54 protein-coding genes and 1 pseudogene (2 of these 55 running past the window's edge) are annotated in these 57,671 nt (G+C 43.1%); 30 read left to right on the top strand and 25 right to left on the bottom strand.

The features are described 5' to 3' along the window. The 7 genes from QJS82_RS04615 to cysE form a co-directional block, all read left to right on the top strand. Positions 1-120 carry the final stretch of an NAD(P)/FAD-dependent oxidoreductase gene (locus QJS82_RS04615; protein ID WP_281491379.1) on the top strand. Its footprint begins 1,128 nt before the window's first position, so only the last 120 of its 1,248 coding nucleotides appear in the window; its start codon lies beyond the left edge, outside the window; it ends in the stop codon at positions 118-120. Between the two features lie 102 nt (positions 121-222). Then, entirely contained in the window at positions 223-351 is a 129-nt protein-coding gene (locus tag QJS82_RS04610) for a hypothetical protein (protein WP_281491378.1), read from the top strand. A gap of 90 nt (positions 352-441) precedes the next feature. After that, positions 442-4,161 carry a DNA polymerase III subunit alpha gene (gene dnaE, locus QJS82_RS04605; RefSeq protein WP_281491377.1) on the top strand — a complete coding sequence of 1,240 codons (3,720 nt, stop codon included), beginning with the start codon at positions 442-444 and terminating at the stop codon, positions 4,159-4,161. A gap of 55 nt (positions 4,162-4,216) precedes the next feature. Further along, positions 4,217-4,594: an Hpt domain-containing protein gene (locus tag QJS82_RS04600; RefSeq protein ID WP_281491376.1), complete on the top strand. Its 378-nt coding sequence runs from the start codon at positions 4,217-4,219 to the stop codon at positions 4,592-4,594. Continuing rightward, complete coding sequence (locus QJS82_RS04595) at positions 4,594-5,499, top strand: RNA methyltransferase (protein ID WP_281491375.1); 906 nt, start codon at positions 4,594-4,596, stop codon at positions 5,497-5,499. The genes QJS82_RS04600 and QJS82_RS04595 overlap by 1 nt, the downstream gene beginning before the upstream one ends. A 132-nt stretch (positions 5,500-5,631) precedes the next feature. Continuing rightward, positions 5,632-6,075, top strand: a complete 444-nt coding sequence (locus QJS82_RS04590; RefSeq protein ID WP_201618578.1) for a YtoQ family protein — start codon at positions 5,632-5,634, stop codon at positions 6,073-6,075. A gap of 161 nt (positions 6,076-6,236) precedes the next feature. Beyond that, positions 6,237-7,142, top strand: a complete 906-nt coding sequence (gene cysE, locus QJS82_RS04585; RefSeq protein ID WP_281491374.1) for a serine O-acetyltransferase — start codon at positions 6,237-6,239, stop codon at positions 7,140-7,142. 154 nt (positions 7,143-7,296) lie between these two features. On the opposite strand, the gene QJS82_RS04580 is transcribed toward cysE, so the two are convergent. Further along, a complete protein-coding gene (locus tag QJS82_RS04580; protein WP_201618580.1) occupies positions 7,297-7,839 on the bottom strand; it encodes a DUF924 family protein in 543 nt (180 codons plus the stop codon). 162 nt (positions 7,840-8,001) lie between these two features. Here QJS82_RS04580 and QJS82_RS04575 point away from each other — a divergent pair, with 162 nt between their 5' ends. After that, positions 8,002-8,736 (top strand): glucose 1-dehydrogenase, encoded by a 735-nt coding sequence (locus QJS82_RS04575; protein ID WP_281491373.1) that lies wholly within the window; start codon positions 8,002-8,004, stop codon positions 8,734-8,736. A gap of 104 nt (positions 8,737-8,840) precedes the next feature. Here QJS82_RS04575 and QJS82_RS04570 read toward each other — a convergent pair whose 3' ends face one another. From QJS82_RS04570 to pheA, 6 genes are all read right to left on the bottom strand, one after another. Then, the gene (locus QJS82_RS04570) at positions 8,841-9,371 is read right to left on the bottom strand and encodes a 2-amino-4-hydroxy-6-hydroxymethyldihydropteridine diphosphokinase (RefSeq protein WP_281491372.1); all 531 of its coding nucleotides are present in this window, start codon (positions 9,369-9,371) and stop codon (positions 8,841-8,843) included. Continuing rightward, on the bottom strand, positions 9,364-9,774 hold the full coding sequence (gene folB, locus QJS82_RS04565; protein WP_201618582.1) for a dihydroneopterin aldolase: 411 nt from the start codon (positions 9,772-9,774) through the stop codon (positions 9,364-9,366). Before folB ends, QJS82_RS04570 begins: the two co-directional genes overlap by 8 nt. Before the next feature lie 81 nt (positions 9,775-9,855). Then, positions 9,856-10,818: an EamA family transporter RarD gene (rarD, locus tag QJS82_RS04560; protein WP_201618583.1), complete on the bottom strand. Its 963-nt coding sequence runs from the start codon at positions 10,816-10,818 to the stop codon at positions 9,856-9,858. A gap of 329 nt (positions 10,819-11,147) precedes the next feature. Beyond that, complete coding sequence (locus tag QJS82_RS04555; protein ID WP_281491371.1) at positions 11,148-13,475, bottom strand: bifunctional prephenate dehydrogenase/3-phosphoshikimate 1-carboxyvinyltransferase; 2,328 nt, start codon at positions 13,473-13,475, stop codon at positions 11,148-11,150. Positions 13,476-13,598: 123 nt separating this feature from the next. Beyond that, positions 13,599-14,744 carry a histidinol-phosphate transaminase gene (hisC, locus tag QJS82_RS04550; RefSeq protein WP_281491370.1) on the bottom strand — a complete coding sequence of 382 codons (1,146 nt, stop codon included), beginning with the start codon at positions 14,742-14,744 and terminating at the stop codon, positions 13,599-13,601. A gap of 124 nt (positions 14,745-14,868) precedes the next feature. Further along, positions 14,869-16,050, bottom strand: a complete 1,182-nt coding sequence (gene pheA / locus QJS82_RS04545; protein WP_201563403.1) for a prephenate dehydratase — start codon at positions 16,048-16,050, stop codon at positions 14,869-14,871. Positions 16,051-16,606: 556 nt separating this feature from the next. On the opposite strand from pheA, the gene QJS82_RS04540 reads away from it, so the two are divergent. Continuing rightward, the gene (locus tag QJS82_RS04540; protein WP_201563405.1) at positions 16,607-17,548 is read left to right on the top strand and encodes a transaldolase; all 942 of its coding nucleotides are present in this window, start codon (positions 16,607-16,609) and stop codon (positions 17,546-17,548) included. Positions 17,549-17,702: 154 nt separating this feature from the next. Beyond that, complete coding sequence (locus QJS82_RS04535) at positions 17,703-18,197, top strand: hypothetical protein (protein WP_281491369.1); 495 nt, start codon at positions 17,703-17,705, stop codon at positions 18,195-18,197. A 90-nt stretch (positions 18,198-18,287) separates the two neighbouring features. On the opposite strand, the gene QJS82_RS04530 is transcribed toward QJS82_RS04535, so the two are convergent. Next, positions 18,288-18,857: an adenine phosphoribosyltransferase gene (locus QJS82_RS04530; protein WP_201624771.1), complete on the bottom strand. Its 570-nt coding sequence runs from the start codon at positions 18,855-18,857 to the stop codon at positions 18,288-18,290. Positions 18,858-19,199: 342 nt separating this feature from the next. Between QJS82_RS04530 and QJS82_RS04525 the strand changes: the two genes are divergently transcribed. Both QJS82_RS04525 and QJS82_RS04520 read left to right on the top strand, forming a co-directional pair. Then, complete coding sequence (locus QJS82_RS04525) at positions 19,200-19,364, top strand: rubredoxin (RefSeq protein WP_281491368.1); 165 nt, start codon at positions 19,200-19,202, stop codon at positions 19,362-19,364. 28 nt (positions 19,365-19,392) lie between these two features. Beyond that, positions 19,393-20,439, top strand: coding sequence for an alpha/beta fold hydrolase (locus tag QJS82_RS04520; protein ID WP_281491367.1), 1,047 nt, complete (start codon positions 19,393-19,395; stop codon positions 20,437-20,439). Positions 20,440-20,567: 128 nt separating this feature from the next. Here the strand turns inward: QJS82_RS04520 and QJS82_RS04515 are convergent, their stop codons facing one another. Continuing rightward, complete coding sequence (locus QJS82_RS04515) at positions 20,568-21,476, bottom strand: WG repeat-containing protein (protein ID WP_281491366.1); 909 nt, start codon at positions 21,474-21,476, stop codon at positions 20,568-20,570. 445 nt (positions 21,477-21,921) lie between these two features. Between QJS82_RS04515 and QJS82_RS04510 the strand changes: the two genes are divergently transcribed. Continuing rightward, entirely contained in the window at positions 21,922-22,854 is a 933-nt protein-coding gene (locus QJS82_RS04510; RefSeq protein ID WP_281491365.1) for a DMT family transporter, read from the top strand. Between the two features lie 148 nt (positions 22,855-23,002). On the opposite strand, the gene QJS82_RS04505 is transcribed toward QJS82_RS04510, so the two are convergent. Beyond that, positions 23,003-24,322, bottom strand: a complete 1,320-nt coding sequence (locus QJS82_RS04505) for a solute carrier family 23 protein (RefSeq protein WP_406947517.1) — start codon at positions 24,320-24,322, stop codon at positions 23,003-23,005. A 650-nt stretch (positions 24,323-24,972) separates the two neighbouring features. On the opposite strand from QJS82_RS04505, the gene QJS82_RS04500 reads away from it, so the two are divergent. After that, the gene (locus tag QJS82_RS04500; RefSeq protein ID WP_281491364.1) at positions 24,973-26,406 is read left to right on the top strand and encodes an L-serine ammonia-lyase; all 1,434 of its coding nucleotides are present in this window, start codon (positions 24,973-24,975) and stop codon (positions 26,404-26,406) included. Positions 26,407-26,583: 177 nt separating this feature from the next. Here the strand turns inward: QJS82_RS04500 and QJS82_RS04495 are convergent, their stop codons facing one another. From QJS82_RS04495 to xthA, 3 genes are all read right to left on the bottom strand, one after another. Then, a complete protein-coding gene (locus QJS82_RS04495; protein WP_281491363.1) occupies positions 26,584-26,982 on the bottom strand; it encodes a DUF4377 domain-containing protein in 399 nt (132 codons plus the stop codon). Positions 26,983-27,465: 483 nt separating this feature from the next. Beyond that, entirely contained in the window at positions 27,466-28,689 is a 1,224-nt protein-coding gene (gene argJ, locus QJS82_RS04490; RefSeq protein ID WP_281491671.1) for a bifunctional glutamate N-acetyltransferase/amino-acid acetyltransferase ArgJ, read from the bottom strand. 141 nt (positions 28,690-28,830) lie between these two features. After that, entirely contained in the window at positions 28,831-29,655 is an 825-nt protein-coding gene (gene xthA, locus QJS82_RS04485) for an exodeoxyribonuclease III (RefSeq protein ID WP_281491362.1), read from the bottom strand. A 454-nt stretch (positions 29,656-30,109) separates the two neighbouring features. On the opposite strand from xthA, the gene QJS82_RS04480 reads away from it, so the two are divergent. From QJS82_RS04480 to QJS82_RS04450, 8 genes and pseudogenes are all read left to right on the top strand, one after another. Continuing rightward, the gene (locus QJS82_RS04480; RefSeq protein ID WP_281491361.1) at positions 30,110-30,703 is read left to right on the top strand and encodes a hotdog domain-containing protein; all 594 of its coding nucleotides are present in this window, start codon (positions 30,110-30,112) and stop codon (positions 30,701-30,703) included. A 20-nt stretch (positions 30,704-30,723) separates the two neighbouring features. Next, a complete protein-coding gene (locus tag QJS82_RS04475) occupies positions 30,724-31,521 on the top strand; it encodes an ABC transporter ATP-binding protein (protein WP_281491360.1) in 798 nt (265 codons plus the stop codon). Positions 31,522-31,547: 26 nt separating this feature from the next. Beyond that, a complete protein-coding gene (locus QJS82_RS04470) occupies positions 31,548-32,336 on the top strand; it encodes an ABC transporter permease (RefSeq protein ID WP_281491359.1) in 789 nt (262 codons plus the stop codon). Positions 32,337-32,666: 330 nt separating this feature from the next. Continuing rightward, positions 32,667-32,726: pseudogene (locus QJS82_RS13725) on the top strand (hypothetical protein); the annotation flags it as partial. A gap of 21 nt (positions 32,727-32,747) precedes the next feature. After that, positions 32,748-33,209 (top strand): AMP-binding enzyme, encoded by a 462-nt coding sequence (locus QJS82_RS04465; RefSeq protein WP_348651555.1) that lies wholly within the window; start codon positions 32,748-32,750, stop codon positions 33,207-33,209. A gap of 275 nt (positions 33,210-33,484) precedes the next feature. After that, positions 33,485-33,835 carry an IS630 transposase-related protein gene (locus QJS82_RS04460; RefSeq protein ID WP_281491358.1) on the top strand — a complete coding sequence of 117 codons (351 nt, stop codon included), beginning with the start codon at positions 33,485-33,487 and terminating at the stop codon, positions 33,833-33,835. Continuing rightward, a complete protein-coding gene (locus tag QJS82_RS04455; RefSeq protein ID WP_156915621.1) occupies positions 33,810-34,334 on the top strand; it encodes an IS630 family transposase in 525 nt (174 codons plus the stop codon). The genes QJS82_RS04460 and QJS82_RS04455 overlap by 26 nt, the downstream gene beginning before the upstream one ends. 535 nt (positions 34,335-34,869) lie before the next feature. Next, complete coding sequence (locus tag QJS82_RS04450) at positions 34,870-36,570, top strand: AMP-binding protein (protein WP_281491357.1); 1,701 nt, start codon at positions 34,870-34,872, stop codon at positions 36,568-36,570. A gap of 118 nt (positions 36,571-36,688) precedes the next feature. On the opposite strand, the gene QJS82_RS04445 is transcribed toward QJS82_RS04450, so the two are convergent. The 5 genes from QJS82_RS04445 to sohB all read right to left on the bottom strand — a co-directional run bounded on the left by QJS82_RS04445 (position 36,689) and on the right by sohB (position 42,574). Continuing rightward, positions 36,689-37,390, bottom strand: coding sequence for an SDR family oxidoreductase (locus tag QJS82_RS04445; RefSeq protein WP_281491669.1), 702 nt, complete (start codon positions 37,388-37,390; stop codon positions 36,689-36,691). A gap of 426 nt (positions 37,391-37,816) precedes the next feature. Then, on the bottom strand, positions 37,817-38,572 hold the full coding sequence (locus tag QJS82_RS04440; protein WP_281491356.1) for a histidine phosphatase family protein: 756 nt from the start codon (positions 38,570-38,572) through the stop codon (positions 37,817-37,819). A gap of 91 nt (positions 38,573-38,663) precedes the next feature. Further along, a complete protein-coding gene (locus QJS82_RS04435; protein ID WP_281491355.1) occupies positions 38,664-39,947 on the bottom strand; it encodes a phosphotransferase family protein in 1,284 nt (427 codons plus the stop codon). A 111-nt stretch (positions 39,948-40,058) separates the two neighbouring features. Then, entirely contained in the window at positions 40,059-41,309 is a 1,251-nt protein-coding gene (locus QJS82_RS04430; protein WP_438656659.1) for an acyl-CoA dehydrogenase family protein, read from the bottom strand. 278 nt (positions 41,310-41,587) lie between these two features. Continuing rightward, positions 41,588-42,574, bottom strand: coding sequence for a protease SohB (gene sohB / locus QJS82_RS04425; RefSeq protein ID WP_281491353.1), 987 nt, complete (start codon positions 42,572-42,574; stop codon positions 41,588-41,590). 465 nt (positions 42,575-43,039) lie between these two features. On the opposite strand from sohB, the gene aspS reads away from it, so the two are divergent. The 3 genes from aspS (at position 43,040) to QJS82_RS04410 (ending at position 46,848) form a co-directional block, all read left to right on the top strand. Beyond that, a complete protein-coding gene (gene aspS, locus QJS82_RS04420; protein WP_201563576.1) occupies positions 43,040-44,866 on the top strand; it encodes an aspartate--tRNA ligase in 1,827 nt (608 codons plus the stop codon). 67 nt (positions 44,867-44,933) lie between these two features. Further along, complete coding sequence (locus tag QJS82_RS04415) at positions 44,934-45,860, top strand: lysophospholipid acyltransferase family protein (RefSeq protein WP_281491352.1); 927 nt, start codon at positions 44,934-44,936, stop codon at positions 45,858-45,860. Between the two features lie 271 nt (positions 45,861-46,131). Continuing rightward, on the top strand, positions 46,132-46,848 hold the full coding sequence (locus QJS82_RS04410; protein WP_281491668.1) for a glycosyltransferase: 717 nt from the start codon (positions 46,132-46,134) through the stop codon (positions 46,846-46,848). Between the two features lie 26 nt (positions 46,849-46,874). Here the strand turns inward: QJS82_RS04410 and QJS82_RS04405 are convergent, their stop codons facing one another. The 5 genes from QJS82_RS04405 to glnE form a co-directional block, all read right to left on the bottom strand. Next, the gene (locus QJS82_RS04405) at positions 46,875-47,843 is read right to left on the bottom strand and encodes a capsular polysaccharide synthesis protein (RefSeq protein WP_281491351.1); all 969 of its coding nucleotides are present in this window, start codon (positions 47,841-47,843) and stop codon (positions 46,875-46,877) included. After that, positions 47,840-48,817: a glycosyltransferase family 2 protein gene (locus tag QJS82_RS04400; protein WP_281491350.1), complete on the bottom strand. Its 978-nt coding sequence runs from the start codon at positions 48,815-48,817 to the stop codon at positions 47,840-47,842. Before QJS82_RS04400 ends, QJS82_RS04405 begins: the two co-directional genes overlap by 4 nt. Positions 48,818-48,847: 30 nt before the next feature. Then, a complete protein-coding gene (locus QJS82_RS04395; protein WP_281491349.1) occupies positions 48,848-49,936 on the bottom strand; it encodes a glycosyltransferase family 4 protein in 1,089 nt (362 codons plus the stop codon). 341 nt (positions 49,937-50,277) lie between these two features. Then, positions 50,278-51,207: a branched-chain amino acid transaminase gene (locus tag QJS82_RS04390; RefSeq protein ID WP_201563450.1), complete on the bottom strand. Its 930-nt coding sequence runs from the start codon at positions 51,205-51,207 to the stop codon at positions 50,278-50,280. Between the two features lie 302 nt (positions 51,208-51,509). After that, positions 51,510-54,359 (bottom strand): bifunctional [glutamate--ammonia ligase]-adenylyl-L-tyrosine phosphorylase/[glutamate--ammonia-ligase] adenylyltransferase, encoded by a 2,850-nt coding sequence (glnE, locus tag QJS82_RS04385; protein WP_281491348.1) that lies wholly within the window; start codon positions 54,357-54,359, stop codon positions 51,510-51,512. A gap of 491 nt (positions 54,360-54,850) precedes the next feature. On the opposite strand from glnE, the gene tusD reads away from it, so the two are divergent. From tusD to QJS82_RS04365, 4 genes are all read left to right on the top strand, one after another. Then, positions 54,851-55,294 carry a sulfurtransferase complex subunit TusD gene (tusD, locus tag QJS82_RS04380; RefSeq protein WP_281491347.1) on the top strand — a complete coding sequence of 148 codons (444 nt, stop codon included), beginning with the start codon at positions 54,851-54,853 and terminating at the stop codon, positions 55,292-55,294. A 111-nt stretch (positions 55,295-55,405) separates the two neighbouring features. Further along, positions 55,406-55,729 (top strand): hypothetical protein, encoded by a 324-nt coding sequence (locus QJS82_RS04375; protein WP_201618608.1) that lies wholly within the window; start codon positions 55,406-55,408, stop codon positions 55,727-55,729. Between the two features lie 86 nt (positions 55,730-55,815). Beyond that, positions 55,816-56,169: a hypothetical protein gene (locus tag QJS82_RS04370; RefSeq protein ID WP_281491346.1), complete on the top strand. Its 354-nt coding sequence runs from the start codon at positions 55,816-55,818 to the stop codon at positions 56,167-56,169. Further along, a complete protein-coding gene (locus QJS82_RS04365; RefSeq protein WP_281491345.1) occupies positions 56,166-56,519 on the top strand; it encodes a TusE/DsrC/DsvC family sulfur relay protein in 354 nt (117 codons plus the stop codon). The genes QJS82_RS04370 and QJS82_RS04365 overlap by 4 nt, the downstream gene beginning before the upstream one ends. 93 nt (positions 56,520-56,612) lie before the next feature. Here QJS82_RS04365 and QJS82_RS04360 read toward each other — a convergent pair whose 3' ends face one another. Then, positions 56,613-57,185: a tRNA (cytidine(34)-2'-O)-methyltransferase gene (locus QJS82_RS04360; RefSeq protein WP_281491344.1), complete on the bottom strand. Its 573-nt coding sequence runs from the start codon at positions 57,183-57,185 to the stop codon at positions 56,613-56,615. Positions 57,186-57,457: 272 nt separating this feature from the next. On the opposite strand from QJS82_RS04360, the gene QJS82_RS04355 reads away from it, so the two are divergent. Continuing rightward, entirely contained in the window at positions 57,458-57,598 is a 141-nt protein-coding gene (locus QJS82_RS04355; RefSeq protein WP_144296920.1) for an entericidin A/B family lipoprotein, read from the top strand. A 70-nt stretch (positions 57,599-57,668) separates the two neighbouring features. On the opposite strand, the gene hemW is transcribed toward QJS82_RS04355, so the two are convergent. Further along, positions 57,669-57,671: the end of a radical SAM family heme chaperone HemW gene (gene hemW / locus QJS82_RS04350; protein ID WP_438656492.1), read on the bottom strand. The gene runs 1,380 nt beyond the window's last position; only the last 3 of its 1,383 coding nucleotides appear in the window; the start codon falls outside the window, past its right edge; it ends in the stop codon at positions 57,669-57,671.

Genomic DNA, 57,671 nt, shown 5'->3' with positions numbered 1-57,671 from the left:
GGTCATCAGCACTTAGGCTTGACGCAAGCGGTCGTTAGCGCACAAATAATCGCAGCATACTATTTTGATGAAGCGCACGCTATCGATCCAAAACCCTATCAACTTGCCCGCTTTATATAGACAGCTTATGAAAGGCTTATCGATTAAGAAAAACCTACCGACATATCTTTAAGCATAATAGTTTTGAGCACAATAGTTTATTGCTAAGCAGACCTATTCTCAATGTCGGTCACCTCGCTGTTAGGCGCTGAATCATTGGCTGTTATGGGTAAAGAATGCTATTATTATCCGTTAAGATTAGAAGACCCAAACCAAGCGATTAATCGCTTGTCGCCGCATCAATACTGCTAAAGCTTTGTAAATGAGCTTGCAATGTGCCATGTCTTCTAACCTTTTCTCTTAGCACCACACCCTTTTTGATCGCATCCGTAAGAGTCCTCTATGGCATTTGTACACCTTGGCATCCACAGCGAATATTCAATCACCGATTCTATCGTGCGCATAAAGCCGCTTATCAAAGCAGCGGCGGCAGACGACCAACGTGCGCTGGCATTGACCGATTTATCCAACCTTTATGCCACGGTGAAGTTTTATCGTGCCTGTTTAGGTGCGGGTATTAAGCCAATCATCGGCAGTGAAATCATTATGGATAATGAAGACACGCGCTTGGTTTTGCTGGCGATGGACAATGAAGGTTATCAAAACATCACCCGCATTGTATCGCTTGGCTTTACTGAAGGGCGCGCCGATGTTGCCAATCATGGTGTGCCCGTCGTTGAGCGTCGCCATGTTTTAGAGCACGCAGCTGGTGTTATTGTTTTATTTACTGAAAAATCTGATGTCGGGCAAGCACTGGTCAGCTCCATGCCAGAAAAAGCTGACGAGCTACTAACCGAATGGCAAGCACAGTTCGATGATCGCTTGTATTTTGCTATCAAGCGCACCAACCGCTCAGGTGAAGACGCTTTTATTAAAGCGGCTATTCACTCAGGTGCCAAGCATCGCATTCCTATTATTGCCCATAATGATGTGCGCTTTTTAGAGCAAGACGATTTTGATGCTCATGAGGCGCGCGTCTGTATCGCAGGCTCGTATGTACTTGCTGACCCCAATCGTCCACGACTGTATTCAGATGAGCAATATCTTAAGACCCAAGCACAGATGGCACAACTATTTGCCGATATTCCACAGGTAATTGAAAATACTTTGTGCTTAGCGACCCGCTGTAACGTGACTTTGACGCTCGGCATTAACGTCCTACCTGAATTCCCCGTACCTGAAGGCGAAACGATTGAATCGTTTTTCCGCGCTGAATCAATACGCGGTCTTAATCATCGACTGGACAAGCTATTTCCGATTGAAGCACGTACTGACAACTGGAGCGACTTTCGCCAAAAGTATGATGAGCGCTTAGAGTACGAGCTCGAAGTTATCTTATCTATGGGATTTCCCGGTTACTTCTTAATCGTGATGGACTTTATCCGCTGGGCAAAAGCCAATGGCGTGCCGGTAGGCCCAGGTCGTGGTTCTGGTGCTGGCTCATTGGTCGCTTATGCGTTAAATATTACTGACCTAGACCCCATTCATTACGACTTACTCTTTGAGCGCTTCTTAAACCCCGAGCGTGTCTCAATGCCCGATTTCGATATTGACTTTTGTATTGAAGGTCGTGACCGCGTCATTGATTATGTGGCGCAAACTTATGGCCGTGAAGCGGTGTCGCAGATTATTACCTTTGGTACCATGGCAGCAAAAGCAGTGGTACGAGATGTGGCGCGGGTACAAAGTAAATCGTACTTCCTTGCCAGTAAATTGTCTAAATTGATTCCAAAAACACCTGGTATCACGCTCAGTCAGGCGCTTGAGCAAGAGCCGCAGCTTAAAGACTTAATCTCCAATCCGGATAATATGGATTATGAAGATGCCATTGAGATTTGGGAGATGGCGATTAAGCTTGAAGGTGTGTGTCGAAACGTCGGTAAACATGCCGGTGGCGTACTAATCGCCCCGCATAAAATCACCGATTTTAGCGCCATCTATTGTGATGACGATGGCCACCGTGTCAGCCAGTTTGATAAAGATGACGTTGAAGCCGTTGGGCTGGTGAAGTTTGACTTTTTGGGTCTGCGTAACTTAACGGTCATTAACGCTGCTGTTGAAAACATCAACCTACGCCGCGACAAAGAAGGCAAAGACCCGCTTGTATTAGAAGATTTGCCGTTAGATGATAAAAAAGCCTATAAGCTCCTGCAAGATGCTAAGACCACTGCCGTCTTTCAGCTAGAAAGTATGGGTATGAAAAAGTATCTGGCCAAATTACAACCGACCAATATCGAAGACGTCATCGCCATGTGCGCGCTATATCGTCCGGGTCCGCTCGATGCAGGCATGGTAGAGATGTATATCGACCGTAAACATGGTCGCGAGGAAGTCATTTATGACCATCCAAACCTTGAGCCAATATTAGAAAACACCAACGGCGTTATTGTTTATCAAGAACAGGTGATGCAAATCTCGCAGGTTATGGCAGGCTATAGCTTGGGCGGCGCCGATATGCTACGCCGCGCCATGGGTAAAAAGAAACCTGAAGAAATGGCTAAGCAGCGCGATATTTTTGTCACAGGTGCTACGGCGCAAGGTATTGATGAAGCGACGTCAGGCGGCGTCTTTGACTTGATGGAAAAGTTTGCCGGTTATGGTTTTAACCGCTCGCATTCTGCCGCTTATGGCGTGCTTGCTTATCAGACCGCTTATCTAAAACAGTACTACCCTGCCGAATTTATGGCAGCCGTCCTAACGTCCGATATGAACAACACCGATAACGTCGTGTTCTTTATCAATGACTGCCGTGAAAACTTTGAGTTGACCGTCGTTAATCCATCGGTAAATCGTAGTGAATGGCATTTCGTCGCCGATACGCCGACCAATATTATTTATGGCTTGGGTGCAATTAAAGGCGTTGGTGAAGGTGCCGTCGAATCTATCGTTGATGCACGCCGCACGGATGGCCCGTTTAAAGACTTATACGACTTTTGCCGCCGCGTTGATATTAAAAAGGTTAACAAACGCACGCTTGAAGCCTTGGTCAGTGCCGGCTGCTTTGATGACTTTGCGGCAACTTTACGCCCTGACTTGCCAGCCGATGAAGCATACGAGATTCGCGGTGCGCTGATGAGTCAGTTGCCAAGTGCCGTACAAGCGGCGGAACAAGATCGTCAAAACCGTGAAATCGGTATGATGGACTTGTTCGGTGAAATGGACGGTGTCGTTGCTGCGCCGCCACTCGTTATGACGCCGGAGCTGATTTGGGGTGATAAGCACCGCCTAAAAGCGGAAAAAAATACCTTAGGTCTCTATTTAACCGGACATCCTATCGATGAATATCGTGAGGAGCTGAAACGTTATACCTCAGGCGCCCGTCTTGATAAGTTGACAGATACCGGCTATAACGGCAGCTGCTACTTTGCCGGTTTGATTATTGATATTGCCAATTTTGGTACGCGTAACGTCATTACCTTAGACGATGGCACGTCACGCTTAGAGGTCAGCTGTTATGCCGAGCGCTTTAACCGTGTCAAAGAGCAGTTAAAAATTGATGAAGTGGTCATCATTAAAGGCAGTATTCGTGAGCGTGACGGACGCCTGTTTGCCCGTCTTGATAATGCCATGAGCATGGTTGATGCGCGCTTGCGTTGGCTGAAAAAAATCAGCATCAAAGTCCATGGCAGTGATATTAACCTGCTGACACGTATGCAGCCGCTGCTAAAATCTGCCCAAGCAGACATCATACCAGCGCCGCGCTTGTCTTATAACGATGAGCAGGACGAGCAAGGTAATAATGGTAGCGGTAACGGCGCATATGACCCATCGATGGGTGGCAGCCTATACGATGAAGATGGCAATGATTTATTGGCGCTAGAAAATGATATGCATCAAGATGCGCTACATCAAAATAGCAATGGCTATGCCAATAATGCCCTTAGCAATACCGATGCCTCTATTAATGATAACTGCCTACCCCTTGGGTTGAGCATTTATGAAGAATACGGCATTGCCAATGTAGGACTATCTGAGCATTGGCGCGTCTATCCTAACGATGATAACTTACAGCAATTAAAGAGTATGGTTAGCGAAGACAATTTGCATTTTCATTATAGTTAACCTGATTGTTAGTTAACTTAATTGCTGTAACTTTTACTTTATTGGACACATGATCATGACTGAAAACCCAAATAATAATATGAATGCTCAACTTAATGAGATTATCAATGACGAGCAGTTTGATGACCTGCGTGACTTGTTGGAAGAAGAATTTGTTGACTTGATACAAGTGTATTTTACCGACAGTCAGCAGCGCATTGCCGACTTAAGAAGCGCGCAGCAAAAAGATGACAACGCCAATGGCTATGAAATTGCTCATGCGCTAAAAGGCGCCAGTGCCAATTTGGGCGCAACCCAATTGATGCATCTTAGTGGGCAGTTACAAGAGGCTTGCCGCGAGCGACTTATCAGCGACAAAGCGGAACTTATTGAAGCGGTTGCAGTAGCGTTGCAACGTGTTGAGCAAGAAATAAACCAAAGACTGGGGTTGTAATGAATCACGATTCTTCCTCAATCTTAGCAGCCGCAACCGTCAATCATACGGTAAGCGACTATTTGTCTTGTGTGCAAATCGTCATGGTCAATACCACGTTGCCTGCCAATATAGGCTCAGCAGCACGCGCCATGCACACTATGGGTTTATCGCGTTTGACTGTCATTGACCCTAAGCTGCCCATTGATGAGACCAGTGTCTCTCATGCGGCGGGTGGTAGCGATTTGTTATCATCAGCGACTATAGCGCCGACGTTAGAATCAGCAATAGCGGATTGCCAGCTCGTATTTGCGGCCAGCAGTCGTAGCCGTCATTTACCGCGCCCTGTGGTGACGCCAACGCAAGCTGCCAAAATCATGTTTGACTTTATCGATAAGCAAACCGCTCTCGATGTAGCCGATAATAATAAAAATACTAAATTGAGTGAAAATGCTCAATCTACAAATAAGCCAAATATTGCTATCTTATTTGGGCGTGAAGACCGCGGATTGACCAATGAAGAATTGGCTTACGCTGATTATCATATTCAAATTGATGCCAATCCTGCATATCCAGTGCTTAACGTAGCTTCAGCCGTGCAAGTGATTGCCAGCTTTATCTTTGCTTATGCGCAGACCCATAATCAAGCGACTACCAACCGTCTAGATAATGATAAAAATGCAGCGGTTCAGCCAACATTAGATGTTCATCTACGGCAACAATGGGATGAACCCGCCATTAGCCAGCAGCAATTACAGCAGCTGACTCAGCGCACGACTGAATTGATGGTTCAACGCGGACTGGCCGATAGTGAAAACCTAAAGTCTTTACCGTCGCGCCTATCACGACTGGGCTCACGCTTACAGCTTGATCAAAAAGAATATCAGCTATTAAGCGCTTTAATTGCTAAGCTTGCAAAAGATTAAAGCGTCTTATCCACAGTTTTTAGGGCGTTGATCTTTTGGCATTGCCAACAGTAGATTTACTGTTTTGTAAGTACTGCTGTTTTGTAAGTGCTATGATTTAATAGTGAATTTACTAATAAAAAGGAGTGAACAGTGAATTGGACGGTTTATTTATCTGGAGAAATACACAGCGACTGGCGACAAAAAATCATGCAAGGCGCGAAAGAGCATGGTCTTGCTATTACCTTTACCTCAGCTGTTACTGACCATGAAGCCAGCGATGCAGCTGGTGATGTGTTGGGTGAAAATGACAATGGATTCTGGCGCGACCATCAGTCATCAAAGGTGAATGCAATTCGTACCAAAAATATGATGCAAAAATGTGATATCGCTATCATTCGCTTTGGCGATAAATACAAACAATGGAACGCCGCATTTGACGCAGGCTACTGCGCCGCTTTGGGCAAGCCTTATATTACCTTGCATGCTGAAGATATTATTCATCCGCTAAAAGAAGTTGATGCGGCAGCCATGGCATGGGCGCAAACGCCTGAACAGGTTGTCGAGCTATTAAAATATGTGACGAGTGATAATTAATTAGCATATATAGTCACATAGGATTGTTTGTAGACAAATCGTCACAGCTTGGCGTTTTATCTATGCATATTCTGTTTTAATTTATCACTCATCCCTATATTTTGTACTGTTAAACTGCTATAACTAAAAAGATTGTTATCAAAAATACGATAGGACGCCTTATGTCATTGCCAGCCAAATTGTTCAAATCGCTTGCCAGCATCAAAAAAGACCTAAAAGAAGACATCGATGCGGTATTCAACCGTGACCCAGCGGCACGGAATAGTCTGGAAGTCATCCTGACCTATCCTGGCATCCATGCGCTTGTCTTACATCGTGGCGCCCATTATCTTTGGAATCATGAACACAAACTGGCGGCGCGCGTGATCTCCTATGGCTCACGCATCGTTACTGGTATCGAGATTCATCCTGCTGCCAAAATTGGTAAGCGCTTCTTTATTGACCACGGTGTCGGGGTTGTGATTGGCGAAACGGCAGAGATTGGTAATGATGTCACTCTATATCATGGCGTTACCCTTGGCGGCGTTTCGTGGAATAATGGCAAACGCCATCCAACGCTAGAAGATGGCGTGACAGTTGGTGCGGGTGCCAAAGTATTAGGACCCTTTACCGTCGGTAAAAACGCTAAAATCGGCTCAAATGCGGTTGTTGTCAAACCTGTGCCAGCGGGCGCTACCATGGTCGGTAGCGCGGCACGTATGATCTCAGACAATCACGATGAAAAAGGCAACCCCATTGCGACCAAAGTCCAAGATGCCAAACAGCAAGAAAAAGTCGCGCAAGCTGGCAGTACTGACAAAGTAAAAGACACAGTATCGAATACCAAACGAACCACAACCTTTCAAGCCTACGGTATTGACCCTTTCTCTCAAGACCCTGTCGCAGAAGCCTTTGCAAAAATGCTTGAGCACATCCAGCAATCAGAAAACCGCCTAGATCAGTTGCAAAGCGCGATGTGCCAAATCGATCCTAATTTTTGCAAAAAGGAATACGACAAGCTGTGCTTAGAGGATTTAGATGTGATTGGCCGGTCTGATATGGATGCAGCAGGCGCTGAGCAGAAGTAAGCTGCTAGCTATCTTAGATACTAAATAATTAGATACTAAATAATTAGATACTAAATAATTAGATACTAAATAAAAAGAGGCCAAACAGCCTCTTTTTTTATGTTAACCAATTGATAAATAGCGTTTTATCTATTAGCTATTAAACAGATAATATTTATAAGAATGACGAGTCAGGCTGCGTCAAAAACTCTATTTCTTCGCCAGTCGAAACCCGTCCTAAAATGTCATTACGATGAGGATAACGACCAAATCGATCGATAATGACTTTATGTTTCATCTCAGCCTCTACGGTATCGGCATTAGTATATTGCTCAAACAGAGTGACTGCTCGTTGATGAATCAGTTTTGACTCACTGTGCATATACGGCATAAGTACAAACTTACGCGCCTCTACAGTTTCAAGTATTTCTAATGCGCCAGCAGTAACCGCTTCTTGAGCGAGCGCCAATGCCATACTATCTTGAGCAAAGGCCGCTGGCGTATCACGATAAATGTTGCGCGAAAACTGGTCTAAAATGATTATCTCAGCCAACCTACCCTCAATACTACATCGCCATTCATATAACTCTGACGCCGCTGCTTGCTCGAGCAATTCACTGTATCGCTCGATTAATAACTTATCAAAATCTACGTCTTTCTCAAAAAACTGTTGGCTACCGACCTCTTTAAAACAAAAATCTAATATCACTTTATACATCGTTTTCTCAAACTCACTATTTAAAGGTATGATTTACAGGCTAAATTTAAAATTATTGTCTAAAAATATTGAATATTCGCTTATGGTTTTATAACCACTAATGAATATTCAGCCATGATGACTTATACTTTTCATTATCCATAAATAAAAATAGGAAATCTCATGGCTCGTTTACAAGACAAAGTTATCATTATCACAGGCGCGGCTCAAGGGATGGGCGAAACTCATGCGCGTTTATGTCTGGAAGAAGGTGCTAAAGTGGTATTGACCGACATAAATAGTGAAAAAGGCGATGCATTGGCAAAAGAGCTTGGTGATAACGCCCTCTTTATCAAGCATGATGTCACCAATGAAGATGATTGGGCACAAGTCGTTAAAGCAACCCAAGAAAAATTTGGTCAAATCAATGTCTTAGTCAATAATGCAGGTATCACGACGCACAAATCTATCTTAGATACCTCAGTAGCAGACTACCGCAAGATTCTAGAGATTAACCAAGTATCGGTCTTTTTAGGCATGAAAGCGGTTATTCCAACGATGAAAGCAGCCAAGCAAGGCTCTATCATCAATATCTCATCGATTAACGGTTTGGTCGGTGGCGCTATCGGCTATACCGATTCTAAATTTGCGGTACGCGGTATGACCAAAGCCGCAGCATTGGAGTGCGCCCCTCACGGCATTCGCGTAAACTCCATTCATCCAGGCGTCATCGCTACTCCAATGATTATGCAAGGCGATACCAAAGATGCGGTTGAAGCTTTTGCCAAAACCATTCCAATGAGACGTGTGGCGCAGCCCGAAGAAGTCAGCGGCATGGTGCTATTCTTAGCTTCAGATGATTCAAGCTACTCAACCGGCTCAGAGTTTATTGTTGATGGTGGTTTGACCGCGCAATAATAATTTTTGCGCTGAACCATGTAAATTTGATAAAAGCTGGGCATTTTGCCTAGCTTTTATTTTGAGGCACTTAAAGAAAAACATTATCCTTTAATAAACCCTTCTTAACCTTTTGAATAACTATTTAAAACTAACTCCTCAATCCCTGCTCTTTCATGGGCCTTAAATGGATATCTATCCGCCATTATTATCCATTTTTTGCTTAGGCTATTTTGTTTATCATCTAATTTTATTAGTAAAATATCGATATCCATGGTGACTATTTTTATAGGATTTTTTATTGACTCAGAGGAACGCTGTCTACCGCAATCACTTTCAAATTGCTTAAAGGTCTGCTGCAACTGTTGCAAGGTCATGGCAGATGTAAGGGTTAGATAAACACACTGATTGGTATAATCAGGTTTTGGCAACTCAGGTGTTGCCGTAAAATCAGGGTTTTGAAATGCCATGGACAGCTGTATCTCGCCTAAAACGGCTAATTTTTCTCGAACGCGTGGTAAGTATTTTTCTGCTTGATAGTTACTACCCAAAGCCAATAGCACCGCCGTCACAGAATGCGTTTGCAGCGGTTCAGGCACGCACTTTTTTAAGTCATCAAGATTCAAATTAGCCAGATTTTTATGCATGTTACGCATTATCGCCTTTGCTTGCAGTTGGCTTGTCAGCACCGGCTTTGGCATAACGGGTGATTTGCACCCCAACCGCATCCGCTTGCTTGATAGCAGTCGGCTTGGCAACGCTTAATGTGATTTTATGGCAGGTGTATTTTTCGAGCAGCTTATCAGCAATTTGCCCAGCCAAATGCTCAAGTAACTGTGCTTTAATTGCTTGGCACCATTCGCTGACATCATCACAGACTGCTTTGTAATTGAGCGCATCATGGACATCGTCTGAAACAGCAGCTTTACTGATATCTGTTTCAAGCGCTATATCAATTAGGAGCGGCTGCGTAATGGCGCGCTCCCATGCGTAAACACCGATGACTGCTTCTACTGTTAAGCCTTTGACAAATACCACATCAGATTCGGTATGAAACATGCGCTCATCCTTATTTATTAATTTTTTAACTGAGGTTTTTAATTTAAGTCTTTAGCCCAAAATTTTATTTACTTTGTTTTTTTACTTACTTTGCTGCAACGCTTCTTCGCGCAAGCGCTCGGCTTTTAACGCTTTACTAGGGCGATGACGCCACAAGTCTATGCTGAATAATAACAGCCCGAGCCAAATCAAACCAAAGACGGCTAAACGGTTTAAGTCAAAAGGCTCTTTATAATAAAACACCGCCAAGAAGAAAATAAAGGTCGGCGTCAGATAATTCATAAAGCTTAAAATACTATAAGCAACCAGTTTAGTCGATCTATTAAATAACAGTAACGGTATCAGCGTAATCGGACCTGCCAGCATCAATAACCAGATGTTTGGCGTAAACCAAAAGCTCAGCTGGCTACTAACCACATCCGCTTGCCAAAACCACCAAATAAAGATAGGTACCAGCATCGTTGTTTCAACAAACATCGCATCGACCGCAGTCAATGGCGTTTGGCGCTGAATCGTGCCATAAGTACTAAAACTAAAAGCAAGAATAAGCGATAGCCATGGCAGGCTACCGAGCATGACTACCTGAATAACGACAGATAACAGCGCAAACCCAATCGCGACCCATTGCAAAGGTCGCAGACGCTCTTTGAATAAAATCATCGATAGCGCCACCCCAACTAATGGCCCGATAAAATATCCTAAGCTCGCCTCAAGGATTTGATCGTGATTGACCGCCCATACGTAAGTGAGCCAGTTGGTGGCGATAATAATACCTGACAAAAAAGTCAATCCTATCCACTTTGGATTTTGCTTTAAAGTATCTATCCACTGCCAGCGCTTGGTCACGACCACGACGATGAGCAAACAGGCAAACGTCCAAACAATACGATGACCGATGATTTCTGTCGCGTTATAAGCGGCTAATTGTTTAAAATATAAAGGAAATGCGCCCCATATACAAAAAGCAATCAGCGCAGTGACGATACCACTTCGTGTGGTTTTAATGGGAACGACTGGTTTTTTGACAACATTTTGAGTAGTCATAAGGCAAGACAACTTAAATTAGAGCAAAGCGCGACCTTACTTATTATTTATCAATAATGAAAACTTAGCGGTAAGAGCGCAGGGTTACTACATATAGGGTAGAAAGTAAAAAGCAATGCGTTAATACTATTTAAGTATCAACACATTGCTCACGACAACAACGTTAAAAAATATCTTTAAAACGACTTTTACATTAAGGTTTACAAGTAACCTTTTAGATTTTATTGAATCCTGAAAGACAGCACTTTAAGATTCTATAATTTAAAGACCAAAATTCAAAAATCTATACTTTAAAAGCAAATAATAAGGCTTATCATATTAACATGGCATTAAGCCGCCCCATTATCGACCTTGATAGACATACCAATTTGATTGGCAAGCTCAGCAAATCCTGGGAAACTGGTATTGACGGTTTCAACGCCTTCGATGGTAATTTGCTTAGAAGCACGTAAGCTTGCAACCGCAAAGCTCATGGCAATACGATGATCATGATGCGAGATGATATGCCCGCCGCCAAAGACTGGCTGGCTGTTATTCACTTCATTAACATCAGCATTACTGCCCTTACCTTCAATAATCAGCCCGTCTTCAGTCACCGTACAATCAATGCCTAGGGTTTGTAGACCATCTGCCATGACAGCAATACGATCCGACTCTTTCACGCGCAGCTCTTTCGCACCGGTTAACACTGTGCGACCTTGGGCACAGCTAGCAGCAATAAATAACACTGGGAATTCATCAATTGCTAATGGTACTAAATATTCTGGAATTTCGATACCGACTAAGTTTGAACTACGAATAGTGATATCAGCGACTGGTTCGCCGCCGACATGGGTCTCATTACTTAAGCTGATATCAGCATTCATCAGTTTTAAGATATCGATGATACCGGTACGGGTGGGATTGATACCGACTTGCGTGAGGGTCAGCTCGCTACCCTGACTGATAGCCGCAGCGACCATAAAGAATGCCGCCGATGAGATATCAGCAGGCACAGCAATGTCACCGCCTGTCAGCGTGCCACCACCTTCGACGCTGACGCGATTGCCATCAACCATCACAGGATAACCAAAGGCTGATAGCATACGCTCGGTATGATCACGGCTAACTTCAGGTTGAATGACCGTCGTAGTACCTTTTGCCCAAAGTCCAGCCAGCAATAAGCAAGACTTAACCTGTGCAGAAGCGACCGGCATATCATATTCCATACCTTGGAGAGGCTCACCAACATTCGCACGACCCGTAATACTCAGTGGCGCCGTACCATTATGACCGGTACTTTGAATGACCGCACCCATCTCACGTAACGGTGCGGCCACACGTTCCATTGGACGCTTGTTTAGACTGGTATCGCCGGTTAATACACTATCAAATGACTGCGCCGCTAAGATACCCGCTAGCAGACGCATACTGGTGCCTGAGTTGCCCATGTATAATGGTGTTTTGCTTGGCTTTAAACCATTCATACCAACGCCATGGATGGTCAACTTGCCTTTATCAGGGCCTTCAATGCTCACACCCATATCACGAAACGCCTGTAAGGTAGCAAGCGCATCTTCCCCTTCCAAAAATCCAGTAACGTTGGTGACACCTGTCGCAAGGCTACCAAGCATGATACTGCGATGCGAGATAGACTTATCACCAGGAATGGTAATGGTGCCAGAAACGGTATTGCTAGGGGTAATATTATAAGAAGCTGACATGGCAGAAGTATCCGTATAAGGGGTGCTGGCTAACATATGGCCAAAATGTCGCCGTGCGGCTTGCGCGCGGCCCAAAAGTCCCATCAGGGCGGTTGAATCTTTATCAATAATAAGCTGGCGCATGGTGTGTAGATAAACGCCATACTCATCAAGAGCGCTCACAATGGCGCTTTGATTGGCAAAAAATATATCATGCCACATTTTAGGGTCGCTGGCAGCAATGCGGCTGAAATCTCGAAAACCACCCGCTGCATAACGAAACATATCTAAATTATCGTCGTGACTTGCCAGCTGCTCAACCAAATTAAACGCCAGCAAATGCGGTAAATGACTGGTATGCGCCAATATCGCATCATGATGTGCGGCCTCCATCGGCATGACAGTCGCACCTACCGCTTCCCATAACTGCCGTAGCTTAGCAATGGCGCTATCATTGGTCGTTGGTAGCTCGCAGATAATAACGCTATGATTGACAAATAAAGTGGCGCGCCTGGCATGATACCCTGAATTTTCAGCACCAGCAATCGGATGCGCGGGTACAAAGCCCGTTGGTAATGAGGTAAAGACCGCTTTTGCCGCCTCGATGATATTAACCTTGGTACTACAGACGTCGGTTATCATGCAATCAGCAGCAAGCTGTCCGTTATCCATGGCGGTTTTGATATCGACGAACACAGCCTCTACCGCTTGCACTGGCACTGCAATCACTATCAAGTCACTGCCTGATACCACTTCACTTAAGACGGCACTACCCGCCTCTAGCAAACCTTGCTGAATGGCTTCGTCGATGCTCGGTGCATGTCTATCAACCGCCACCAAGCGCTCACTCAAACCATTGTCTTTGATGGCTTGGGCAAGACTTGCACCAATAAGCCCGAGACCAATGACACAAACTTGCTTAAATAACGGCGGCTGAGTATGGATATTGCTAATATTATTTTTCTGGCGACTCACGGCGTTTCTCTTTCAACAAACCAACATCAGTAAGCGTAAAGCAAGCTGATATTAGCGTCATAAAATTGAATAATTAATCGAATCAGTTACTTATTAAACAACAGATAGCTAGCTTTTTAATAGTTATAAGTCATCAGTCAAGATTGAACGTAGGGTATCAATCAGGCGCATATTATCTTCTGCAACCCCTACCGTGATACGCAGCCAATTAGGCAAGCCATAACTCTCTAGTGGACGGACTATCACGCCCTGCTCTAGCAATGCTTGATGAATAGAAGCAGCGGTTATGTCCTCCATCTCAACTTCTATTTCAACCATAATAAAGTTGGCATGCGACTTGATAAACCCTAACCCTAATGCGTCAAACTGCTTTTCTAACCAGCGCATTTGCTCTTGGTTATTGAGCCTTGATTTTTCAATAAAGTCTTGGTCAGCAAGCGCGGCGGCGGCAGCGGCGAGTGCCACCCTACTGACATTAAATGGCTGACGAATGCGATTGAGTAAATCTGCGACCGGCACTGAGCTAAGCGCATAACCAACACGTAAACCCGCCAATCCGTAGGCTTTGGAAAAAGTACGTACAATAATTACGTTATCAAATTCATCGAGCAGCGACCTATTGTTACTCTCAGGGCTATATTCGATATAAGCTTCATCTAACACGACCAATACCGAGCTTGGCACACTAGCGACAAACGCACGTAGCTCTTCATGCGCAAGCTGGGTGCCAGTTGGGTTATTAGGATTGGCGATAAACACCATCTTGGTATTAGGATTGTCCGCTACCGCCTGACTCATCGCCTTTAAATCATGACCAAAGCGACTGGCAGGTACTTCTATGCCTGTCGCTCCTTGCATTTTGGCCAGCATTGGATAAATGATAAAGGCGTATTGGCTATAAATGATGGCATCGTCACTACCGGCAAAACTACTTGCTAGAATATATAGTAAATCGCTAGAACCATTACCCAAGGTAATTTGCTCGACACTGACATCATTGACATCAGCAAGCGCTTGCTTGAGATAATAACCATTGCCATCAGGGTAACGTGCCAACTCACCCAATTGCTCGGTAATCGCGAGCGTAACGTGCGGTGAGCAGCCCAGTGGATTCTCATTGCTGGCAAGCTTTACCACGTCTGAGACGCCATATTCACGCGTCAACTCCTCAACCGGCTTTCCCGTTTGATAAGGCGCCAGCTCTAAAATACTGTCATAAGCAGGCATTAACGGTGATAAATTTGACTCTGTCGAATGAGATGACTGCATGATTTATCCTTAAAGGTGATAACGCATTTGCTGCTGGTTAATACCTGTTTAGTAATATCTACTTGTTAATATCTGCTTATTAAGCATTGCTAGCGGTTTGATAAATACTTTAGCTAAGCCAGCTTTATAGCACGGCTTTTGGATAAGAACCTAGAATACGCAAATCTTTGACCAATGGTCGGATATCAGCAATCGCTGCACTCACATTTGCGTCTTCAATATGTCCATCCATATCGATAAAGAACACGTAAGCCCATTTATTCGGACGTTCAGGGCGGGTCTCGATACTGGTCATCGACACGCCATGATAAGACAAAGGCTTTAAGATTTCGATCAGGGCGCCCGCTTTATCATGCGCTGAAACCATAATTGAGGTTTTATCGTGTCCTGATGGCGCAATTGCTTCATGACCGATAATTAGGAAACGCGTGGTATTGCTTGGATTGTCTTCGATGTTTGAGTAAAGCTTATGTAAATCGTACTCTGCAGCAGCTACATCACCGGCAATCGCCGCTGAATGCCACTCGTTTTTGAGGCGACGGGCCGCTTCGCCATTACTTGATACGGCCACGCGCTCGACATTTGGATAATTAACATCAAGCCAATGACGGCACTGCGCCAATGATTGCTGATGCGAGTAGATACGGCTTAAGCCATCTATCTTGGTATGCTCAGCGACCAAAAAGTTTTGATGAATGGGCAACTCAACTTCACCGATTATCTTTAACGTAGAAGATAAGAAACCATCTAAGGTATGGTTAACCACGCCCTCTGATGAGTTTTCAACTGGTACCACACCATACATCGCAGTGCCCGCTTCGACTTCGCGAAAGACGTCAGTAATGGTATTTAGTGGCACAGTATCAGCAGCTTTACCAAAGTGCTTTAAGGCTGCAGCATGGGTAAAAGTACCAACAGGGCCCAAAAATGCAATACGTTGCGGCGCTTCTAAGTCGAGGCAGACCGACATGATTTCACGGAATAAGCGTGCCATTTTTTCATCGGCAATAGGTCCGGTATTACGCTCCATTACCGCTTTTAAGACTTGCGCTTCACGCTCAGGACGATAAAAAATAGGATTGGTCTTTTCAGCATCAGGACTATTGGCAACGTGGTTTTTCTTCACGGTCGCCACTTGCTGAGCCAGTTTGGCACGATTGTTAATCAGCGTCTGAATTTCGCAGTCTACCGCATCAATACTTTGGCGCAATGTGTTTAAAAACGCTTTATCAGTTGCAGCCTCGCTGACGCTTGCAGGGGTTTGGTTTATCTTGTCTACATTTTGCTCTGGTGACTGCTCACTCATTACCGCCCATCCTTTTTCTAATGTTGTTACTAAAGTTTATAACTGTTATCTGTTAGCTATGACTGTCTGTGCAATATGCTTGTTTTAATAATAAATGCTTACTTACTTTTGATGTTTCGCGCGCGCCAAACAGCTGATCGGCTCTACTATAGCAAAAACTATCGACAGTGCCCATTCGTAAATGCGCGTAAACGGTCAATTTGCTATAAATCTTAGCACAGTTATACCCTATAACGACTAAGCTCTGTGAAACTATCAGGCTACAGACGCTTAAATCTATGATACAGTTTAAAGGCTCTTATTAAAGGCGCATAGTTTTAACAGCGTATAAGTTTTAATAATGCTTAATTTTTAATAGCGTATAAGTTTTAACGACGCATGAGCTTAATAGGTTTAAGTTTAAAAAACCGCTAAGACGCTATTGCTAAGCAAAATCCCAAGCAACACCACCATGATAAACCGCTGTATGAATAAAAAAACATCATGGACAACAAACTTAAATAACCAATCTAAATAAGAACATAACAACGTTAATTGACCATACCAAGGATATCTGATGAGCGCATTACAACAGCTTCGCACCATGACCACTATTGTCGCTGATACGGGCGACCTTGCCGCCATTGCGCGCCTAAAACCCATCGATGCCACTACCAATCCCAGTCTCATCACCAAAGCGCTCATTCATCCGGATAATGAAGCCATGCTGTCAGAGACCATGAGTCGCCATCGCGGTGATATCGATGCGGTGATTGATGAGCTGACCATTCAAATTGGCTGTAATATTCTGGCATTGATTGAAGGTCGCGTTTCAACCGAAGTCGATGCACGCTTGTCTTATGATACCCAAGCGACCATTGATAAAGCCTTAAGCTTTATGGAAGCCTATCAAAAAGCAGGTATCGACTCAGAGCGCGTCTTGATTAAGATGGCAGCAACGTGGCAAGGGATTGAGGCCGCACGTTATCTTGAAACTCAGGGTATTCACTGTAATCTGACGTTATTATTCGGTCAGCATCAAGCGATTGCCTGTGCCGATGCTGGCGTGACGCTGATCTCCCCTTTTGTTGGGCGTATTTTAGACTGGCAAAAACGCCAGCAAAACCGCCAAAACGTCCCAGCTTCAGACGATATGGGCGTGCAATCGGTCAAGCTTATTTATCAATATTACAAGCAGCATGGCTATAAGACACAAGTGATGGGAGCCAGTTTCCGCTCGACTGAGCAAATATTGGCATTGGCGGGTTGTGACCTGTTAACCATCGCGCCCAATCTCATCGATGAGCTGGCAGCGATGGATGTTGAAGTGACACGCCAGCTATCACCAAGCATGTCAATGGATTTGGCTGATATGACCAAAGTCAGCTTAACGCATGACGAATTCAGTGCCGCTTATCAACAAGATACGGTCACACAAGACTTATTACCTAAGGGTATCGATGGCTTTATCGGTGCGCGTGATGAGCTTGCGAAAATGCTAGCAGACATGCGTGATTAACAACCAAACTTACTATATGTCCGAGGCCTCTGCCTGCTAATCACGAGTGCTGAGATTGCCACAGCGTGAACCGCTTGTCATAAAAGAAATTTGCCTGCCCCTATTAAGTTGGCTATGATAAGCGACTTTATATAACAAAAAGCAAGGCTCGATTATGAAACGGCTAGCAGTGATATTAGCAGGTAGTACGCTTGCAATGAGTGGCTATGCGGCAAACTGGTTAGAGGTATCAAAAAGTCAGACTGGCTCTATTTTTAGCTTAGATTTGGATTCTATCGAACGCTCAGACATTCATATTATTGACGAAAAAGCAGTCGAAAATATTACCGTCTCGATTCGTAGAACCTATCCTATTCCAAAAACCGTGGTGATAAAGGATAGTAAAGAAAAAGACAGCAAGGAAGGTAAGGACAAACAGACTAAAGAAACCGACATCCATCATAGCGACCAGCAATTACTCATCTCTTGTAAGGATTCTAGCTACTATCGGCGCGCTTACGTTAACTACGCTGCTGACGATAAAGTGTTAAAATCTTGGCAATCAGAAAAGCCGATATTGACGACTAAAGACTTTAAGGTGACCAAGCCGAAAACAATTAGTCGCATGCTAGTAGAGCAGGCCTGTAAAAGTTACCAGCAAGATAAGTAACGCAGGTCAAGACGAATCAACAAAGTACATGCCATTAAAAAGCGCGCTGAACTATTCAGCGTGCTTTTTATTATGCTAAAGAACTCTTCTCTAAGCTTTTAAAACCGTATAAACCGGCACAGGGAATTCGCCGTGTAAATCAACAAGGTCTAACAATACCAATGCGCCGACCACGGTGTGCTTAGCAGACTTGCACAGCTCATAAGCAGTCATCAGCGTGCCGCCAGTAGCCAAGATATCATCGACCAATAACACGCGCTCAGGTGGCAAATTATTTTGCATCTCAAGCATGTCTTTACCATATTCTAAAGCATAAGCTTTATTGGCAACCGGTGGTGGCAATTTGCCAGGTTTACGCAGCAAAATCATACCTTTACCCAAGCGACCTGCGAGCAAACTGGCAAATACAAATCCGCGTGCCTCAACTGCACCCAAGCAATCTACGTCATCAAGCAGACCCGCAGGCAGTACAGCTAGCATCTCATCAATCACGGCATTAATATGACTGCGCAGTAACGGCGTAATATCATAAAAATCAATGCCAACTTTTGGGAAGTCTGGTACTGTGCGAATGATTTGCCAAAATGGATGATCGGTATTGAGTGTCGGCGAGGATTTGGTTGTGGTATTAGCTGATGAAACGTCGGCAGTAGCGCTCATGATAACCCTTTGCGTATAGTACTGGAAGAGGATATGACAGTGATGGTCGATATCTCAATTGGTAAAATTGGTAGCAAGAATTATAGCATAATCGACTTTATGGCGGAGATAAAACTGGCGAAGTTAGCACTACTAAAACCATTAAGTGGGTACTCTATGACTTGATAAAAGCTGGTTAATCTCAATATACAAGTGTAAACTTAACTATGAAAATTACGGTTATATGATAAACTACGTGCGTTTTTACGGTCTAAATATTGACTATAGTAGTGAATATAAGCCTTAAAAAACACCTAGTAACACTGGTTTTAATAACAGTGACAATAATCGATAGGACTATTTATGAAACGTTATGAATGTATTGTCTGCGGCTGGATATATGACGAAGAGCTCGGCTGTCCTGAAGAAGGCATCGCGCCCGGCACTAAATGGGAAGATATCTCTGATGATTGGATTTGCCCAGAATGCGGCGTTGGCAAGCTTGATTTTGAGATGCTCGAACTTTAAGCCAATGACCGTTTAAATAGGATACTTCATGACACAATCAAACCCCATCAATAGTGCGCCTAGGATTTTAGAAGCGCCTGATATTTCAGAGGAAAATGGCAATTATCCAACCCCTGAATGGCAGCAATTTGGCAACCATAATTGGCGTGCATCCGACTTAAGCGAGCATCTTCATCAAGCAATGATAGATATTGGTGACGGTATCGAGCTGTGCGTTGAGGCGGGTGGTAATCCAAACAATCCGCCACTACTCATGATTATGGGACTTGGCTCCCAAATGATATTTTGGCCAAATAACTTTATGAAGCGCCTTATCGATGCCGGTTTTTTTGTGATACGTTTTGACAACCGTGATATCGGCTTGTCGTCCAAAGTACAGATTGATGGTTTGCCACGTATCAGTCAGTTAAAAATGATGATGCGCCTGCAAACAGGTCTGTCCAATAAAGGTGCGCAGGTTGCTTATAACTTAACCGATATGGCGGAAGATACGGCGCGTTTAATCAAAGCCTTGCACCTGAATAAAACGCACCTACTTGGCGCTTCTATGGGCGGTATGATTGCTCAAATCGTCGCCGCGCGTTATCCAAGTTTGGTACAGCGTATGGCCTTGATGTTTACCACCACCAACCGCGCCTTTTTAAAACCACCTAAGCCGAAGCAGTTATATACCCTCATCAATCGCCCTGAGAGCCATTCTGAGCGTGATATTGTGCGTCATAGCGTCTGGTTTATGAAGACTGTCGGCACGCCAGGGCATGTCAATGTGCGTATGGTACGTGACATCGCTAAGATACGTTATCAGCGTAATTTTCATCCACTCGGTACTGTACAACAGCTCAATGCTATTTTAGCCTCAGGCTCGATTAGCAAATATAGCAAGCAAGTTAAAGCACCGACGATTGTGCTGCATGGTAGCGCAGATGGGCTGTTACCCGCCTCGCAAGGACGAGTGGTTGCAAAGACCATTCCCAATGCAAAATTCCATTTAATCGAAGGTATGGCGCACGATATTCCAGAATACTATCAGCCTTATATGGTCGACTTGATTAGCAATCATCTGTTAGAAAAGTAATGTTTTAAGCTTACAAATTTGATTAATGATCTATAAAAAAAGTGTCAGAGCGATAGATTATCCATCGTTCTGACACTCTTTTTTTACCTACAAAATTAAGCGCGATATTAAATGATAAGTGCTAAGTATCAATCACAACCAACACTGTTACCCTCTTTATCAATACACATCTTAGCACCATTTTTTAAATTACCAATCCATGCTTTGCCATTTGTGAATACAAATGCAGGCTGGTCTTTATAGCTATCGCCTACGCTCACACCGCTCTTATCAAAACGGAAAGGAATCACCAACTCGCCGCCTAAATTGACAAAACCCCATTCGTTATCGATACGCACGCCCGCCAGCCCTTCAGAAAATGGACGCACCTCATCAAATGAATATGTAATCATCGTGACATTGTTGTCATCAACAAAGCCCCACCTGCCATCTTGTTGGCGCGGCTGCAGTGTGGTAAAAGGACTAGATGGCGCTGATTGCGGTATCTCCTTGACGTTTTCGTTAGTTGTCGATGTTTGGCTATCAGCCTTACTGTTCGAATTCGGGTCACGCGTGGGTTTGCCATTTTTATCCAACCAACTTATGGCTTGGTTTTTACGCACGCGCGTCATGCCGCTACGATAATCATCGATATCACTAATTGCGGCAGAAAATGGCACGATTGTTTTATTAGCGGTATCGATAACCCCATAATGATCGTTTTGTTTGACCACGATGCGACCTTCAGACACGGGACGCGCCCAACCTTGACTCTCCTTGAGCATATCGTACATCGCAGGGATAGTTTCGCGACCTTGCATATTGACGTAACCCACCCGCCCGTTAAGCAGTACGGGTAGCAGTCCGCCCGATATTTTATCGGCGTCTACTTTTTGATAGCGGGATAAATCAACCACGCTTTTACCTTTTTTATCAATCAAGGCAACTGGTGCGCCAAAATCTTTTATCGCTAAAAAATAGCCGCTACTCGCTGTACAAGAGACATTTTTATAATAACTTTTGGGAATTTTACAGCTGGCTGCTTGTGCATTTGACATCAAAAAAGGCGTAGCGGTTATAATGCTCATCACAAACAGGCTCACAACAAAACTGCCGCGTGACAATTGTAGCGGTAATCTAGATAAAGAGAGTATTTGTCGTATTGATATAGAACGTAGCAGCATAAGCAAACCTAGGCTAAAAGTAATAGAGGCTATTTGAAAATTTAAAGCGTGTCGTTATTCTAAAACATTCAGGGTTTTAAAATGCAGATAGCCAGTAGAGTAACAAATAGCGACGTTTGCGCCAATGCTATTCCTGTAAGAAGGTGACTGATTTATTTATGGTGTGTGATAAGTCATTATAAAATAAATCGCCCTAAACCATTCCATTTCGAGTGCAAAACACTGACAATATGGCCTGTCTATACAAATCAACTCTTTAGCAAACAACACTTAAAAAGTATTTTAAAAAAGTAACATAGTAATGAGATAAGGATATTGCATGGCTATCGCCTCTTCACGCTCCGCCGCTACTGGCTTGGTCATTGGTTGCGTTATTTTTGGTTTGGGCAGCTTAATTGTTGCTCATGTCGATATCGGTGGCTGGGCGATGTCATTTTGGCGGCTGGCTATTTCTGGCGTGGTGTTTGCTATATTGGCTAAAATGACAGGGCAACGACTTCCGCGCTCAAAGTGTGCTATTTTTTACGGTTTATTATCGGGCGCATTTTTAGGACTCGATTTGGCACTCTGGCATGAGAGTATTTATGCGGTCGGTCCCGGTATCTCAACCTTACTTAATAGCTTACAGATTTTCTTTTTAGCGGCCATTGGTTTTTTATATTTTAATGAGCGCCAATCTATCTTGCAGCTTATCAGTTTATTTTTAGCCATGTTGGGCGTGGCAATGATAGGCAGTCCTGAGTTTGCGCAAAATACCGCCGCGACTTGGGGTTTCGTCACGGGCATCGTCTCAGGTGCCATGCTTGCGGCGTCGATGACCTTTATCCGTAAGACCCACGATACTGAGCCAACGCCGATATTTATGCTCATGCAACTGATTAGCATCGGCGGCGTAGTGGCGATGATTGTCCCGATGTTCGTGTTCGATATGGGCAATATTTTGCCCAATACGTGGTCTGAGATTGGTTGGGTGTTGATTTATGGCACGGTGATGCAATGCTTAGCGTGGGGGCTTATCGCCTACTCTATACCTAAGCTGTCCTTGGCATTGACAGGGCTGCTGTTATTGACCGAGCCCATTGCCGCCTTGGTGATTGATTATAGCTGGCTTGATAAACCGATTAATACTTTACAATGGAGCGGCGCATTGCTGACCATGTTTGCCATTTATTTAGGTTCATTAAAACCTAAACCACGCGCGCTAAGACGTTATCGGTTTTTTTCACGATTTTATAAACGTGACTATAAATAAAGAACGCGGCAAATAACAATGTTTATAAATAAGCGTCATAACAAATAAAAGCCACAATAATTATTGTGGCTTTTGCTTATCAATATATTAAGCTCTTTAATTTTATGATGAAAACATCACTCTTTTTAACACTGAGCCTTTTTAACGATTAATCTTTTTGCCTATTAAATAAAGCATTAAGCACAATCGCGGCTAAGGTAGCCGTTCCGATACCGCCCAAATCAAAGCCGCCTAGATGCAAGCTAAAATTACCCGTACCCATAATAACGGTGACCGCGGCAATGATTAAATTGCTGTTTTTGCTAAAATCGATATGATTGTCTATCCAAATTTTTGCCCCTGCAATCGCAATCAAACCAAATACCACAATAGATGCGCCGCCCAATAAAGCCGCCGGTATCGTTTGAATAATTGCGCCAAACTTTGGTGATAGCCCCAGCAAGATAGCCACCAGACCTGCTACCACAAAAATCGTCGTGCTATATACTTTGGTCACAGCCATGACACCGATGTTTTCCGCATAAGTGGTCACACCAGTACCACCAAAACCTGCCGAAAACGTTGTCGCCAAGCCATCAGCAAAAAATGCCCGACCCATATAAGGCGTTACTCGCGCTTTAGTCATACCTTCGACCGCTTTAAAGTGCCCTAAGTTTTCGGCAACTAAAATAAAGGCCACGGGCGCAATTAATATAATCGCACTCATCTCAAAACGCGGCGAATGAATACTTGGCAGACCAAACCATGACGCTGCTGATACACTAGTAAAGTCAATCGGAACGCCATAGCCAAGCACATTGGTCATGAAAAAATAAGCGATATACGACAATATCAAGCCAACCAATAGCAGCAAACGGCGCAGCATACCGCGGGTAAATACCGCCACCCCACTGATAAGCAATACCGTCAGCGTGGCCATCCATGCATCAAACTGGTTGGCAGACACCCCTTGAATGGTCACTGGTGCTAAATTCAAACCAATAATCATCACAATTGCACCGGTAACAATAGGCGGCATCAAACGCTCAATCCAGCCTGTACCCGTCTTCATGACCAATAGACCTATCAAAGCATAAATGATGCCGCATGCCATGATGCCGCCCAAGGCGACATTCAAGTTGTCATTAAATCCTACGCCTGCATAAGCCGTCACCGCAATAACCGGGCCAATAAAGGCAAAGCTTGAGCCCAAATAACTTGGCATGCGCCCACCGGTAATCATAAAAAACATCACCGTACAAATACCGGACATCAAAATGGCTAAATTGGGGTCAAAGCCCATCAATAATGGCGCCAGCACCGTTGCCCCAAACATCGCAAAAGTATGCTGCACACCTAATAACACGCTCTTTGCGGGCGGCAAATACTCATTAATACCGACCGGATCACGATCCAAATCACCGCCATACGGACGCCACGTTGGAAACCAACGACCATTATCAAAGTCTGGATTGTGCGGATAACTCATCGCAGCTGCATCAATACCAGCCGCTTCTAATGCATTGTGCGGAGCAGGTTCTTGGGTGCTATTTTCGGGTTTTTCAGAATGAGGTTCGGGAGTTGTCATGCGCTGTCCTATTTGAGCTGAGAGAATATTAGTCAGCTAAAAAACTGTGAGAAATACAACTATGAGAATACAGATATGAATTCAGTCAAAACGATAACAACTAAGTCATGCCAATCATCAACAACTATAAAGGAATTAAAAAACGATAACAGCAGGAAAGTCATTTACTTTGACCAAATATAGACCGTCAAATAGGTTCTATTAAAAGTAGTTTAAGGATTTCTGCGACGTTGTTCACTATATAGTGTTAGCAAGATTACAGGATGTTACACAGGTAATGGCTGCGAGCATGATAACGGAGTTCTATGATAAATAAAAGTTATTATTCAGCAGGTCTCTGTACGCCTATACTGAGAGACATTTATAGATAATATCCCATCTTTTTAATATGCTCACATTTATTAAAGTGTGCATTTAAATAAATGCCTGCCCTTTTCATTGTGCTGTATTTATCAAGGCTTTTGGAGCCGTTATCTATTATCTTTTTTCACACCAGTACTTAAGCCTATTTATCACATACGCTGATGCACTGACAATTTATTGGTATTTATATGATTAGTGTTTTCGACTTATTTAAAATTGGTATTGGACCGTCCAGCTCTCATACGGTCGGGCCCATGGTGGCGGCCAATTTATTTTTGACGTCATTGCTTAAGCAAAGCCCATTAACGACGATTAAAAATATTGAAATCGAGCTTTATGGCTCTTTGGCCGCTACCGGTAAAGGACATGCAACCGATACGGCGATATATTTGGGTTTACTTGGACATACGCCGAGTACCATTGATACTCGCTTGACTGGCGAATATCTAGCGCCTATTTTTGCTGATAAGCAGCTTAATTTATCAGGCAAACATATTATCGACTTCGATAGCGAGCGCGATATATATTGGTACGATGATACGGTATTGCCTTATCATCCTAATGCATTAACCATCCGCGCGTTATTGGCCGATGGTAGCAAGTACCAGCAAACCTATTATTCGGTTGGTGGCGGTTTCGTTATCAACGAAGATGACGCAAACAATCCCGATGAGGATCATGCCAGCCCAACGATTGATATCGTTCCCTACCCGTTTAATACTGCCGCAGAGTTGCTTGAACAGTGCCATGAGCATGGGTTAAGTATCAGTGAGCTGGTACTCGCTAACGAGTGTCACTATCGCAATCAAGCAGATATCTTTAGCTATTTAGATACGATTTGGGAGGTGATGCAGGACTGTGTGACTCAAGGTTGTAAAAACAGTGGCATTTTACCGGGTGGACTTGATGTTAGACGCCGCGCTCACGATTTACATAATCAACTATGCGCTGAAAAAGACTTGCCTATTGCCAAAACCGATAAGCTCGCGGCGATGGATTGGGTTGATTTGTATGCACTTGCCGTCAATGAAGAAAATGCCAATGGCGGTAAAGTTGTCACAGCACCGACCAATGGTGCGGCGGGTATTATTCCTGCGGTCTTGCACTATTATCGTGATTTTTTACCCAATTATAACCAAGATGGCGTCCGCAAGTTTTTATTAAATGCCACCGCCATTGGCAGCTTAATTAAACAAAACGCTTCTATCTCTGGTGCTGAAGTGGGCTGTCAAGGCGAAGTCGGTTCAGCCTGTGCCATGGCAGGTTCGGCATTGGCAGAGATTATGGGCGGCTCGCCAGCGCAATGTTTGAATGCCGCTGAGATTGGTATCGAGCATAACTTAGGGCTGACTTGTGACCCGATTGGCGGCTTGGTACAAGTCCCTTGTATCGAGCGTAATGCGATGGGCGCGGTAAAAGCCATTAATGCCGCTCGTCTCGCCTGCCGCGGCAATGGTCAGCACTTTGTCTCATTGGATAAAGCCATTGAAACCATGAAGCAGACGGGCGCGGATATGTCTGATAAATACAAAGAAACCGCTCGCGGCGGTCTTGCCATTTATGCTGACAATCGCATCCCCACGGCTACCCGCGGCGTTAGTGTCAATTATAGTCAATGTTAATGCAAATAATGACTGTCATTTTCTAAAATTAAAACCAAAAAAAGCCTCTAATGATTAGAGGCTTTTTCTATACTAGAAATAATAAGTTTGTCTAACTTATTATTAGCTCATATTAATTCAGTCTTAGAGTTACTTATTATTAAAGTAACTTATTCTTAGAGTTACTTAGGCTAAAAGTTACTCAGCTGTTTTTGAAACTACTTCGTTTAGAATCCAAACTGGCTTAACTACCTGAGTTGCTTCATTCATAACCGCTTCTTGGCGCACATCTAAAATATAGCGATAATTTGGCTCATAAGTGAAGCCCTGAATATTACCGTTTAAAGGGGTGTAGTTTTTCTGATAAGTCTGACGATACTGTAAGCACTCTGACTCAATTTTATTGCCATTAGCATCTGGCAGCTCACAAATTGCTTTTAGAGGTGCTATTTCTATTTTAAAGCTTGGAATGTTAACCACTTTGACATTCATCGCTTCGCCTTCAACCACCATAGTACGCTCATCATTCATACCCATGGTAGAACAGCCTGATAAAACAAAAGTCGTCATCAATGCAGCAATTGCTAATTTTTTCATTATTAAATCCTCAGTTTATTAGTATTAATCATTACCTTTTGAACTCATTTTAATCAATTGTCATTATTCAAAAGGTAGTAGGCATTTATGAAGATACTGTGAATGAAAGGTTCGGTTTTGAATCCACTATAACTATAAAGTCAAAACTATAAAATCGAGATAAACTCAGTTTAGGTCAAATGGCCCAACCTCCATCAGTACCGTCTATTGTTTACTGCAGCTAGTATAGGTCGTCCAACCCCTTAGCCTCTATAACTGCTTTGTAACGTAACGTCAGCTTTTGCAACTGATGTTAATAAACGGTTTTTTATTCATGTTTTTTTATTAACGGTCTTTTATTACCGGCCTTTTATTAACAGTGATTTATTAATAGGAGAAATCGCAGTATTGAATAATTCGGTATTGGATTATTTAGTATTGAACATAAAAAAACGCTCAAAACCATTTCAGCTTTGAGCGTTTGTATAAAAATATAAATGATTTTTAGCTACGATAATCGGCGTTTATTTTGACGTAATCGTAAGATAAGTCGCAGGTATAAACGGTATCGTGAGCATCACCACGTGCCAAATCAATATGAATGGTAATCTCAGGACGACTCATAACCTCTTTGCCAGCCGCTTCCGTATAGCTCGGAGCCACACCACCATTTTGACAAATCATCACTTCATCTAGATAGACATCGACTTGCTGGGTATCAAGGTCGTCGATACCGGCATAGCCAACTGCTGCTAAGATACGACCCCAATTGGCATCACTGGCAAAAAACGCCGTCTTGACCAGTGGTGAATGGGCGACCGCATACGCCACATCGCAGCATTCTTGCGTGGTATTGCCGCCCGTGACTTTTACCGTCATAAACTTGGTGGCACCTTCCCCATCTCGTACAATCAATTGTGCCAAGCGCACAAACACTGCTGTTAAGGCGTCAAATATCGGCTGATAATGCGGATGCTCTGGGCTATCAATAATCTCCGAGCTCGCTGTTCCGGTTGCAATCAAGACGCAGCAATCATTGGTTGAGGTATCACCATCGACAGTAATGCGGTTAAAGGATTGCTCATTAATTTTGCTCAGCATTTCTTGCAATAAATCAGCGGCGATATTGGCATCAGTGGCCACATAGCCAAGCATGGTCGCCATATTGGGGCGTATCATTCCCGAGCCTTTTGACATACCCGTAATATGATAGCTGATAGCATCGACATCAACCTTTTCACTGGCAAGCTTTGGAATCGTATCCGTCGTACGAATACCATTGGCCGCAGCCAGCCAATTATCAGCAGCCAAATTGGCTAAGGCATTGTCTAAGCCTGCGATAATAGCATCACTGTTTAGTGGCTCGCCTATCACGCCTGTCGAAAATGGCAAAACAGCATTGACATCTACGCCCGCTTTAGCAGCTAGAGCGCTACAGATATCAAGCGCGCGGCGTTTACCATCAGCGCCCGTACCAGCATTGGCGTTGCCAGTATTGGTGATTAAATAACGCGGACTGGCTTTAGCAAAGTGTTCACGTAAGACACGCACAGGCGCAGCACAAAAGGTGTTTTTTGTGGTCACAACCGCAGTGTTGGCGCTATCAGCAATCTCTATCACCACCAAATCATCGCGGTCTTTGTAGCGTACGCCTGCAGCGGTGGCGCTTAGTTTAATCCCATCAATAGGATAAATCGTATTGGGTATTGCAACGTTGCCGACAGCCATCATTCAATCCTTATTCATCAATGCTGATGCATTATTTATTGGTTATAAGTTATCTTTATAAAATCTTAGTTGTACACTCTTAGTTATACGCTCTTGGTTGTAAAGCCTGCTATTAAAAACCTGCTGTCTTTAATCAAGTTATTATACTTTATTTAAGTCAAACGCTGCCCAAATTGGCGCATGATCAGAGGGTTTTTCCATGCCGCGTAGCTCATAGCTAATACCCGCATCAACGCAGTGCTCTATTAAATCCGCCGTACATAAAATGTGGTCGATACGCAGACCGCGTTTTGGCTCATCATTAAAACCGCGACTGCGATAATCAAACCAGCTATATAATTCGGTACTCTCTGGATAATGCAGACGATAAGTATCGGTCAGCTCGCGTGACATCAAGTCACTATACCATTCACGCTCTTCGGGTAAAAAAGAGGTTTTTCTATTTTTCAGCCAACGCTTGGCATTAACCTCGCCGATACCAATATCGACATCTTCTGGGGCGATATTCATATCACCCATGATAATTAGCGAGCGCCCTTCTGCTTTTAACGTATCGATATAGGTCATCAAATCTGCATAATAGGCACGCTTCATAGGGAATTTGGTCGGATGGTCTTGGCTCTCTCCCTGCGGAAAATAACCGTTAAGCACATCCACTTCACGGCCATCGAACACATAGCGCACATGGATAAAGCGTTTTTGCGCCTCTTCATCTTCACCAGGGAAGCCTTTTTGCACAAAAATGGGCGCAACTTTCGATAATAACGCCACGCCATAATGCGCTTTTTGACCGAAGTACTCGACGTGATAACCCAAGCTCTCGACATTTTCGAGCGGAAACTGCTCATCATGCACCTTGGTCTCTTGTAGACCCATCACATCAGGGTCGATTACCTCTCGCACCGCCTCTAGCTGATGTTGACGAGCGCGGATACCATTGATATTAAAACTGACAAAACGGGTCATAAACTGTCCTATACTAATGAATTAAAACAAAATACTGCTATAAACGAGTGATGCTATTTAAACGACCGACACTTTAAAAGTGCGACCATTAAATAGTGCGGCTATAAAATAAAGCAGAGCGGCAATATATAGTGGATTCACTTTAAAACAGAGACAGTGCGACTGGAATGAATTTTTCGTAGCCTCTGTGATAGCAGCAAGCAAGGAAAATTTATCCCAGTCGCACCTAAAGATTAATATATCGATTTTATTCTGAACTGACTATATAAAGGTTTATGATAACAGACATCGGCAAGGCTAGCTGTTGCACGCCCTTATCTCTTACGATAGAGTAGCTGTTAAAAGCAGCCACAGATGCGTTATCGATTTTTTTATTTTTATAACCATATCTATAAATGTTTAAACCCTAAAAATAAATTATTAAGTAAATTTACTGAGCAACATTATGACAATTATGAATAAAAATACCCATACACCACCTATTAGCGCAAGCACGCCGTTATTTGCCACTGATTATAATGTATATATTAACCATACTGATGCAGGCGGCATAGTTTACCATGCCAATCATTTAGTATTCTTTGAAAACTGTCGCCGTGATTGGTTTACCAAGCTTGGTTTAAATGGCTATTTTTTGCAGACTGATGATGGTGAGATTCAGCATTTTGTCGTCAGCCAAGCCGACCTGCAATACAAAAAAGCCATTCTATTAGATGAAGTCATTAATGTACGTATCGATAAGGTCGAATTAAAACCTGCCAGCATTGTATTTTATCAAAGCATTCATCGCTCAATGCCAACTGTGGATGCAAATGATGATACTCAGGCAAACACTGCTGTTTTAAACAGCAATTATTCCAACAATACCTTGTTAAGCAGCACTAAAATCGTTATCGCTTGCGTGCAAAATCAAATCACGCCAGCTTCTATATCTGATTCTGGTGCTGATGCGACTGCCAACCATAGTGCACCTATGCGTCCTATTCGCGTACCGAAAAAGTTACGCGAGACCATTGAGCAAGCGCTCATACAACATGCTAATAATTAAAATAATTGAACGACTAGGCTATGAGCGCCAATAAGACGGATAATAAGGCTTTTATGCTAGCGTTTGAAGATATTTGGGTCCATAGCAAGCGCGCGACTCCGCTCCCTACTTACCGCCGATGGTTCACAAAAAGACAGAAGAGTTCAGCTTCCGACGATGCTTTATCCATTAATAACCGTACATTGATAAGTGGTGCCAGTGGTATATTACTGGCTGGGCAAGTGACGGTTTTGACGGGCGCTTCTGGTAGTGGCAAGTCTGTCTTATTGCGCGTATTAGCAGGGCTACTGCCTATGACGACAGGCGACGTTTGGCTACAAAGCGATGCGCAAAATAGTGATACTCGTGATAGCGTTCATGAAATAGCACCCATGCATTGGCGCTCGCAGGTTGCCCTTCTCGCGCAGCAGCCACAATTGCTAGAAGGCAGCGTTATTGATAACTTGCAATTGCCCTATCGTTTGGCAAGCCATCAGCATAAGCATTTTAATATTGACTGGCACATCGAGCAGCTTGAGTATTTAGAGCGTACCTCTGACTTCTTACAACAAGACGCCAACACTCTGTCGGGTGGCGAGCGGCAACTGGTCAATACTCTGCGTTTATTGCAATTAAACCCGCAAGTATTGTTATTGGATGAACCTACTGCAGCCTTAGACGTCGATACGTCAGCGAAACTCGTGCATTTGCTTATCAACTGGTTACGTCGTGAGCCGACGCGCACATTATTGTGGGTAACTCATGACACGCAGGATATTATGCCATTAGCAGATAAACATTGGTATATGGATGCCGGCGTTTTAACCAAAGTAGATTAACCTTGCCTTTATAACGAGCTCCCGTGATGAGTACAGATAACATGCAAATCGTACTGACTTATGCTGATATTGCGCTTGCCAGCAGCTTGATTATTATCGTGCTGGTCGTGTCATGGTTTTTACGTCTAAGATTGACCAAAACACTTGTCATTGCTGCTGTCCGTACGGTGATACAGCTTAGCTTTATCGGCCTGATATTGGCATGGATTTTTGCTCGGGAACAATGGTACGAAGTCCTTATTATTTTGACCATCATGACTTTGATTGCCGGTAGCGCTGCCAAAAATCGAGTCAAACGCACGTATAAAGGCTTGTTAGTTGATACGTTAATCGCTGTCAGCACATCAGCAGTATTGGTTACGGTCATCGCTATTAGTCTAATTTTGCAAGTGCAACCTTGGTATACACCGCAATTTATCATTCCTATACTGGGCTTAATACTCGGTAACTCTTTGACTGCTATCTCCCTGACCAGCAATCAGCTTATCGAAAACCTCCATGGGCAACAAGGGCGCATCGAGATGATGTTAAGCCTTTCTGCCAAACCATTTGAAGCGGTGCACGAACAAATACGAGCGGCTATCATCAATGGCATGACGCCCACCCTAAACTCGATGCTGGTTGTCGGTATTGTCAGCTTACCGGGTATGATGACTGGGCAAATACTTGCCGGTGCCGATCCCACCCAAGCTGTGCGTTATCAGATTGTAACGATGTTTTTAATCTGCGTCAGTAGCACCCTTGGCTGTACGATAAGCGCTTTACTCATTTATCGGCGATTTTTTAATAAAAAACAGCAGTTCATCCTACCATAACGACCGTTGGTCATCTTTTTATTGCATAATGAATAAATTTATTTACCCGCATTTTATATGTACTGGCCAGTACGCTCATGCTAATATTACCTTTACTTAGATTCATGCTAATGTATTGCTTAAATGTATCATTATATGGACGATACATTATTTTTTAGTTACGAATAATTGGTAAAAACGCTTTAAAATTGAGTGTCACTTTTTAAGATGATCATATTTATTTAAGATCAATGCTTTTATCATTCATCAAAACTGAACAACAGAAATTGGTAGTCCGTCAATAGATAAGGATATTATCGAACTCAGCGGCAATTGTTTTAAGATGGCACGATTGGTGTTCCTGTCCCGAGTGTTGATGTTATCATTATCGATGATGAAGGCAATCGTGTTGGCGTCAACCAAGCTGGTGAGATGTGCGTTAAAGGTCCTAATGTCACCTCAGGCTATCTGAATAGAGATAGTAGTGACGACTTTACGAAAGATGGCTATTTCCGTACCGGCGATATCGTCAGCATGGATGATAAAGGCTACTTTAGACTATTAGACCGTAAAAAAGACATGATTTTGGTCTCAGGATTTAATGTCTTCCCTAACGAGATTGAATCCGTCATGCTGGACTGTGAAGGGATTATTGATTGCGCTGTGATTGGTATTCCTGATGAGCGTCAAGGCGAGGCAGTCAAAATCTATGTTATTCCTGCTGATAACAATGTCACTAAAAACTCGATCAAAGAGTTTGCTTTAGATAATTTGACCGGTTATAAATGCCCGCGTCATATCGAATTTGTGACTGAATTGCCAAAAAGTAATGTGGGTAAAGTACTGCGTCAAAAGCTGCGTGAGAAACATATCGCTGATAATCCACAGCACTAATTAAGGTAAAAGTTCAATATCTTAGTCATAAAAAAGTCATAAAAAAAGCGCCCTATCTTCACTATAGAGCGCTTTTTTTATGCTTTAATTATTCTTCTTTACTACTAAAACTTTACGCTTTGTAACTGTTCAGTTAGCTAAACTAAGATGACATTAAGAATGTTTTTAGGACGTTTTTAGTAAAATTAATGACTTATATTTGTAGTACTATGTATAGTGTATTAAATATAAAAATGTTATAAGATAAAACATCTCAACAGATATACTCAATTATCATGACTTACTCACTAGATTATCGCAAACAAGTTCTTAAAAGCTTAGCAGATGGCATGACCTTTGCCGAGGCAGCCTCTTTTTATGACATTAGTCCAACCACTATTCAAAAGTGGAAGAAACGGCTGCATAGTAAGAGCACTCGCAATGTTACGCCATCAAAAATACCGGATGATGCACTACGCAAAGACGTTAAGCGTTACCCTGATGACTATCACTATGAGAGAGCAAGACGGTTCAACTGTACTGCCCCAGCCATTTGTGAGGCTTTAAAACGCCTAGGCATCAGTCAAAAAAAAGACCTTAGAGCATCCAAAAGCATGTCCAATAAAAAGAGCGGCGTATCAGAGTAAGCTTGATAACTTTAAACAGCAAGGTTATCCCATTGTGTATATGGACGAAAGCGGTTTTGAAAGCCAGACCATTCGTCCTCATGGTTATGCACTGATAGGCAAACCCTGTATCGACAGCTACAACTGGCAAGGTAAAAAGCGAACCAACGTCATTGGGGCTCTATATGAAAAGATGCTATTTGCACTGGATTACTTTGAACACAACATTAACAGCGGCATATTCTACGATTGGTGCAAACACACCCTAATCCCAAGCCTTAAAACCAAATGCGTGATTGTCATGGATAACGCTCGGTTTCATAAAAGTAGACGTATCCAAAAATTACTGAACAGGCATGGTCATCGTATCCTATGGCTGCCGCCGTACAGCCCAGACTTGAACCCTATTGAAAAGAAGTGGGCTCAAGTGAAGTTTCTACGCCAAGGGTGGATGGAAAATGACTTATCCAAATTATTTTATGATGTTTGTCCTAGCCATAACACTTTTGTTTTGAACTGACTATATTATATGATTTGGCTGCCCTTTCATCTCTTATATTAATAACCACTTGTGTATTTTAGCTTGCAACACAGTTTTTTTATTTTATCAAACTGAATTATAAACTAACAAGTTCTTGTATAGGAATAACAGACTCAATTGCAGTTATGTTAATGTATTGCGAAAATATGTTACGCTATTATTTATTGAATGATATTAGATATTGATAGTCTCTTAAATTGAGGTTAATCGACCAACCTTGTCTGGATGTGATATTTTTCAGTACTACCTTTTGCAGTACTACCTTTAGTATCAACAGCACTCACTAGCCATTTAATCTACTTAGGAGCTAATGCTTGGTAGTTAAATATTTTTTAATTAAATAATCTTGTAATCAATGATATTTGTATAAAGGCCACCGTATTTTAGCAGTCTGTGAATAAATAGGATAACACTCGGCAATCCATCGATGCTAGGGCGATGATGGTATTATTGACAGGGACGTGACTACTTTTTTATAGAACCTTAACTTATCGCACATTTAAGGACGCTAAGTATGACCACTGATAAGCCTTGGCTTGCTCAATATCCAGCAAACGTACCAAATACCATCAATCCTGATCAATACGAAAGTCTTATAGAGCTATATGAAGAGTGCTTTAATCGCTTTCGTATGCACCCTATGACGATCTGTATGGGTGTGACCCACACGTATGGTGATGTTGATCAAGCCTCTCTTGCCATTGCCGCATGGTTACAAGCGCAAGGTATTCCTAAAGGCAGTGTCGTGGCGCTTATGATGCCAAACGTGCCGCAATATCTGCCAACGATGATTGGTATCTTGCGTGCAGGCTACGTTTGTACGCCTATCAACCCTCTCTATACTGGTCGTGAGCTGCGCCATCAATTAAATGATTCTGGCGCTCAGGTTATCTTTGTGGTTGATAACTTTGCGCAAGCGCTTGAGCAAGTCATTGAAGAGACAGCTATCAAGCGTATTGTCCTATCAAAAATGGGCGATATGATGGGTTTAAAAGGTATTTTGGTGAATACCGTTATCCGTCAGGTCAAACGCTTGGTGCCGAAGTACAATCTTAACGATCCTAAATACAACGTCACCAAATTCCCTGATGTGCTAAAAAAAGGCAAAAACTTACCTTTCCAAGCGCCAAAAACGGCTTTGCAACACAAAGCTATTTTGCAATATACCGGCGGTACGACAGGCTTGTCTAAAGGTGCTGTACTCACTCAGCGCAATGTCGTTGCCGCTGCGATGCAGTCGGAAGCTTGGTATCGCCCGATTGCCTCAGATATTAACGAGGCTTATATCAATATGGTGATGGCGTTACCGCTATATCATATTTTTGCCTTTATGCTGAGCCTACTCGGTATGCGTTCGGGTTATACTTTTATATTGATACCCAATCCACGTGATATGCCTGGATTTATCAAAACCTTATCAAAACAACCATTCCATATTTTCCCTGCGGTTAATACCTTGTTTAAAGGATTGCTTGATCAGCCGAACTTTAAAGACTTAGATTTTAGCTCGCTACGTATCTCGCAGGCAGGCGGCATGGCAGCGACCGAACAAACAGCAGCGCGCTGGTTAGAGGTGACTGGCTGTCCAATGGTTGAAGGTTGGGGTATGACCGAAGGCGTTGCTGCCGGTACAGCCAACGTCATCACAGACCGCAAATTTAACGGTACTATTGGTATTCCTGTCCCAAGTGTCGATATTATCGTGGTCGATGATAACGGCGAAACCGTTGGCTACAATCAGGCGGGTGAGATGTGTATCAAAGGGCCAAATATTACTTCAGGCTACTTTAATAAAGACAATACCAACGACTTTACTAAAGACGGCTATTTCCGTACGGGCGATATCATCAGTATGGATGAAAAAGGTTATATCACCCTACTTGATCGTAAAAAAGACATGGTTTTGGTCTCAGGCTTTAACGTCTTTCCTAATGAAATCGAGTCAGTTATGCTTGATTGTAAAGGGATTGTTGAATGTGCTGTCATCGGCATTCCTGATGACCATCAAGGTGAGGCGGTTAAAATCTATATCGTGCCTGCCGATAATAATGTCACCAAAAGTGACATCAAAGAGTTCGCTATTGACAACTTAACGGGCTATAAATGCCCACGCCATATCGAATTTGTCAGCGAGCTACCAAAGAGCAATGTCGGCAAAATACTACGCCAAAAACTACGTGAAAAACATATGCTAGACAATCCACAAACCTTGTAGCATTGAAGACTTAAAAGTTTCAAAAGTAATAAAAGCCCGCTATATAAAATGTAGCGGGCTTTTTGTTATTTTAATTTTGTCTGTACTGTTTCTAGCATAACTAGCAAAATAACTGATATCAGCTAACCTTATTAACCACTTGTAACGGCAAATGCTTCATGGCTTGACCGACAATCGACCACGGTAAACTTGGTACACAAGCTTCGTTTACTCTTGCCTCAATCGCGGCAACGATTGCTGTCGTGCCTGTCTCTGCATCGACTTCAAACGGTAAAGGCTTGGCATTTTCATTGATTTCGGTGCGCACATAGCCTGGATAAATGGTGGACACTTGAATCGGCAGCTTGGTTAATAGCATATCAGCCCGGATACCCTCTGCTAAATGCGCCAAGCCCGCCTTACTTGCGCCATAAGCGGTCAAATGCTTAGGCAAGCCGCGCATCGCTGACATACTTGATATCGCTACTAAATGACCGCTATTTTGTGCACGGAAGATATTCATCGCCGCTTCACATTGCGCGAGCGCAGAGACAAAGTTAATCTCAACGGTACGGCGGTTGGTATCAAAGCGCCCTTTACCAATACGGCGACTGTCGCCGATACCGGCATTTACCACCACGCGATCGATATGACCAAAATCCGCTGCAAAGGCATCAAACACTGTAAAAATCGCATCGTAATCGCTGACATCTAAGATTCGATATTCGATACGAATATCAGGATATTGAGCCAATAATTCTGCTTTTAAATTTTCTAAACGCTCGGTACGGCGGGCACAAATCGCAAGGTTATAACCGAGTTTAGCAAACAATCTTGCCATGCCCTCGCCCAATCCTGAGCTGGCACCGGTGATTAAAATCGTTTTACCACATCCAACTTGCTGCTTGTTCAAGCCTTTTAAATAACGCGCTGGCTGAATCGCACTAAATAGCTGATTTTTACCTTGTTTGGCGCTGTTGCTGACCAAATTTATCAATGTATTTTTCATGGACTATCCTATCCTGTTGGTATCAATACAAAATGACGTCGATTGTCTATCATAGCGTAAATTTATATAATAAGTTTAGCACTTATACCGTAAACCAAACACGCAATCAATTTACAGCGCCATAAAACTAAAGCATTTTAACGATGCTACTTAATGATTTTAAATCCATAAAAAGCGACGACCTATTTAAAGTAACCGCTTTATGATGTTTTTAATTGGCTTTTTAATGATGGCTTTAATATTTTACTCATTTCTTTTTTATCGCCACGTCACAAAGCGCTTGCCTTCAGAAAACAGATGACTATATTCATTGACAGACAATAAGCGCGTACGCTCATTTTTCATTGTAAGAGACGTCACGCCAGTATTGACCAAGCTTTTATTGATTTGATAAGCCGTCGAACTGCCTTGTTGCAATAACTGTGCGGTGATAGCAGCGATGATACCGCCCGAGGTGAATACCAGCACTGTATCATCATGACCCAACTGTAAGTTAGCAACCTGCAGACGCACTTGCTCAAGCGCTTGCTTTGCTCGCTCACTAAACTGTAGCCAGCTCTCGATGTAATCACTATCGTTATCACCTGCATGCCAGCGCTGCATCGCGGCATCAAACAGCTCAGCTAAGCGCGTAGCAGGCACTTCTGCTTGCGCAATCTCAGCCGCGATTGCCGCGCGATTGCCAAAAGCCGGATTGGATTTTATTAACACATCTTTATGATTAAATTCATCAAATTGTGGCAGTACATAGCTATCAGGCTGATTCATATCGATTGCAGGCGTGTAAGGCTTTTCAGTATCAGCCACAGACGACTGATAACGCTCCCAAAAATGCCGTGCAGAGTCTTGTTGCCTAACCAAGCTACCAGTAAAAATCGCATCGATGCGGCGCTGCGTGCTTGCATAGTGTTGACCAAGCATTTGCGCTTGCATACCGCCAAGCTTTGAGAGCTGATCGTAATTTTCTTGTCCAAAGGACGCCTGACCATGACGGGCTAGAAGGATGGTTGTCATAAAACGCTACCTTTTATCATAATTTTTACATGCCGTTTTAACCTGCCGTTTTCTACCGATTCTCTACAGCATTTCCATAGGGAATAAACAGTTACTCATCTGATGATTGCGGCGCTTTAGCAAAATAGCCTTTTGGCAAAATACCTTTGACCACTTTTTGTACAGGAGCTGGCAATTGCTCAATCGTAGCAGCGTCGATACCAATCTCTTTTAACTGTGGCTGCACATAAGTATTGAATAACGCCTCACCTTCGTACTGCGCAATCAGCTTGAGACATTTGGCATGTAGTACATGGACGATGAGCCAAAAGTTCTTAAACGCTGGATTGGTGGTTTGTTTATTATAATAACGATAGTAAATTTGCTGCACGATACCCGCTAAACGGAACAGACCGAACACTTCATAAAACGTCCAATTGTCTATCTTAAGACCCGATTGCTTCAGGTAGTAGTCAACCACTTCATCACGGGTCATCATACCTTCTAAGTGCGTTGGCTGACGGCGTGACTGCTGCATAATGATGTTGTCATCTTCTTCGACCCAATAGGCCAATGCACTACCCAAATCCATCAAAGGATCGCCCAAAGTCGCCATTTCCCAATCAAGTACGCCAATGACCTTGGTCGGATCAGCAGCATCCAAAATCACATTATCAAAGCGCCAGTCATTATGAATGAGGCAAGTCTTACTGTCAGCAGGCGTATGCTTACTTAGCCACTGACGAACTAAGCCAAAGCTTGGCACGTTTGGCGTTTTGGCCTTGACATAACGCTTATCCCAACCAGTTACTTGGCGCTCGCAGTAACCTTCACCGCGTCCAAGGTTGACCAAGTCAGGATGCTCTTTATAATCGACTTGATGTAAGTCAACCAATGCATCAATGACATTGGTACATAAGGCGCGCGTCTGCTCTACATCTAAATCGATGCCTTTTGGCAAATTGGCACGAGGAATGATGCCTTCCATGCGCTCCATGACATAAAAGTCCGCACCGATGACGGACTCATCAGTACATAGCGCGACCATTTTGGGCACATAAGGATAGGCATCTTTTAAGGCTTTTTGCACGGTATATTCACGTACCATATCGTGCGCTGATTTGGCCTTAGTGCCTTTTGGCGGACGGCGTAAAATAAGGTCTTGGCTCTTACCTTCGCCTTCATATTGCAGCCGGTAAGTCCAGTTTGAAGCACCGCCAGAGAATTGAGTAACCGTTGGCTCGCCTTCTATATCAACACCTTGCTCGCGTAGCCAATTGCTAACTGCTTGTGCATCAAGCTCTTCACCCTCGCGCACTTCGCCGCCTTTATCTAAGACTTTATTAAGTGTTTGATCGTCATTGTCAGTATTGTTGGCATGATTGTCAGTTGCCATAAGATGTTCCTTATCGTGTGGTCAGTTATTTTTATCAATAATTACAGTGATGAAAAATTCACTATTAACTGATTAATAGTGAATTTTTAGAGATGGTATTTTAACGTTGTATTATGATTTAGCAGGTTTCGACGAACGACTAAAACCTTGACGCTTAAGCTCTAGTTTCGCAATCATGGTTTTATGTACTTCATCAGGACCGTCAGCTAAGCGCAATGCTCGAGCTTGAGCATAAAAGGACGGCAACATGGTATCTTGGCAAACGCCCATACCACCATGGATTTGAATCGCCATATCGACCACTTCTTGTAATACAGTCGGTGCAACGACTTTAATCGCAGAGATTTCTGTGAGTGCTGCTTTGGTACCTTGGGCGTCCATTTTCTGCGCCGCGTATAGAGTCAGCAGGCGTGCTTGATCAATCTTAATACGCGCCTCAGCGATACGCTCAAAGTTACCGCCCAGTTGTAGCAATGGCTTACCAAAAGCTGTACGCTCCATGCCGCGTTTGACGGCCAGCTCTAGCGACTTCTCAGCAGCGCCAATACAACGCATGCAATGATGAATACGACCTGGCCCTAAGCGACCTTGCGCAATCTCAAAGCCCATACCTGGGCCACCGATAAAGTGGCTGACGGGCACACGTACATCATTGAAGCTAACCTCGCCATGACCGTGCGGCGCATCATAATCGCCAAATACTTTTAGCATACGCTCGATATTGACGCCTGCCGTTTTAGCTGGCACTAAAACCATCGAGTGCTGATGATGACGGTCTTTAGTATCATCAGGGGTATAGGCCATGACAATCAAGACATCAACCGCAGGATCACCCAGACCTGATGACCACCACTTGCTACCATTAATGATAATCTCGTCACCATCGACGACAGCTGTCGCTTGCATATTGGTCGCATCACTTGAGGCAACATCAGGCTCAGTCATACAAAAGACTGACCGCGTTTTACCTTCCAAAATTGGCGTTAGCCACTTGTATTGCTGCTCCTGTGACCCATAACGCCATAGCAATTCCATGTTGCCGCTATCAGGCGCATTACAGTTAAATACGTAAGGGGCAAGTAAGCTGCGGCCAGTCAGTTCAGCAATCGGTGCATAATCGGTAACCGATAACCCAGCGCCTAGCGTGTCATCTGGCAAAAATAAATTCCAAAGACCCGCTTCACGTGCTTGTTTGCGCAAGCTCTCGTATTTTTCTGGCCAGTGCCATTTAGTCCAATCGCCGTCAGGATTTTGCCCATGACAATCCGCCCAAAACTGCGCTTCGATTGGCTCGATATAGGTTTCGATAAAGGCTTTAACTTTGGCATGCATGGCTTGACCATGTTCGGTGGCGGTAAACATTAATGTATCGGTAGACATAGCTGACATCCTTTTCTGTTCTGCTGGTTAATTATTTTCATCACGCTCATACAAAGCTTTTATAAAAAACGCAATAAAATTCTTATAGTGTACGTACGTATACTCTGTTCTGTATGCCACATTTATAACACAGCGTTTATCAATAAACAGCAAAAAGGCGCGACCCGCTAGGACACGCCTTTTACAAAATACAAACAATGCACAATTAAAAAATGCAACGCTAAAACATCATCGACTAGATATCATGATGATATTCAAGATTATTTTAGAATATTCAAGCGACTGTTTAAATCGAAACGTGCCAAGGCATCTGGCAATTTATCAATCGCTATGCTGAGTGTCGCCCCTGCTGCTTGTGACAGCCCTAATTTTTCTGCAAGGGTTGGTTTTTGGCGTGAATGCAGCGCATACACTTCATTATTTTCCATACGCTCTAAAATATAGCTGTCTGAAGTTTGCAGGCTATCAATTAAATTAAGTTTCAGCGCATCTTCACCATACCAATGCTCGCCAGTTGCGACTTTTGCAACATCCAATGTTGGGCGATAAGTATTAACGAAGTGCTTAAATAACTCGTGTGTTTGTTCAAGTTCTTCTTGGTATTTGGCGCGGTCTTCAGCGTCATTTTCACCAAATACGGTCACGGTACGTTTGTAATCGCCAGCGGTAAACATCTCATAATCGACATCATGGTTTTTCAGCCATTTATGGAAGTTTGGTAATTGCGATACCACACCGATAGAGCCAATCACAGCAAAGGGTGCAGCGACGATATTATCGGCGACGCAAGCCATCATATAACCGCCGCTTGCCGCGACTTTATCGACACAGACGGTGAGTTTTAGACCCGCGTCTTTTAAACGTGCTAGTTGTGCCGCGGCCAAACCATAGCCATGAACCAAACCGCCGCCCGATTCTAGGCGCACCACCACTTCATCGCCTTTATTGGCAGTACTGATTAATGTGCTGATTTCTTCGCGTAAATGCTTCACCGCCGTGGCTTTAATATCGCCATCAAAATCAAGCACAAAGACTTGCTGCTTATCATCGCTATTATTCTTTTTATTTTTGCTTTTACTTTTTACTTTTAATGCTTGTTTGGCCTTTTTAGCCATGGTTTTTTTCAGTTGTTTAAGCGCCGCTTTACCTTGCGTCGCCTCCATCAGGTCTTCACGACGTTGCTCTTGGCTTTTATTCAGGTGGATAACTCTTAGCTCAACAGGGTTTTTAGAAGGATGAAAAAGCATGAGCGGAATTCCTTGTTAGTTAAAATAGATAATCGAGATTGTTTTAATAAGGTTTTATAAGTTAGCCTGATATGTGCACAGTGGCTAGTATTTTCAAGCAAAATGACAATATTTAACTGATGCTCAATGTTATGGCATGAATACCATAAACAATGCTGAACATCTTATAAATACCACATGCACACACCACGAATCAGTAAGATGCCATATTTGCTGAGCATTGCTTACTCTCAGCGCTTTGTATCGCAACCGCTGGTTGTATAACAAAGGCAGATTAGGCATAATATGTGTTTACACCAAATTTTCTGCAGCCAACGTGATGACCATTTGTCTTATATCGCGTTATTTGTGCTTTTTTAGCTAAAGGCTTGAATTGCACGGCGCTTGTATCACACGCTAGCGGCTGTATTATTGTATTTCGAATTGGGCTGACAACTGGATAATTATATTATGACGCAAAGCACTATGACGCATAGCGAATACCGAGACGAATATTGCGGCGCTGTAACCGAAAGCTTACTTGAGCAAACCATTAGTATCGTAGGCTGGGTACATCGTCGTCGCGATCACGGTGGCGTAATTTTCTTAGACATGCGTGACCGCGCAGGTATCTTGCAGGTCGTCGTTGACCCTGATACGCCAGAAGCGTTCGCTCTTGCTGATGCGGTACGTCCTGAATACGTGCTAAAAATTACCGGTCGCGTACGCCGCCGTTATGAAGGCACTGAAAACGCCAATATGACCAGTGGTCAAATTGAGCTATTGGGCAAAGAGATTGAAGTATTGGCGAAATCTGAAACCCCGCCTTTCCCATTGAATGATGAGAAAACCACGGTATCAGAAGACTTGCGTTTAAAATATCGCTACCTTGATATGCGTCGTCCGCAGATGCAAGAGCGTATGGTTTTCCGTGCTAAAGCCACTTCAACGATTCGTCGCTATTTAGATGACCATGGTTTCTTAGACGTTGAAACCCCTATTTTGACTCGTGCGACGCCAGAAGGCGCACGTGATTATCTCGTGCCTTCACGTACACGTCCGGGTAACTTCTTTGCTTTACCGCAGTCACCGCAGCTGTTTAAACAGTTATTAATGGTGTCAGGATTTGATCGTTATTATCAAATCGCTAAATGCTTCCGTGACGAAGACTTACGTGCTGACCGTCAGCCTGAATTTACCCAAGTCGATATTGAGACTTCTTTCTTAAATGAAGAAGAAATCATGAATATCAACGAAGGTCTTATCAAGCATCTATTTAAAACTATGATGGATGTTGAATTTGAGCAATTCCCACGTATGACTTATGCTGAAGCAATGCGTGACTATGCCTCAGACAAGCCTGACTTACGTATCCCATTAAAATTGGTCGACGTTGCCGATTTAATGAAAGACGTTGATTTTAAAGTGTTTGCGGGCCCTGCGAACGACCCTAAAGGTCGCGTTGCTGCCCTACGCATTCCTGGCGGCGCTTCATTAAGCCGTAAACAAATCGATGCTTATACCAAGTTTGTGAGCATTTATGGTGCACGTGGTTTGGCTTATATCAAAGTCAATGACGCCAGCAACATCAATAACGGTGTCGACCAAGAGTCTGGCCTACAGTCTCCTATCATCAAGAACATGACTGATGACGTATTGGTCAGCTTGATTGAACGTACTGGTGCCCAAAGCAACGATATTATCTTCTTTGGTGCGGATAAAGCCAGTATCGTCAATGACGCAATCGGCGCACTACGCCAAAAGATTGGTCTAGATTTAGAAATGACGACTTGTGAATGGGCGCCACTTTGGGTCACTGACTTCCCAATGTTTGAAGAAACTGACGATGGCAAATGGACCTCAATGCACCATCCGTTCACGAAGCCAAAAGGTTCTGTTGAAGAATTAAAAACCAATCCTGAAGCGGCACTTTCTATCGCTTATGATATGGTACTAAATGGCACAGAAGTTGGCGGTGGTAGCTTGCGTATCAATACCTATGATATGCAGCAAGCCGTACTCGAAGCGCTTGGTATCGGTGAGCAAGAGGCTCAAGATAAGTTTGGCTTCTTACTTGACGCCTTAAAATTCGGTGCGCCTCCGCATGGTGGCTTGGCCTTTGGTTTAGATCGCTTAATTATGCTCATGGTAGGCGCAGACTCTATTCGTGATGTCATCGCCTTCCCAAAAACCAAAACGGCTGAGTGCCCACTAACCCAAGCACCTGCTGAAGTTGATAGCAAGCAGCTACGTGACCTTGGTATCCGTGTGCGCGAAAAAGCACAGGCTGACACCAACAAACCTGCGCAATAAATAGTCAGATAATGCTTAGTTACTTATTATCTGACTGGTTACGTGATTCATCACCGTGTGAACGGTCATGAATCCGTATCATATCTTCAAATTCGTGCCACTGTCTGTCTTACAGATGCTGGCACGTTTTGTTGCTTGGGTAATATTACGCCTACCAAATGCTAGCATTATGCGTACTGTCAGTATCAATATGGCACTGATTGCGCCGTCGTTATCTGAGCGTCAAAAGCAAGCCTTAACCAAAGACATTATTTATCATCAATGTTTAACCAGTATTGAGTCTATCAAGAGTTGGGCGATGCCACCTGAATGGAGTATTGCTCAAATTCGCGACGTTTATAATAAAGAGCTTTTATTAGAGGGGCTTGCCAATCCTAACGGCATGCTGGCGATTGTCCCGCATCTTGGTACGTGGGAGATGATGAACGCCTGGCTCAATCAGTTTGGTTCGCCAACGATTATGTATAAGCCTGTTAAAGGCGATATTACCAATGACTTCATCCTACAAGGTCGCTCGCGTCTGAATGCGACACTGGTTCCGACCGATGGTAGCGGCGTCAAAGCCGTATTTAAGACCCTTAAACAAGGTGGCTTTAGTATTGTACTGCCCGATCATGTTCCCGATCCATCAGGCGGTGTGGTCGTGCCCTTTTTTGGCATTGAGACCTTAACCAGTACGCTTGCCTCCAAACTTGCGAGCAAGACCAAATGTGCGTTGGTCGGATTATCCTGCATTCGCCGTGATGACGGACGTGGTTTTGATATTTATTGTTATAAATTAGACGATCCCGCCCTATATGATCGCAATTCTGAAACCGCTGCTTATGCACTTAATCTGGCTATGCAACAGATGATTGAAGATAAATGCAGTCATTATATGTGGGGTTATCGCCGTTTTAAACACATCCCTGTTTTAGACAATCCTTATAGCGCTGATAAAGAAGCATTAGCAGCGTTTATTCGTAATCAAAACTCTAAGCATACAAAATCTTAAACTAAGAATAATCAATAGCTCATAATAAGTAAAACAATACCAAGATCTAACATCTAATACCTAACACTTAAGAAATAATGTGAATAATAGGTGTGTTAATATCAGTCAACGTTCGTATTATTTACATCCTTTTTAAGCCCTAATTTTTTTAACATTCGTTCTTCATTTATATCAATATGAGTGCATGATGGCAACTGACGTAAAGCAAAACTTATCAATAGACTCAGCCCAAGCAGACGGCAAAGACTATGCGCAACGTTATATTATTTGTATGAAATGGGGCGATAAATACGGTGCAGAATATGTCAACCGTCTTTATAACATGGTCAGTCGGCACCTGACTTTAGATTTCCAAATGGTCTGTCTCACCGATGATAGCACCGGCATCGATCCTGCCGTTCAATGTTACCCGATTCCAGAAATGGATTTACCAGCAGGCCCTGAACGTGGTTGGAAAAAACTCACCACTTTTAAGCCAGAATTATATGACCTAAAAGGCGTCGCCTTATTCTTAGACATCGATATCGTGATCGTCGATAATATCGATGCTTTTTTCACGTATAAAGCTGAGCATAAAGACAGTGTCGTCATCATTCGTGACTGGAAAAAGCCATGGCGCATGATTGGTAATAGCTCGGTTTATCGCTTTAACGTTGGTATGGGTACATATCCTGATTTGCTGGCAAACTTTGAGCGCAACTTCGACAGCATTCGTCAGCAAGTCCGCCACGAGCAAGCTTATCTTTCTAATTATCTGCGTGAGCATCATCACTTAGAATACTGGGATAAGGAGTGGTGTGTCAGTTTTAAATATCAGTGTATTGCCCCTATTCCATTTAACTTAGTGCGCGCACCGACGTTGCCTGAGGGCGCAAAAATTGTTATTTTCCATGGCGAGATTAATCCACCAGACGCCATTAAAGGCGGCGGTGGTAAGTGGTATCGTCATGTGAAGCCAACTCCTTGGTTAGAGGAGTATTGGCAGTAGCGGTTAAGCTAGCAATAATGACTATTTTATTGATTTTGTGTTAAATAACCGTAATAGGTCAAGTCGCCCAATAGTGTTTTTTCTTTAAGCGTATCGTGTAGGCTTAGCTTGTGCAGTGAAGCTTGTGCTTTGATAGCTTCAAATTCACTGTGATCAAACTTCTCTTTCATTTTAAATTGTAAAAGATGCGGCAGAGTATCGTCTTGTACTGGAAAATCAAAGTCAACTACTCCTACTTCTCGTAACTCATTTATCATAATTTGAAAGAAAAAATAGTGCGGAATCGCCTCTTCAGTTTTCCAAAAGTGTAATAGTAGATCTAACATAATAGAGGATAACTTACTGCCAGCACGACCATAAATAATACTGCTTAAATGCTTAACCTTTAGAGTGTCTCTCCAACTAAAGTAAACATGCTTATCGCCTGTCCCCCAGTTTTTATTAACTGAATTTGGGTCTCTAGAAAACATGAAAAAGTCGTAATCACTATATTGCGCAGGTATGGTTTCGGTCAGTAATATAGAAGCATCAAGCCATATCCCACCATAAACATTAATCAGTGCGACTCTAAGTAAATCTGAGAAAAAAACGGGTTTGAATACAGAGTTTTTTCGTTTTTCAGCAATAAAATCCGGCAATTCAAGATAGTCTTCTAAGTTATCATCAGTAATACGTATGACTTCATAATCACCTTTATATCTATCTACTGAAGCAAAACATAGCTTGGCGGTGTCATTCGCGTTTTCTATTCCTTGTGCCCAGTATTGCCAAATAACTTTTCTATTGTTCAGGTCTTTTTTTGGCTTCATTTGATACCTATCGATATTTCCATCTTGGTATTCCCTAATGATCGATTGCCAATATTCAGCTACAGCAACTTGAGTTGGCAACTCATCATATTTATACCTCCAAGATTTTCTTACACTTCTAGGCACTAAGCCGTGGTAAAAAATCTTGAAAGGTTTATTACTGACAACATCAAAAAATTTATTCACGACTTATGCCCCCTCTTTTTAAATAACATATCTACTTTTGATTTTTTGAGTCTTATTATCTTTTTTTGAAAAAAAGATAGTCTATTATAAGTAGCTGAGTAAAGTTTCGAAAAATAATCACTGTAATGAATATCGACGTAAGATAAAAGTTGAGCCTGCTTAGTTTTATCGATTTTTGTAATGAGACCTGCGTAATGCTTATAAACTTTATATTTTAAATAGATGAAGCCTAATTCATTATCATCAACTACTTTATATTTCTCAATACGGTACTGAAAAGCTGACAAATAATTATCTACATATTTTTCATTCAGGTTCTGGACAATAGACCCTTGTCGTTCGCGATATTTTATAATAGGCATTTTGAGATAACTGAACTTAAAATGATTATTAGAGACATCTGTTATATAGTAGATATCTTCAAAATTAACACCTTCTTTAAATCTTATATCTTGTATCAACTGTCTTCTAAAGACTTTATTCCAAATATGATTACTTTTATTTTGAATAATATTATCTAAGAAGTTATTGTTATTATTGATATAATTTTTATTAGCCCTGCCTATAAAAGCTTTTTTCTTTACCTCTTTTTTCCCTCGTAATGATACATAATCAGCACATAGCACATCCGAGTTCAATTTTTCTATTTGAGACATGACAGATTTATAAGCACCTTCGTACATAACATCATCAGAGTCAATAAACCAGATATACTCTGTTTGCGCCATATCAAAAAGCGCATTACGTGTGGCTGACAAACCTCTATTATGAGGCGCATCGAAGATTTGCACTTGAGGGTGATTTTCAAAACGCTTGATAATAGCTGTACTATTATCTGTCGAAGCATCGTTCATTATTAAAATAGATGCTCTAGTATCGATTTGAGTGAGTATGGATTCTATACACTCTTCTACATAATCCGCTACATTATAAACAGGTATTAAAATACCAATTGTTAGATCTTCTTTATTCATACAACACTCACATTAAAAACTTTATAATAATTAACAGCTTGTTAATAAACTCTGAAATAATTGATAATACGCTTGAGTGACCTGTTTTTTATCATAATGAACTAAAACCTTCTCTCTAGCTGCCGTTGCTAGTGCTTGGTAGTTTGATGGATTAGATAGTACAGTCTCAATGATACCTGCCAGCTCTGTTGCTGCTCCGACTGGGAACAAGAAGCCATCTTTTTTGTCATCAATCAACTCCTTTACTCCCATTGCAGTACTTCCCACAACGATACAGCCACTTGCCATCGCTTCTAGCACCGCTAGGTTCAGCCCTTCAAAACGGCTCGACATGACAAATACTTTGTGTTGCAGCAATAGCTTTTCAACTTCGCTACTGTACTCTATAAAGGTCACTTGTTCATGCAGCTCATAGTGAGCAACCAAATCATGTACTTCTTTTTGGTAACGCTTGCGCCCACTGCCAACTAAGGTAAGAGTGGGGTTTATGCCTTTTTGCTTTAACTGATTCAGTGCTTCAATTAAAGTAACGTGATCCTTACTTTTAGCATACCTTCCCACCATAATCAGATCATGCGACCTTTCATTAACAGGTGCAAGGTTCACACCGCCAAATCGAGTGGTATCAATACCATTTGGGATGGCTTGAATAGGCGCTTTAAGACCCTGCTCAGATAAGACTTGGGCTACGCCTTCAGAGACAGCCACAATTCTAGCAGTTGATTTACTTAGTTTACGCGTTTGGTATAGCTTCCAAGGTGTATAGCGCTCTTTAGAGTTGTGCTCCACTTGTACCAAGCAAGGTACTTGTGCCAATAGCCCTGCCTGTCTTCCCAGTAAATGCTCAGGAAACCCATGCGCAACCAATATATCAGGTCGCCATTGCTCACATAGTTTTTTTAATTCGTGAACGGTCGCAAGATGGGTAGTACCTGTGACAACCTTGCAATCGATATCTTTATCTTCAAGTTCAGCAAGCTTTTCTGGTACGGTCGTTTTTTTACGACGCAGTACTAATAGGTTTTCAGTCGATTCTATTTGATTGTGAGCCTCAACCAAATCAATAGCAACTTTCGTAGCTCCTGAAAAGCCACCAGTGACAAAATGTAAGACTCTCAACAGCTTCTCCATTAATCTATTCAAAGTAAAGCCAGACTTAGCTAAAAAATAAGATTCTATGACGCTCTCAATTTGAACGCACCTGCTTTAAGAATCGACATGCTAAGCAGCCGTATTTATAGATGGACACCATAGCAAGATGTAGCTTGAAACTAAGCGACGTTATGATACCGCATCCATAAATTATGTGCGAGCTTATCGTTAGTAGTTATAGCGAGCCTATGAACTTGATTTTAAGATACCTATTAGTACCACTCAACAAAAAAAGCTAAGACTTAAAGCAGTCTTAGCTTTTTTATTTCATACAATATGGTTTTAAAAATAAAATGCAGTTTTTAAAATTAATCAATAAAGCTTAACCAATCCATATACTGCTCATTGCGGCCATGTACCACATCGAAATATAAGGTTTGCAATTTCTCAGTCAGCTCACCACGGCCACCATTACCGATAACACGATCATCGTATTCACGAATAGGCGTGACTTCAGCTGCGGTACCTGTCATAAAGATTTCATCCGCCAAGTAGAACTCATCACGAGTGATACGGCGCTCAACGACTTTGATGCCCAAATCTTCAGCAAACTGAATGATAGTACGACGCGTGATACCATCAAGCGCACCGCCGCCCAAATCTGGTGTATGCAGCACACCGTCTTTGACTAAAAATAAGTTCTCACCAGCGCCTTGGCAAACATAACCTTGTGGATCCATCAAGATAGCTTCGTCATAACCATTACGCGTGACTTCTTGGTTGGCCATGATAGATACTGGATAGTTGCTAGATGCTTTAGCTTTACACATGGTCACATTGGTCATGTGATGCGTAAATGACGAGGTTTTTACACGGATGCCGTTTTTGATACCGTCTTCACCAAGGTATGCGCCCCAATGCCAAGCAGCGACCATTGCATTGATGCTATTGTCACGTGATGACAGACCCAATTTTTCAGCGCCAACCCAAATAAGCGGACGAATATAGGCTTCTGCCAAGTTGTTTTGCTTGACCACATCTTTTTGCGCTTGCTCAAGTGCCGCTGCATCAAATGGTACATTCATTTGAAAGATTTTTGCAGAACCCAATAGGCGATCGGTATGGTCTTTTAAGCGAAAAATCGCCGTACGATTGTCAGCAGTTTGGTAAGCACGTACGCCTTCAAATACCGCCATGCCATAATGCAGGCTATGCGTAAGCACATGAACCTTGGCGTCTGGCTGTTCAATCATCGTGCCATTCATCCAAAGCTTACCTTCTTGTGTTGCCATATTCATTTAATAGTCCTTATGCTAGCGCTGACGTCTAACTTTTTTTGTTGAGTGTTAATGGTTAAATAAATGTTTTAATTAAAATTGCCTGCTGACACTGAGTGCCTATTTTTAGATGCAATTTCAGATGCAATTTTTCTAGGTACAAATTTAAGGTGCCAGTGATTATAGCACCGGCACGAGAGGCAAATACAATATTTTAGTTTATCACTGCATGGCTTTTATTCATATACCCTTGAGCACAATGGCTATCAAAGCGCTATGCTTATCGTCATATCATCTGGCCGCATCATTATAATGCAGCAACTTTACTCTGCGGATTCTACGCCCATCAGATGCTGCCACTGCGCTTGTACCAGTGCTCGCGTTTCTGTCCATAATGACTCATCAACCAATAACGACTGTTCGGATAATGCCAATTGGTGCGTCGCGGCGCGGATGCGTAAGTAAGCATCGGTCAAATCCTGACAAACCTGTGCCTCCCAAATACCCAAAGTCGCCATCTCTTCAAAAATACGCACGTTGTCACTCCACTTGGTCAAGCTTGGATGTTCATGCGAATAGGCTAATACCGCAAACTGCGCCAAAAACTCAATATCGACAATGCCGCCGGCATCTTGCTTAAGGTGAAACTTGCCCGCTTGCTGCTGGTGCTGACTGGTGCCCAGATGCTTTTGCATTTTAATACGCATGCTGGTGACTTCGATACGGACTTGCTCAATCGTACGCGGTAATGCCAAAACAGTACGACGAATATCACAAAAACGGGCGGTCACGCGTTTGTCACCGCAGATTGCCCGCGCCCGTACCAACGCTTGATGCTCCCAAGACCACGCTTTCTCGAGCTGATAGGTTTCAAACGCATGACAAGAAACCACCATCATACCAGCGTTACCCGACGGTCGCAGACGCATATCGACTTCATAAGCGCGGCCATCACGGGTTTGGGTATTAAGGTACGTCATGAGCTTTTGCGCCAAGCGAGCCGCAAACTTCATACCGCTGACTGATTTTTCGCCCGTGGTCATGCCCTGCTCTTTTATTTTATGCAAAAACACCAAGTCTAAATCTGATGAATATGACAACTCCAACCCACCAAGCTTGCCATAGCCAATGATGGCAAAACCGCAATCTGCTTCAGTGACCGGATCGCCATCTTGACCAATCGGATAGCCATAGCGTTTGACGATTTCGGCAAAGGCACGTTCAAGCGCGGCCTCGAGTACCACAGCGGCAATATAGGTCAATGAGTCTGATACTTTCATAATTGGGCGTTCTGCCAACACATCACTGGCAGCCACTGCCAACACTTGGTTCTTTTTAAATAATCGCAGTACGCTCAGTAACTCCTCTTCATCGTTAGGCTCTACGCGCAATAACTGTTGACGCAAAATGTCCCGCAGCTCACGCTTGTCTGGCAAATGCCGATAGCGCTGTTGTAAGAAGGTATCTAATAACACCGGATACTGCGCCAATTCCTTAGCAATCCAAGGGCTGGCTGATAACATCGGAATCAGCTCAACGGTGGCATTGGGGTTTTCTGCAATCATCACCAAGTAAATAGAGCGGCGGCAAATGGCTTCTAGCAAAGTAATTAAACGTGGCAAGGCGGTATTAGCAAGTTGCTGCTGTTCTTCATGGATAAGTAGCGCGTGTACAATCACAGGATAAGCATCATCCAAACGCTCACGCGCTTCATCGCTCAAATTGGCGACCATTTTTGACTGCCAAAAACCTTGTAATAGCGCACGATTTTCTTCGGTTAATACCTCATTTAAGCGCGCTATCTGCTCATTTAACTGTTCAGGCTCAAGCTCGTCATCCTCTTGATCGGGTATCTGCCGTTCGGTGACCATACGCTCAAACGGTACATTGACATGATAGCGATGCTGATTAAGTGTCGCTAATAATCCTGCCCAATCATCAAAGCCAAGGGTGACTGCTAGATTATGCTGCCACTGTGTGTCATGCGGTAAACGCTGCGTTTGCTGATCATTAATTGCTTGAATACCGTGCTCAAGGCGACGTAAAAAACGATAAGCCGCTTGTAGCTCTTGATAAGTGCTCTGCTCTAGATACTCAAGCTGACACAGCGCCTGCATCGCCGCCAAACAAGACTTGACCTGTAGCTGCGGATGCCGACCGCCATAAATCAGTTGAAAGGCTTGGACGATAAACTCAATATCTCGAATACCACCCGCGCCAAGCTTGATATTATCTAAATCTTCACGCTGAGCGACTTGATTCTGAATCAGAGATTTCATCTCTCTGAGGGCTGAAAAGGCACTATAGTCAACATAATAACGAAATACAAAAGGCTTAATCAGCGCTTGTATGTCATCATAAAACGGCTGCTCTATATGCCCAACCACGCGTGCTTTGAGCCAAGCAAAACGCTCCCATGCCCGCCCATGCTGAGCAAAATACTTCTGTAATGCTGATAAATGAATCGCCAAATCGCTGCCATCGCCCCACGGACGCAAACGCATATCGACCCGAAATACAAAACCATCAGCGGTATTATTATCGAGCAGCCTAATAATGCCTTGTCCAAGCCGCGTCATAAAACGCTTATTATCAATACTGCGCGTGCCTTTTGCTTTGTCACCGTCCGTCTCACCGCGCGCCTGATGGACAAAAATAAGGTCGATATCACTGGATAAATTCAGCTCATGCGCGCCAAGCTTACCCATTGCCATAATCGCCATGTCATCCACTTGCACATTACCTTTAGCGTTGATAAAGGTCGGTTGCCCATATTGCGCTATCAGCTGCTGGTACGTATAGTCTTTGGCAAATAAAATGCAGCCATCCGCAAACTCAGACAGCTCATCGGTCAATTGCTCAAGCTCAATGACGGCCAAGGCATCTTGCCAAATCCAGCGCATCATCAGCAGCATACGCAAATGCCGCAAGCCGATCATGACTTTGTCTTCATTGGCGAGCTGATAATTCTCATCCAACGTATAATCTTGAATCAAATCATCAATTTGCTGGCGCGTTAAAGTGCTCTGTAATGGATAACTGCGCAAAAACGTCTGGCAAGCGCCCGTTCGACTTTGCCAAACCTGATAAGCAAACTCGCTGGCAGTCTGTAGCACTTGTAGCTGCTCTGGTGTGGGCTGAAAGCCTGTACCACTAGGTACGGTAGATAGCATAACGACGACAACTCCTTGCAGCATAAAGCTATAAAAACCACATGAATTGGAAAAATTATTTTTAGAATATTAAAGCGATTGTACATCTTCTAATTTGTGCGTTTTATAGTAGCATAAATCCTCAATCATGCTACTGACAGCCCTATACTAACTAACAACTGACGAACACAAGAAAAATTCGTGAATAATGCTACAATAGCCAATGCTTAAAAGGCTCAAAAAACTTGATTCTTAAGTGCTTGATTCTTAAGCGCTTGATTCTTAAGTGCTTGATTCTTAAGCGCTTGATTCTTAAGCGCTTGATTCTTAAGCGCTTGATTCTTAAGTGCTTGGTTCTTAAGTGCTTGGTTCTTAAGTGCTTGGTTCTTAAGTGCTTGGTTCTTAAGTGCTTGGTTCTTAAGTGCTTGGTTCTTAAAAACCTTGAGTCTTAAAAAAATTAAGGCGTTGCGCTTTTTTCTTCATACTCATTCATCATAAGTGACACCGCGATTATGACGACCACAACCCCGCTATTATTAATTACTGCTGATCCTAGCCATCCGCTGGCACATCTTGCGCTACGCTATGCTCGTACTTATCTAGCAAGCACTCACATAAATAATAATGATAAAACCAATAACAGCGACGACCTTGAAAACCCGCCCGCGCCATTGAATGTTTTTTTCTATGCCGATGCCGCCAATACAGCCAATCGATTACGCTGGCAGTCAGCAGACCAGATGAATATCACCCAAGCGTGGCAAAAGCTTGCTGAGCAATATCAGTTGGCGCTGCCCGTTTGCGTCAGTACGGCGCTTAGCCGTGGTATTTCAGATGGCGAAAATAGTACACGCCATCAATTAGATAGCGAAAATCTGGCCGCTGGTTTTAAGCTGGTTGGACTGAGTGAGCTTGCGATGATGATGCAAGGTGACTGTCGTTTGCTACAGTTTTAATTAGCATTGGAATTATAGTTCGCTCTGAAAATGACCAGCCTATAAATAGTTAACCCATAAAAAACCAGCTTAGCAATAACGGTTCGCGATACCTCAGATTAGGAATACATCATGAAATTACTCATTCGCTTGCACACAGCTACTGAGATGGCAAGCTATGAAGGCTGCGCGCTGGCTTTAACCTTAGCGACTTTCGGTCATGAGGTGCAGCTGTATTTGGATGCGCCTGTATTTGGCTTTTTAATGCAGCCTAACTCACGTCTACATGGCATGATTCAGTCGCTTGAGTTATATGATATGCCAGCTGCTTGGTTACCGGACGATGTGTTTAGCGGTTGGATTACCGGTATGCTACCGGCTGATTTGGCGACGCAATTAACCTTGATTCCAGAGGTAGTAAATTCGCAAGATTTTGACCAGATTCTGGTTTTTTAGTAGCTGCTTTTAGTACTAGTACGACTCTTCACTCTTAATATTTAGTTTGATATAACAATAAATACAGTAAGCAAGCGGACACGATTATGGCAACTTTATACCAATTACATTGCAGCATGGATACGCTCAGGCGCGCTACAGAACAGATGGCATCGACGTGGCGTGCGGGTGATAGCATTATATTATTAGGCACGACTGTGGCTTTTATTGACTGGTTTAACGCCTATTTAGGTGACCTTGAGAGCATCGAGATAGAAGATATCGCTGCTATTTATGCCCTCGCCGAGGATGTGGCACAGCTTAGTGTTGATACAACCGCTAAGCTAAACCTTACTACGAAATTAACCGCTATTTTAAGCAATGATGAATGGGTCGCCTTAACTCAAAATACTCATGCTAATGGCGCTAAGTTTGATAAAGTGGTGACGATTGCTCTATGAATAATGACAATACAATCATTCCTATCACAGCAGCGCTCAACGTTGAATTAGATCAAGACGGACATTTATGCGACCATACGATTTGGACGCCTGCGATTGCGCAGCAACTCGCTAACACTCTAGATGTGACTCTAAATGCTGAACATTTAGCAATCTTACAACAGGTACGCGCATTTTTTGGCAAATTTAACCACGCCCCTGCTACCCGCCCGCTGATTAAATGGCTACAGCAAACTTTACCTGAGCACGACATCAGTAATCAAACGCTACAGCAGCTATTTAATACTGGTTTGGTCGCCCGTCACGTCAATCGTCTTGCAGGTTTACCAAAACCGCCTAATTGTTTATAAAAAACGTGGTTTATAAAAAAAGCAGTAAAAAAGAGGTTAAAGAAAATCATTAGTTTAATTCTCTTTAACCTCTTTTTGACGTAACTACCTTCTCTATTTCGGATCATAAACCGTCAAGGTCTCATAACCGATACTGCGACCTTCATCACCGTCAAACCCTTGCTGTCGCCAGACTTCATACAAGCATATTGCCACGCTATTAGACAAATTTAAACTGCGCGAATCAGCGAGCATTGGTAAGCGTAGCCAGTTATCAGCACCAATATCTGCGCGGATATCATCTGGTAGCCCTGCCGTTTCAGAACCGAAAACCAGCGCAACATGATTTGATGATGGGCTAGTAGTCGACTGATTGTCTGATTGGTCAGTCGTTTGCCCGCTAAAATCATAGTCATAAAACGGTTTGCTAAGCTTGGTCGTAAGCGCGGTAATAATATCGCAACCAGCAGCTTGCAGCGCTTGTTTGGTCATTGCCCAATCGTCATGTACTTGCAGATGGGCATATTCATGATAATCCAAACCTGCGCGGCGTAGCTTCTTATCGTCGAGCTCAAACCCTAACGGTCTAACCAAGTGTAGCTGCGCCCCACTGTTGGCACATAAGCGAATAATATTACCAGTATTGCTAGGCATCTTTGGCGCTACCAACACGATATGAATGGTCATACGAACTCCGTCAATGGTTTGGACTTTATATTTGGCTTATATAGCAGGCGTAATCAAAAGTTACAGTTTACTGCCAATAATTACATTTTGATACTGTGTTCTGATTTTAACTTTGATTATGATGGCTGTAACGGACAACGAGATGGCTTAAAAACATTGTTATCCTATCATGCAATGTTATCGTATCCTGCAACCCCTCAGTAAAACTTAAGCAAAACACTAAGTTTTACTGTTATTACTTATAAAACCCTGTCTTTTTTGAGGAAAAAATTATGAAAAAATTGGTTATCGCATCTTTAACTGCTATGTTTGTACTAACTGGTTGCAACACTTTTAAAGGTCTAGGTCAAGACGTTTCAAGTGCTGGTGGCGCCGTAACTGGTACTGCACAAGAAGTACAAAACAAAATCTAAGTCTGAATATTGTTAGACTTATTTTAAAGAGGCTTATCATTTGGTAAGCCTCTTTTTTTATCTTTTGATTTTA

Source organism: Psychrobacter maritimus (assembly GCF_029953575.1).
Classification (GTDB): domain Bacteria; phylum Pseudomonadota; class Gammaproteobacteria; order Pseudomonadales; family Moraxellaceae; genus Psychrobacter; species Psychrobacter maritimus.
This window is presented reverse-complemented; position numbering and strand designations above follow the sequence as displayed.

What these genes read in the sequence shown, in the direction of transcription:
- QJS82_RS04415 (WP_281491352.1), top strand. Translation starts at nt 44,934, where the DNA reads ATGAATCCGTATCATATCTTCAAATTCGTGCCACTGTCTGTCTTACAG.
- QJS82_RS04470 (WP_281491359.1), top strand. Translation starts at nt 31,548, where the DNA reads ATGAGTACAGATAACATGCAAATCGTACTGACTTATGCTGATATTGCG.
- glnE (WP_281491348.1), bottom strand. Translation starts at nt 54,359, where the DNA reads ATGCTATCTACCGTACCTAGTGGTACAGGCTTTCAGCCCACACCAGAG.
- aspS (WP_201563576.1), top strand. Translation starts at nt 43,040, where the DNA reads ATGACGCATAGCGAATACCGAGACGAATATTGCGGCGCTGTAACCGAA.
- QJS82_RS04365 (WP_281491345.1), top strand. Translation starts at nt 56,166, where the DNA reads ATGAATAATGACAATACAATCATTCCTATCACAGCAGCGCTCAACGTT.
- rarD (WP_201618583.1), bottom strand. Translation starts at nt 10,818, where the DNA reads ATGACTACTCAAAATGTTGTCAAAAAACCAGTCGTTCCCATTAAAACC.
- QJS82_RS04530 (WP_201624771.1), bottom strand. Translation starts at nt 18,857, where the DNA reads ATGAGCGCTACTGCCGACGTTTCATCAGCTAATACCACAACCAAATCC.
- pheA (WP_201563403.1), bottom strand. Translation starts at nt 16,050, where the DNA reads ATGAGTGAGCAGTCACCAGAGCAAAATGTAGACAAGATAAACCAAACC.
- QJS82_RS04540 (WP_201563405.1), top strand. Translation starts at nt 16,607, where the DNA reads ATGAGCGCATTACAACAGCTTCGCACCATGACCACTATTGTCGCTGAT.
- QJS82_RS04515 (WP_281491366.1), bottom strand. Translation starts at nt 21,476, where the DNA reads ATGTCAAATGCACAAGCAGCCAGCTGTAAAATTCCCAAAAGTTATTAT.
- QJS82_RS04360 (WP_281491344.1), bottom strand. Translation starts at nt 57,185, where the DNA reads ATGACCATTCATATCGTGTTGGTAGCGCCAAAGATGCCTAGCAATACT.
- QJS82_RS04580 (WP_201618580.1), bottom strand. Translation starts at nt 7,839, where the DNA reads ATGTATAAAGTGATATTAGATTTTTGTTTTAAAGAGGTCGGTAGCCAA.
- QJS82_RS04495 (WP_281491363.1), bottom strand. Translation starts at nt 26,982, where the DNA reads ATGAAAAAATTAGCAATTGCTGCATTGATGACGACTTTTGTTTTATCA.
- QJS82_RS04520 (WP_281491367.1), top strand. Translation starts at nt 19,393, where the DNA reads ATGACACAATCAAACCCCATCAATAGTGCGCCTAGGATTTTAGAAGCG.
- xthA (WP_281491362.1), bottom strand. Translation starts at nt 29,655, where the DNA reads ATGACCCGTTTTGTCAGTTTTAATATCAATGGTATCCGCGCTCGTCAA.
- QJS82_RS04370 (WP_281491346.1), top strand. Translation starts at nt 55,816, where the DNA reads ATGGCAACTTTATACCAATTACATTGCAGCATGGATACGCTCAGGCGC.
- QJS82_RS04570 (WP_281491372.1), bottom strand. Translation starts at nt 9,371, where the DNA reads ATGCGTAACATGCATAAAAATCTGGCTAATTTGAATCTTGATGACTTA.
- QJS82_RS04355 (WP_144296920.1), top strand. Translation starts at nt 57,458, where the DNA reads ATGAAAAAATTGGTTATCGCATCTTTAACTGCTATGTTTGTACTAACT.
- QJS82_RS04480 (WP_281491361.1), top strand. Translation starts at nt 30,110, where the DNA reads ATGAATAAAAATACCCATACACCACCTATTAGCGCAAGCACGCCGTTA.
- QJS82_RS04435 (WP_281491355.1), bottom strand. Translation starts at nt 39,947, where the DNA reads ATGGCAACTGACAATCATGCCAACAATACTGACAATGACGATCAAACA.
- QJS82_RS04460 (WP_281491358.1), top strand. Translation starts at nt 33,485, where the DNA reads ATGACTTACTCACTAGATTATCGCAAACAAGTTCTTAAAAGCTTAGCA.
- QJS82_RS04445 (WP_281491669.1), bottom strand. Translation starts at nt 37,390, where the DNA reads ATGGCAAGATTGTTTGCTAAACTCGGTTATAACCTTGCGATTTGTGCC.
- folB (WP_201618582.1), bottom strand. Translation starts at nt 9,774, where the DNA reads ATGTTTCATACCGAATCTGATGTGGTATTTGTCAAAGGCTTAACAGTA.
- argJ (WP_281491671.1), bottom strand. Translation starts at nt 28,689, where the DNA reads ATGGCTGTCGGCAACGTTGCAATACCCAATACGATTTATCCTATTGAT.
- QJS82_RS04430 (WP_438656659.1), bottom strand. Translation starts at nt 41,309, where the DNA reads ATGTTTACCGCCACCGAACATGGTCAAGCCATGCATGCCAAAGTTAAA.
- sohB (WP_281491353.1), bottom strand. Translation starts at nt 42,574, where the DNA reads ATGCTTTTTCATCCTTCTAAAAACCCTGTTGAGCTAAGAGTTATCCAC.
- QJS82_RS04525 (WP_281491368.1), top strand. Translation starts at nt 19,200, where the DNA reads ATGAAACGTTATGAATGTATTGTCTGCGGCTGGATATATGACGAAGAG.
- dnaE (WP_281491377.1), top strand. Translation starts at nt 442, where the DNA reads ATGGCATTTGTACACCTTGGCATCCACAGCGAATATTCAATCACCGAT.
- QJS82_RS04450 (WP_281491357.1), top strand. Translation starts at nt 34,870, where the DNA reads ATGACCACTGATAAGCCTTGGCTTGCTCAATATCCAGCAAACGTACCA.
- QJS82_RS04375 (WP_201618608.1), top strand. Translation starts at nt 55,406, where the DNA reads ATGAAATTACTCATTCGCTTGCACACAGCTACTGAGATGGCAAGCTAT.
- cysE (WP_281491374.1), top strand. Translation starts at nt 6,237, where the DNA reads ATGTCATTGCCAGCCAAATTGTTCAAATCGCTTGCCAGCATCAAAAAA.
- QJS82_RS04505 (WP_406947517.1), bottom strand. Translation starts at nt 24,322, where the DNA reads ATGAGTTATCCGCACAATCCAGACTTTGATAATGGTCGTTGGTTTCCA.
- QJS82_RS04600 (WP_281491376.1), top strand. Translation starts at nt 4,217, where the DNA reads ATGACTGAAAACCCAAATAATAATATGAATGCTCAACTTAATGAGATT.
- hisC (WP_281491370.1), bottom strand. Translation starts at nt 14,744, where the DNA reads ATGCAGTCATCTCATTCGACAGAGTCAAATTTATCACCGTTAATGCCT.
- QJS82_RS04610 (WP_281491378.1), top strand. Translation starts at nt 223, where the DNA reads ATGTCGGTCACCTCGCTGTTAGGCGCTGAATCATTGGCTGTTATGGGT.
- QJS82_RS04440 (WP_281491356.1), bottom strand. Translation starts at nt 38,572, where the DNA reads ATGACAACCATCCTTCTAGCCCGTCATGGTCAGGCGTCCTTTGGACAA.
- QJS82_RS04400 (WP_281491350.1), bottom strand. Translation starts at nt 48,817, where the DNA reads ATGAATAAAGAAGATCTAACAATTGGTATTTTAATACCTGTTTATAAT.
- QJS82_RS04410 (WP_281491668.1), top strand. Translation starts at nt 46,132, where the DNA reads ATGAAATGGGGCGATAAATACGGTGCAGAATATGTCAACCGTCTTTAT.
- QJS82_RS04465 (WP_348651555.1), top strand. Translation starts at nt 32,748, where the DNA reads ATGTGCGTTAAAGGTCCTAATGTCACCTCAGGCTATCTGAATAGAGAT.
- tusD (WP_281491347.1), top strand. Translation starts at nt 54,851, where the DNA reads ATGACGACCACAACCCCGCTATTATTAATTACTGCTGATCCTAGCCAT.
- QJS82_RS04510 (WP_281491365.1), top strand. Translation starts at nt 21,922, where the DNA reads ATGGCTATCGCCTCTTCACGCTCCGCCGCTACTGGCTTGGTCATTGGT.
- QJS82_RS04500 (WP_281491364.1), top strand. Translation starts at nt 24,973, where the DNA reads ATGATTAGTGTTTTCGACTTATTTAAAATTGGTATTGGACCGTCCAGC.
- QJS82_RS04390 (WP_201563450.1), bottom strand. Translation starts at nt 51,207, where the DNA reads ATGAATATGGCAACACAAGAAGGTAAGCTTTGGATGAATGGCACGATG.
- QJS82_RS04475 (WP_281491360.1), top strand. Translation starts at nt 30,724, where the DNA reads ATGAGCGCCAATAAGACGGATAATAAGGCTTTTATGCTAGCGTTTGAA.
- QJS82_RS04595 (WP_281491375.1), top strand. Translation starts at nt 4,594, where the DNA reads ATGAATCACGATTCTTCCTCAATCTTAGCAGCCGCAACCGTCAATCAT.
- QJS82_RS04575 (WP_281491373.1), top strand. Translation starts at nt 8,002, where the DNA reads ATGGCTCGTTTACAAGACAAAGTTATCATTATCACAGGCGCGGCTCAA.
- QJS82_RS04535 (WP_281491369.1), top strand. Translation starts at nt 17,703, where the DNA reads ATGAAACGGCTAGCAGTGATATTAGCAGGTAGTACGCTTGCAATGAGT.